Genomic DNA, 57,671 nt, shown 5'->3' with positions numbered 1-57,671 from the left:
TAAAATATTAACACGAAAACGGTTTCGTGCCCTTTAACAGTACTAAAAATAGGATATTAACAATTTTTTTACATACTTTGACCTCTTGAATTAAATTAACTAAACTTTAAAACTAACGATTTATGAAGATTACGCTACTCAGGAGCTTACTGCTTGTCGGGGCATTTTTGTGCTTCGGATGGGCGCAGGCGCAAGAAGTATCAGGTAATGTTTCTGATGCGAATGGCCCCCTTCCGGGCGCCAGCGTTGTGGTAAAGGGAACAACCACTGGTACACAAACAGATTTCGACGGGAATTATACCCTGGACGGAGTCGATGCGAATGCCGTGCTGGTTTTCAGCTATATCGGTTATTCCACCCAGGAAGTGCCGGTAAACGGGCGCTCAACCATTAATGTTACCCTTCAGGAAGATGCCCAGGCATTGGATGAGGTAGTGATCATCGGTTACGGCCAGACTACCGTCAAGGACGCGACCGGTTCCGTGGCCTCGGTGACTTCCGACGAGTTCAACGGAGGGGTGATCTCCTCTCCGGAACAATTGATCCAGGGTAAAACTGCCGGGGTTAACATCCAGCAAACGAGCGGGGAGCCCGGTGCAGGGATTAATGTTAACATCCGGGGTGCCAACTCTGTTCGCGCCAGTAACAACCCCCTCTTCGTGGTTGACGGCGTGCCCCTGTTCGGGCAGAATACCGATGCCTCAGGGGACACAGGGCAAGGTGGTTCTGAAGTCGGTAACCCGCTGAACTTCCTGAACCCGAACGACATTGAAAGCATCAGCATCCTTAAAGACGCCTCCGCTACCGCTATTTACGGTTCACGGGGTGCGAACGGGGTCGTGATCATCACCACCAAAAGTGGCCGGGGGGCTACCGGGGGGCAGATCGAATGGTCTTCCAACCTTAGCATTGCCACCCCGGTACGTCAGTACGACCTGCTGAACCGCGAACAATTCCTCGATGCAGTGGCCCTCTACGGAGGTACCCCCAGCGATGTGGACTTCGGCGCCAACACCAACTGGCAGGACGTGGTGACCCGCACAGCGGCTTCCACCAACCACAACCTGGCCTATTCCAGGAACTACGGGTCCGGAAACGTTCGGGCTACCTTCGGATACCAGAAACAATTCGGGGTGGTTGAAAAATCCGAATTCGAACGGATAACCGGAAGGCTTAACCTGACCCAGCGCTTCCTTGACGACAAACTGATTGTGGGGCTGCAAACCTCTATCGGCCGCGTGAACAGGGAGCAACCGCCCCTCGCTGCCGGTGCCGGTTTCCGCGGGGACATCCTCGGGGCCGCCTATTCCGCAAACCCAACCTGGCCTTCCAGCGCCGACTTTGATGACGGAGGCGGGCAAATCCAGCCGGCCAACTACCTGGCGGAATCCCAGAACATAACCAATACGGACCGTTTCCTGCTGAACGGATCAGTGGAGTACAAATTCACCCCTGAACTTTCAGCCAAGGTGAATATGGGTTACGATAAGTCTGAGAGTGAAAACACCTCGGTGCTTTCTTCCAATATCCAGAACTTCACCGGGATTGAAACCCTTGGTTTCGGAACCTACAACACGCTGGACCGGGAGAACAAAACCCTGGAAGCCACGCTGAACTACCGCAAGGAATTCGAGAATTCAAACCTCGACGCCCTCGTGGGGTATGCTTACCAGGATTTCCGCACCTCAGGCCGGAACTCAGCGGCCAGGGGCTTCGGGACCTCTGAACTGAACGGCATGGCAGATGCCATTCGGAACACTGTTAATGCCGCTGCGCGCACCATTGACGGTTCCTACCAACAGTTCTACTATGGGGTAAACACCTCTTCCCTGGTGGTTAACCGCCTTTTCCCTGACGTTGTAGCGGGAGAAGCGGTCCCCTTCCAGTTCAACAGGGCCGTTCGCTCTGTTACAGCAGACGTTTTCGACAATACCGACGAGCTGCAGTCCTTCTTCGGACGGGTCAACTACAGCCTGATGGGCAAGTACCTTTTTACCGCCACAATGCGGGCGGACGGGTCCTCAAGGTTCGGTCCTGAAAACCAGTACGGATACTTCCCTTCAGGGGCCTTTGCCTGGCAGATTGCCGAGGAAGACTTTATGCCTGAGAGCGTTTCTACCCTGAAACTCCGCCTCAGTGCCGGTCTTATCGGTAACCAGGAAGGTCTTGGATACGGTAACTTCGTAGCCCGCCAGCGTTTTGCAGGCCTTGGCATCAACAACGATATGTCCGTAAACCAGAACGGTCTTTCCATTGTCGCCACAGACGTGCCCGACCTTAAATGGGAAACCACCTTCGACATGACCGTCGGTCTCGACTTCGGATTCAACAATGACCGCCTGAGTGGTAGCATCGATGTCTATCGCAGGGAAACCAATGACCTGCTTCTGCAGACCCCTCCCGCCGCACCTTCTACCATACCTTTCCAGTTTGGTAACGTAGATGCCTCGGTACTCAACCAGGGGATTGAATTCGCCATCAACTACGATTTCGTGCAGACGGCAGACACCGACTTCGGCGTGGCATTCAATATCGCGTACAACAAGAACGAGATCCAGGACTTCCAGGGGTCAATCAACACCGGGGAAATCAACGGGCCCGGGCTTTCCGGAGCCTTCGCCCAGCGTTTTGAAGCCGGCCAGTCCCTGTTCTCCTACTACATGGCAGAATTCACTGGCTTCGACGGTGACGGCAACCCGACTTACCGCGACATCGACGGGAACGGGATTGGAGATCCTGATGCAGACAAAACCTTCGTAGGCGAAGACGGTCTGCCTGACATTACTTCAGGTCTCACCCTGAACTTCCGCCACAAGAACTGGGATGCCTCAGCCTTCTTCAACGGTCAGTTCGGATTCTCCGTGTACAACAACACCGCCAACTCCTTCTTCAACGCCGGGCAATTGGTTACCGCCCGTAACGTGACCCAGGACGTAGTGGCCAGCGGGGAAAACGGTGGTGCTTCCACTGCGGTTTCGACCCGTTTCCTGGAAAAAGGAGATTTTGTCCGGTTCCAGAACGCAACCGTTGGGTACAATGTGCCTCTAAGTGGTGAAGGAACCTTCAAATCCCTTCGTCTGTCCCTGACCGGGCAGAACCTGTTCCTGATTACGGATTACAGCGGTATCGACCCCGAGGTAACCGTAGGTACAGGAACCCTGGGTTCAGGTGTTCCGGTAAGGGGGATTGACTGGGCAGCGTTCCCGAACCCAATGACCATTACCTTTGGAATTAACGCCACCTTTTAATTAAAAAAAATTGTATACCATGAAAAGATTTCAATTTAAATCCTTTACACTCGCACTTCTGGCGGTTGCAGGCCTGTACTCCTGTACCGACCTGGAAATCGAGGAAACGGATTCCTTCATCAGTGAAGGTTTCCAGGGGTTGGAAAACCCGGCTTCGGCCCTGGACCAGCTCTATAACCAAATTGGAGGTGCCCTTGGGGACCAGGCCAATACCTTCGCCCTGAACGTGGTCACCACCGATGAGCAGCTGATCCCCACCCGGGGTGCTGACTGGGGTGACAACGGACGCTGGAGGAAACTCCACCAGCACGAATGGGGCCTGGAGGAAATCGATATCATTACCCCTTTTGACCAATGGAACTCCAACCAGCTGCTGGCCTCTCAGATCCTCGATGCCCGTAGTGCCGCCCCTTCAGACGTCGCTTCACAGGCGCATTTCCTGAGGGCATGGTCCATGTTCCTGATCCTCGACCTTTACGGCCAGGTTCCCTTCAGGGATACCGAGTTGTCTTCTTCAGAACTCCCCACGGTACTCACCGGGGCTGAGGCGGTCGACTTTATCCTGGGCGATTTGGATGCAGCTATTGCCGGACTCCCGGCTACCGCTGCCGGCACAGGCACCCAGAACCGGGCCAGCAAGGCTGCCGCCCGCTTCCTGAAAGCCAAGGTGCTGCTGAACCGCCACATTTATGACAACCACTACACCGGCACCACCGGCAGCCCGGCTGCAAGTGACATGCAGGAGGTGATCAGCCTGGTGGATGCCATTGCCGCAGACGGATATGGTCTTCAAGCAGGTTATTTTGACCTTTTCAAATCAGATGCTGACAGCGAAACCATTTGGTTCACTTCCAACGCCAACACCGGTAACCGTATCTTTAACGGGTTGCACTACAATTCCACTGGATTGGGTGGTGGTGGCTGGAACGGCTTCAGCACCCTGGCTGAATTCTACGACCTGTTTGAAGGAGATGCTAACTCCAACCGGTACACCACCGACCTGGAAAGTGCTCCTGCCGACGGGCAGGAAGAGCGCCGCGGAGGGGTACCCCAAATCGGAGTTCCCTTTTCAGGTGCTGCCGGAACCTCAGACAATGGAGGTTTTGAGGACGGTTCAAACGTAGGGAATGGCTTCCTGCTTGGGCAGCAATATTCCCTCAATGGAACCCCGCTTCAGGACCGTCAGGGGAATCCCCTGTTCTTCTCCCGTGAATTTGTTGACGGTAGCGGACAACCCAACCTGATCAATAACAGCGAGCGTACCGGGATCCGACTGATGAAGTACAACCCCCGTTATAACGGTGGCTTTACCGCTCACCTGGTACTGTTCCGCTATGCAGACGCCCACCTGATGAAGGCCGAAGCCCAGTTGCGCAGCGGCGGCGACCCCACAGCTTTAGTCAACGAACTCCGGGTACTTCGGGATGCGAATCCCCTGGGCTCAGTAAATGAGCAGGCCCTTCTTGATGAAAGAGGTCGTGAGCTTTACGTGGAGGGATGGAGAAGGAACGACATGATCCGTTTCGGACAGTACACCCGCCAATGGGAGTTCAAAAGCAGTTCTGAAACCAACAACGACACCCGCAAATTGTTCCCAATCCCGCTGCCACAATTGCTGGCAAACCCGGGATTGCAACAAAACCCCGGCTACTAATCTTACAGTACGCCCAATCATTAAGAGGCTGCCCAATGGCAGCCTCTTTTTTTTGTACCGTCCGGAAATGGCTAATAAAAACTTAACGAGGGTTAAGAAAGGATAAAACCCGGTGGATCAGCATTCGTTTGTTGCCCGTATCCGGGGCGAATCTGTAAATTTGGGCCTTTGGACCCAACCATGAAATTACAGCTCGCCCTGATATTCCTGCTCTTGCTGGCCAGTTGCCGGGAAGCCCCCAAAACGGGTTTCCGGGAGGTAAACCCTTCCCGGAGCGGCGTGCATTTCGGCAATTTCCTGGAAGAGCGCCCGGAGTTGAACATCCTCACCTATTTGTATTACTACAATGGGGCCGGGGTGGCTGTTGCCGATTTCAACAACGATTCCCTCCCCGACCTTTACTTTGTCGGGAACCAGCAGGCCGATGCCTTTTACCTGAACCGCGGGCAAATGCGCTTTGAGGAAGTCTCAGGACTTGCCGGGATCAGCAATTCCCAGGGGTGGACCACGGGAGTCACCCACGTGGATATCAACGGGGACGGCCTGCTTGACCTTTACCTTTGCAAGGCAGCGGGATATCGGGCCCTGGAGGGCCGGAACCTGCTCTATGTAAACCAGGGCCTGTCTCCCGATGGGGTGCCGACCTTCAGGGAAGCCGCAGAGGAATATGGCCTCGACTTTTCCGGCCTGTCCACCCAGGCGGCCTTTTTCGACTACGACCTCGACGGGGACCTGGACCTCTTTTTGCTGAACCACTCCGTGCACCCCAATCGCAACTACGGCAAGGGCTCCCAAAGGGAATCCTCTGACCCCCTCTCGGGTGATCGTATCTACCGAAATGACCAGGGTTACTTTACCGACGTCTCCAAAGAAACGGGGATTTTCCAGGGAAAGTCGGGCTATGGCCTTGGGATAGGCATCAGCGACCTGGACGGCAACGGGTATCCTGACATTTACGTGGGCAATGATTTTTTTGAAAACGACTACCTCTACCTGAACCAGGGCGACGGCACCTTCAGGGAAATCATCTCCACGGGAGATGGGAGGGTGGGCCACACCACCCACTTCAGTATGGGGAACGACCTGGCCGATATCAACAATGACGGCCTTACCGACATTATTTCCCTCGACATGCTCCCGGAAGACCTGCTTACCTACAAAACCTCCGGCCTGGAATACGCCTACCCCATCTACCGCCAATACCTCCGGAACGGGTTTGCGCCCCAGTTCATGCAGAACACCCTTCAGGTAAACCTCGGGGGCGCTTCCTTTGCAGAAGTGGCCCACCTGAGCGGCGTGGCGGCCACGGAGTGGTCCTGGGGCGCCCTGCTGGCCGATTTGGACAACGACGGGTATAAAGACCTGTTTGTGACCAATGGGATCAAAGGGGCGACCAACGACATGGACTACATGAATTTTATCGCCAATGAAGCCATACAGCGCCGCATCGACCAGGGCATGCAGGACGCCGACATGCCCCTTACCCGCGAAATCCCGCCAAAAAAAGTCGCAAATTACCTGTTCAAAAACAACGGGGACCTGACCTTTTCCGACCGGACCGCAGCGTGGATCGGCAAACGGCCCACCTTCAGCAACGGAGCGGTATATGCTGACCTTGACCGTGACGGGGACCTTGACCTGGTCGTCAGCCACGTGGATGAAAAGGCCTCCATCCTGGAAAACACCCTCAATACAGGAAACCACCTATCCATTGCTTTCGAGGGTCGGGCCCCGAATACCCGCGGCATCGGGGCCCGGGTGATGGCCTATTCCCATCAGGGCCTGCAGGTGGTGGAAAACTTTCCTTCCCGGGGGTACCTTTCAGCCGTTTCCCCGGAGGTGCATTTTGGACTGGGCACGGCTGAACGCCTCGATTCCCTGGTGGTCATTTGGCCCGGAGGCGCCTTTGAAATTCTAAGGGATGTCCCCACCCGCACCGGCATTACCCTGCGGCAGGCCGATGCCGGGGGCAACTTTTACGATACCCGGGGCCTGAAGGAACCCCTCTGGTCCGTTACCGATACCGTTTTACCCTTTGTCCACCGGGAAAACACCAGCCTGGACTTCGACCGGGAACCCCTGGTGCCCTTTGCCGCTTCAAATGAAGGCCCGGCCCTGTCGGTGGCCGATGTAAACCGGGATGGCCTTCACGACATTTTTATCAGCGGGGCCAAAAGGCAAGCTGCGGCCCTGTACCTACAGAAAGGGGACGGCACCTTCCGGGAAGGGGGCCTGTCCGTTTTCTCCCCTGACGCCCTTTCCGAAGACACCGGGCATATTTTCCTGGATGTGGACCGAGACGGGTGGGTAGACCTGCTGGTCGTTAGCGGGGGAAATGAATTTGCGACAGGTGAGCCCCTGCGGCCCAGGCTGTACCGGAACCGGCAGGGGACGTTCCAAAGGGATACCACGGCCTTTTCCGGGGTTTTCCTCCACGCCTCCCGCGTGGACACCCTCGACTGGGACGGCGACGGGGATACGGATGTGTTCATCAGCGCCAACAACACCCCCGGGGCTTTTGGCAAAACCCCGAAACACGGCCTGTTCGCCAATGACGGCAACGGGAACTTCACGGAAGTGACCCGGGAACTCCTGCCGGAACCCGGGCAGGCAGGGGGCATCCGCGATTTTAAATGGGCTGACCTGGACGGGGACGGACGGGAAGAATTCATTACTGCAGGCCATTGGGCCCCGGTAAGGGTCTACAGCAATACCGGAACCGGATGGGCCCCCCATCGCGAAAATGGCCTCGCAGACACCCACGGGTGGTGGAATTGCCTGGAACTCGCCGATGTGGACGGAGACGGCGACCTGGACCTCATCGCCGGGAACTGGGGGCTGAACAGCAAATTCCACGCTTCCCCCGAAAACCCGATAACCCTGTACCGAAGCGATTTCGACGGCAACGGGACGGAGGAACCCCTGGTCACCCACTACCACCAGGGGGTGGAAACGCCCTTTGCCTCCAAGGATGAGTTGGTCAAACAAATGCCCTTTTTAAACAAGCGTTACCGGACATACCGGGAGTTTGCCCAGGCGAGCCTCGACGACCTTTTCGGGCCGGGTACGCTCAAGGCGGCGGACCAGAAAAAGGCCTATGAACTGGCCAGCTGCATTTTCCTGAATGACGGGAATGGGAATTTCAACAAGGTCCCCCTTCCCCTGATGGCCCAGGCTTCCGTGGTTTACGACATCCTGGTGGAGGACCAGGACGGCGACGGATACCCGGACCTGCTGCTGGTGGGGAACCTCCACGAAATAAGCACCCAACTCGGCCGGATGGATGCGCTGCATGGCGTATTTTTGAAAAACCGGGGCAAAGGGCGCTTTGAATGGATCCCGGATTTGTCCCCGAAGATTCCCGGGGCTTCAAGGGCGATAGACACCCTCCGCATACAGGGGAAAAAAACCTATGTGATCGGGAGGAACAATGCCTCCCCTCTATTCTTAACCAAAGACGAACGATAACATGAAGGCAGCTTTTATCATTGCATTAGGCAGTTTGCTCCTGCTGGGGGCCTGTACCTCCCCCGAAAAGGACCCGGCAAGGGAAGAGAAAGGCCCGGAACCCCTGTTCTCCCTGCTGCCCCCGGACAGCACCGGCGTCTTTTTTGTAAATACGGTGGAAAACCAGAAGGATTTCAACATCTTCAAATACCGGAACTTTTACAACGGGGGCGGGGTGGCCCTGGGCGACATCAATAACGACGGGCTGGTGGATATTTTCCTGACCGGCAACATGGTCCCCAACCGGCTGTTCCTGAACAAAGGGGACTTCCGGTTCGAGGATATTTCCGAAAAGGCCGGCATTATGGGAAACAAACCCTGGTCTACCGGGGTGGTGATGGCCGACATCAACGCCGATGGCCTGCTCGATATCTATGTGAGCAATGCGGGGAATATGGAGGGGAACAACCACGACAATGACCTCTACATCAACAACGGCGACCTGACCTTTACCGAAAGCGCCCGCGAATACAACCTGGCGAGCACCGGGTTTACCACCCATGCCACCTTCTTCGATTACGACCTCGACGGGGACCTGGATGCCTACATCCTGAACAACAGCAACATCCCGGTAAGCAGCCTGGGGTATGCCGAACAGCGGGAGGTGCGGGCCCAGGATTGGGAAGGGGTCCCCCACATCTTCCGGGGCGTGGGCGATATGCTCCTGCGCAACGATGGGGGCAGGTTTGTGGACGTGAGCGAGCAGGCCGGCATCTATGGCAGCCTGATTGGGTTCGGCCTCGGGGTGATGGTCACCGATTTTAACCAGGACGGGTACCCTGACCTGTATGTCTCCAACGACTTCTATGAGAGGGATTACCTCTACATCAATCAGCAGGACGGGACGTTTTCCGAAGAAATCAAGGACTGGACCGGGCACCTGAGCCTTTCGGCCATGGGGATCGACATTGGCGACATCAACAACGACGGCCACCAGGATATTTTTATCACCGACATGCTGCCCGAAGCCGAAGAGCGGGTCAAGTCGGTCATGGAATTCGAAGGATACAAAGTCTACGACCTGAAACGCGACAAGGACTTTTACCAACAATACATCCAGAACACCATGCAGCTGAATAACGGGAACGGGACCTTTTCGGAAATTGCCTATTACAGCGGGGTCGATGCCACCGACTGGAGCTGGGCGGGCCTGATGTTCGACATGGACAATGACGGGCGCAAAGACCTGTTCGTGACCAACGGGATCAACCACGACCTGACTGACCTGGACTTCGTGGATTTCTTCGCTGATGAAATCATCCAGAAAATGGCCCTTACCGGCAAAAAGGAGTCCATCGACTCCATCATCCAGAAAATGCCGATCAAGCCACAACCGAATTACGCCTACCGAAACAAAGGGGACCTGACCTTTGAAAAGGCCAACCGGGAGTGGGGTTTTGAGATCCCCACCCGATCCAACGGCGCCGCCTACGCGGACCTCGACAATGACGGGGACCTCGACCTGGTGGTCAACAACGTGAACATGGATGCTTTCGTGTACCGCAACAACACCGAGAGCCAAAAGCAGCACAACTACCTGAGACTGAAATTCAAAGGCCCCGAAAAAAACCCCTTTGCCATAGGGACCACCGCAAAACTTTACCTGGGCGAGCAGGTGCTGGTCCAGGAACTGATCCCTTCCCGGGGCTTCCAGTCCTCTGTGGACTACACCATGACGCTCGGGCTGGGGAAGGCCCCCAAAGTCGACTCCGTGCGCATCCTCTGGCCCGACCGCAGGACCCAGTTGCTGACGGATGTTAAACCGAACCAGGAACTGGTTTTCGACCATGCCGGGGCGGACGACACGTACCGGCCGGCATCCGGGGGTAAGACGCGGCCCCTGTTCCGCGAAATCCCCCTCAGGACCGACTGGACCCACCAGGAAGACCGCTACAACGATTTTGACCATGAAGGGCTGATTTACGGAAAATTGTCCCAGGAGGGGCCGGCACTGGCCGTGGCCGACGTGGATGGGGACGGAAATGAAGACTTTTACCTCGGCGGGGGCTCGGGGCAGGCAGGCATCCTTTACCTGCACCTGGGCGAGGGGCGCCTCCGGGAGAAAAGCGTTCCGGCTTTTCGGCAGGATTCCTTTTACGAAGATACTGCCGCTGCCTTTTTCGATGCCGACGGGGACGGGGACCCCGACCTGCTGGTCGCCAGCGGGGGCAACCAGGCCGATAAAAACCGCACGTACCGGCCCAGGCTCTACCTGAACGATGGGAAGGGGAATTTCTCCCCGGGGGAAGAACTCCCCTCCACCTTCAAGAACATGGCCAGCGTGAGTCCTTCGGACTTTGACGGGGACGGGGACGTGGATGTCTTTATCGGGTCCCGCTCCGTAGCCGGGATCTACGGGGTGAACCCCGACCACCTTTTCCTGGAAAACATCGGGGGCGGGCAGTTTAAAAACGCCACCGACCGCATCGCAAACGACCTGAAAGAGGCCGGGATGGTGACGGCCTCCCAATGGGCCGACATGGACGGGGACGGCAGGGACGACCTTGTGGTGGCCACCGACTGGGGCAGCCCGAAGGTGTACCGGAACAACGGGCGGCGGCTGAGCCGGATGAACACCTCCCTCGACAGCCTTCATGGCTGGTGGAGCGCCCTGGCGGTACATGACCTCGACCAGGATGGCGACCCCGACCTGATCCTGGGCAACCAGGGGGCCAACCTGCACTACCGGCCCCGGCCCGGGAAGCCCATGAAACTGTGGGTGAATGACTTTGACAACAACGGCACCCTGGAACAGATCGTCACCTTAAGCGAAGCAGGGGGCGACTACCCCATCCACATGAAAAAAGAACTGACCGGGCAACTGGTTTCCCTGAAAAAGGAAAACCTCAGGGCCACCGTCTATGCCTCCCGGACCATACAGCAACTCATCCCCCAGGAGGTGGTTGGCAAGTCCATCGTGAAACAGGCTACCATTTCGGAATCGGTGGTGGCCATAAACGAGGGGAACGGGAAATTCAGCATCCGCGTGCTTCCCGAGCGGGTGCAGCTTTCGTGCATCTGCGACATCGCCTGCATGGATGTAAACGGCGACGGCCACCCCGACCTGGTCATGGCCGGGAACAACTATGAATTCAAACCGCAGTTTTCCCGCCTGGATGCCGGGTATGGCAATGTCCTGCTGGGCGATGGCAACACAGGTTTTGAGTGGCAGCCATTTGACCAAAGCGGGTTTTTTGTAAAAGGGGAGGTCAAAGGCCTGAAAACGCTGAAGGACCGGAGCGGGAAAACCTACGTCCTGGCCGCCATCAATGAAAATAAACCCCGTTTATTTGCACTCGATGAAAACTAAAACGCTGATACTGGTAACCCTCGGCTTCCTTTTGGCTGGCTGCCGGCAGGGCGGGGGCCTCTTCGAGCAACCCGGCCCGGGGCAGACCGGGATCCACTTTTCGAATACCCTGACGGAAACCGACGAACTGAACATCCTGGACTACCTCTATTTTTACAACGGAGGGGGGGTGGCCGTGGGGGACATCGACAACGACGGGCTCCCCGACATCTACTTTTCGGGGAACCAGGTCAAAAACAAGCTTTACCGCAACAAGGGAAACCTGGAATTCGAGGATATTTCGGCCCGGGCAGGGGTGGAAGGCAATAGCAGCTGGAATACCGGTGCCGTAATGGCGGATGTAAACGGCGACGGATGGCTGGATATCTATGTCTGTGCCGTGGTGGGCATCAACGGGTTCAGGGGCCATAATGAACTGTTCATCAATAACGGGGACGGGACCTTTACCGAGCAGGCCGGGCAATACGGCCTGGATTTTGACACCTTCAGCTCCAATGCGGCCTTTTTTGATTACGACCTCGACGGGGACCTGGACCTCTACCTGCTCAACCATGCCGTACATACCCAGGATTCCTACGGCAAAGCCTCCCTGCGGTTCGAACGCGATTACGATACAGGCGACAAACTGCTGAGGAATGACGAAGGCCGGTTTACTGACGTGAGCGAGGAGGCGGGTATTTACGGGGGCATCAACGGCTACGGCCTGGGGATCGCCGTATCGGATTTCAACCAGGACGGATACCCGGACCTCTATGTGGGCAACGATTTCCATGAAGACGATTACTACTACCTGAACAACGGGGACGGCACTTTTTCTGAGCAACTCAGGAGCGCCTTCGGGCACACCAGCCGCTTCTCCATGGGGAGCGACGCCGCCGATATCAACAATGACGGGAGGCCCGACCTGATCTCCCTCGATATGCTGCCCCAGGAAGAAGTGCCGCTGAAATCCTCGGAAGGGGACGACAACCTGCAAACCCAACGGATGCGCATCAAGGACTACGGGTACTACTACCAGTTCACCCGGAACATGCTCTACATCAACCAGCCCGACGGCAAGTTCCTGGAAACCGCCCTGATGAGCGGGGTGGCGGCCACCGACTGGAGCTGGAGCGCCCTGTTTGCCGATTTCGACCAGGACGGCTGGCAGGACCTTTTCGTTTCCAACGGCATCCCCAAAAGGCCCAATGACCTGGATTTCGTCAAATTTGTCTCCAACGAACAGATCAGCAGCAAAATAAGCAATACCAAGCTGGTGGACCAGAAAGCCCTCGACCTCATGCCTTCGGGGAATACCCACAACTACGTGTTCCAGGGCCGGGATTCCCTCAGGTTCCTGGATCGCAGCGGCAGCTGGATCCGCAAGGACACCCTGCTTTCGGGGGCTACGGCCTGGGGCGACCTGGACCGGGACGGGGACCTGGACCTGGTGATCAACAACCTCAACCAGCCCCCGACCCTGCTGATCAACAAGGGGGGTGACAACCGATCCCTGACCCTGCAGCTGCGCTTCAAAGGCAAAAACCCCTTTGGGATCGGGTCCAGGGTATACGCCTACCACCAGGGTGGGGTGCAAATGCGGGAACTGCAACCCGTTCGCGGGTTCCAGGCCTCCTCCGAACCCCTGATCCATTTCGGGTTCGGCGATAGCCCCATGGTAGACTCCCTAAAAGTGGTGTGGCCCGACGGGCAGTACCAGGTCCTGAGGGAGGTCGCTACAGGGCAACGGCTGGAAATTGTGCCGGGGGACACAAAGCCATACAGGCGTCATCGTCAGGAACCCGAAAACCCCACGGTATTCCGGAAAATAGAAGGGGCCCTCGGCCTCGATTTTACCCACCGGGAAGACAATTACACCGATTTCAACCGGGAGAAACTCATCCCCTACAGCCTCGCGGATCGCGGGCCTGCCTTTGCCACCGGGGACCTGGACGGGGATGGGAAGGAAGACCTCTATTTCGGGGGTTCCAAAAGGATTGCCCCCGAAGTGTACCTCCAGCGCGATTCCACCTACCTCCGCTACCGGCCTGAAAGCATCGCGAACGACAGCCTTCAGGAGGATGTCTGTGCGGTGATTGCCGATTTTAATCGCGACGGCAGGAACGATTTGCTCGTAGGATCGGGCGGGGCCGACTTTTTTGGCACCTCCCAGCCCCTGCTGGACCGGTATTACCGAAATACCCCGGCCGGGTTCGAACCGGGCCCCCTGCCCGAAAACTACGGCAATACTGCGGTGCTCCGGCCTTTTGATTTCGACGGGGACGGGGACCTGGACCTTTTTGTGGGCAACCAGTCCGATACCGGGCGCTTCGGGGTCGCCCCGGACAGCTACCTGCTCGAAAACCAGGGGGGGACCTTTACCCGATCCGATTCCTTTGACGGGGCCGGGCTCGGGATGGTCACCGACGCGCTCTGGAGCGATTTTGACGGGGACGGGCAAACCGACCTGATCGTCATCGGGGAATGGATGGCCCCTAAATTCTTCAAAAATCAGCAGGGCAGGCTGGAACCCGCCGGGGAGATGGGACCCGCCGGCCTCTGGCAGCGCATTGCCCCCTTCGATATGGACGGGGACGGGGACCCCGACTACGTGCTGGGGAACTGGGGGACCAATTCCAAGTTCACCGCCTCGGAAGCCTACCCCCTGAAGATGTATGTTTCCGATTTTGATGCAAACGGCAGCTCCGAGACCGTGGTCGCCACGGCAAAGGACGGCACCTATTACCCCCTGGTGGGCCTGGAGGATTTGGGCTCCCAAATGGTCATGCTGCGGAGGAAATACCCCGATTACAGCTCTTTTGCAGGGCAACCCCTGGAGGCCGTTCTGGGGGTGGAAGCCCTCAATGCGGCCCGTCTGCTCCAGGTCACGGAATTGCGCTCGGGATACCTTAGCAATGAAGGGGGAACCTTCCGGTTCCGGCCCTTCCCCTACCTGTTGCAACTGGCCCCGGTCATGGAACTCCTGGTCGGGGACTTTGACGGGGACGGCCGGGAGGAGGTACTGGCCGGCGGGAATTATTTTGGGGTAAAGCCCTACCAGGGCCGGTTGGATTCCTTTCCCGGGGCGCTGATCCGGGGCGAAAACGACATCCTCCCCGGGAACCGGGCGGGCCTTGATTTTATGAACAAATCGCTGCGGCACCTCGCCCTGGTCGAAATGGGGGGGCAACCTTTCCTCCTGGCCGTCTATAACGACGCCGCAGCCGAAGTCTACCAATTGACACACCAATGAGAACACCTATGAAAGCAACACTGGTTTCCCTGATGGGCCTGGGCCTGGTCCTGGGGTCCTGCAAATCCGAACCCATCGAAATCACGGCGGAAGAACTCCACGCCTCTATGGACCAACTCACGGAGGTGATGGTCCACGATATTTTCAGCCCCCCGGTGGCCAGCCGGGTCTACGCCTACCCCACCATTGCCGCCTACGAAATCATGGCGCTGAACAACCCGGGGTACCGGCCGCTGGCAGGCCAGCTGACCGACCTGGGCAGCATCCCCGTCCCGGAGGAAGGCAAAGCCATCAATTACCCGCTGGCGGCCCTGGTGGCCCACATGGACCTGGGCCGTAGGCTCATTTTCTCGGAAGACCGGTTCACCGTGTTCCGCGACAGCCTGTATGGGGTATGGGAATCAAAGAACCGGGGCGAATTCGAAGCGGCCCGGGATTATGGCCTTCAAGTAGCCGACTTTATCGCCGCCTGGATGAAGGAAGACCAGTACAACCAAACCCGGACCATGTCGAAATTCACCGTGGATACCGACGACCCTTCCCGCTGGCAACCGACCCCACCGGCGTACATGGAGGGGATCGAACCCCACTGGAACAAGATCAGGCCCTTTGTGATCGATTCTGCTGCCCAGTTCCGGCCCACCCCGCCGCCCCCGTTTTCCATGGAAGAGGGGTCCGATTTTTACAGGGAGCTGAAAGAAGTCTACGACATCAGCAATGAAATCACCGCGAAAGGGGATGCCTCTGAAGAGATTGCCATCGCCCAGTTCTGGGATTGCAACCCCTATGTTTCAGTTACCCGCGGGCACCTGATGTTCGCTACGAAAAAAATCAGCCCGGGCGCCCACTGGATGGGGATTACCAAGATTGCCTGCAGGAAGACCGGCAGTGGCTTTGACGATGCCCTTTATGCCTATGCCAAAACCTCCATCTCCATTGCAGACGCCTTCATCAGCTGCTGGGATGAAAAGTACCGCAGCAACCTGATCAGGCCGGAAACCCTCATCAACCAGTATATCGACGACAATTGGAAACCCGTTTTGCAGACCCCGCCCTTCCCGGAGTATACCAGCGGGCACAGTGTGGTCTCCGGGGCAGCGGCTGTGGCCCTCACCGACGTCTTCGGGGACGGCTTCGCCTTTGACGACGACACCGAACTGAAATACGGCCTCCCGGTACGCAGTTTCACCTCCTTTAACCAGGCTGCCGACGAGGCGGCCATCAGCCGGATGTACGGGGGAATCCACTACCGGGCCGCCGTGGAGGTGGGTGTAAAACAGGGACGGGAACTCGGCCGCTTCGTACTGGGGGAGTTGCAGATGAAAGAACCCGGGGCCCTGGTCCAAAAAGGTTCCTGAGACCTGATGTATATTTGCCATTGAGTCCCATGAGTAACCCCTGAAAAGGAAAACGCATGAAAAAAACACTGTTCGGCATCCTGATATCCCTTGCCGTACTCGTATCAGGCTACTTGTTTTTCTACCCCTATGACTATGTGGTGCGCTTTGAAGCCGACACCTTCCCGGGCACTATCAACCAGTCCATCAAGCTCTGGCACCGGGGCGCCGGGGTACAGGGCACTGAAGTCGTCCAGGACGACCTGTACCACCTGGAACATATGGTGCAGGCCGGGGATTCCGTACACCGTTACCGGTGGACCATAGAACCCCTGACCGACTCCACCTCCCGGGTAACGGTAAAGATCACCGACCCCGACCACAGCTTCAAAAACAAGCTCCTGGTCCCATTTGCCGACGCGGCGGTGGAAAAATCGGCAGTGCACCATGTGAAGGACTTCGCCAGTGACCTGAATGACCACCTCAGGCTATTCCGGGTGCAGATAGAGGGCGAAGCAGAGCTGCCGGGTACCTTCTATGCCTACGTAAACCTGAAAACCTCCCAACACGGCAAAGCCGGGGGCATGATGGACCATTATATGCTGCTGAGCGACCTCCTGGCCGGCAGCCAGGTGACCCTGAACGGCCCCCCCATGATTGTGGTCAATGAATGGGACCGGGAAAAGGACAGCCTGGATTTCAATTTTTGTTTTCCGATTATCCGGTCCGACCGGCTTCCCAACCATCCCGATATCAACTACAAGCGGATCTTCCCCAAGAAAGCCCTGAAAGCCACCTATAACGGGAACTACATCACTTCGGACCGCGCCTGGTACGCCCTGCTCGATTATGCCGAAAAACACGGCCTTGAAGTGGAGGACAAACCGGTGGAGGTATTCTACGACAACCCAAACCTCGGGGGGGACGCCCTGCGCTGGAAAGCCGAGGTATACCTGCCCCTGCGGGAAGCCCCGCCGGCAGACTAGGAAACACTACCTGTTGAGGCCCGCCCGATGTTTGGCGGGTTTTTTTTATCTTCCCGGTAAATCCGCGGGAGCCATCCCTGCCTATCCCAACCTATGTATTTCATTGGATACGACCTCGGGAGTTCCTCCCTGAAAACCGCCCTGGTATCGGCTGCCGATGGCCGCGTGGTGGACGTGGTGAAAACCCCTGAGGAAGAAATGGAGATCGCGGCGCCCCGGGCCGGTTGGGCGGAGCAGGATCCGGCCCACTGGTGGGATTGCCTCTGCCGGGGGACCCGGGAGGTGCTGGGGCGGAACGGGATTGCGGGCGGGCAGGTTTCGGGCATCGGGATCGCCTACCAGATGCACGGCCTGGTGCCCCTGGATGCACAGGGCCACCCGGTTCGTCCGTCCATCATCTGGTGCGACAGCCGGGCGGTTGGTGTGGGACAGGAAGCTTTGGCTGCCCTGGGCGGGGAAACCTGCCGCACCCGCCTCCTCAATGACCCCGGCAACTTTACGGGCTCGAAGCTCCGCTGGATGAAGGAACAGGAACCGGAGGCCTTTGCCCGGACAAAAACCTTCCTCCTGCCCGGGGACTACCTCGCGTTCCGGCTTTCGGGGGCCCTTCAGACCACGGCCAGCGGCCTTTCCGAAGGAATCCTGTGGGATTTCAGGGCCGGGGAGCCTGCCTGGTGGCTCCTCGACCATTGGGGCATCCCCAGGGGACTCGTCCCGGAAATCGTCCCGACGTTCGGGCAGCAGGCCCGGGTTTCCAAACAGGGGGCGGCTGCCACCGGGCTGGCCGAAGGCACCCCGATTTGCTACCGGGCCGGGGACCAACCGAACAATGCCCTTACCCTGAATGTATTCAATCCGGGGGAAATCGCTGCCACGGCGGGGACCTCAGGGGTCCTGTACGGGGTAAGCGACCGCACCGGGGTAGGGGAAATCAGCAAGTTCAACAATTTTGCCCATGTGAACCACAGCCCGGGCCACCCGCGGATCGGGCAATTGCTCTGCATCAACGGGGCAGGGAGCCTGTACCGCTGGCTGAAAAAGCAACTCGGCCCTATTAGCTACGGGGAGATGAACCGGATGGCTTCGGAAGTCCCCCCGGGAAGCGAAGGGGTATGGTGCCTGCCCTTTGGGAACGGGGCGGAACGGATGCTTGGGAACAGGACCCTGGAAGCCTCTTTTTCCGGGATCGACCTGAACCGGCACCACAGGGGCCACCTCTGCCGGGCCGCCCTGGAAGGGATTGCCTTTGCCTTCCGGTACGGGATGGAATGGATGGAAAAAGACGGCGTGGCCTTCCGGGAGGTCAGGGCCGGGTCGGACAACCTTTTCCAGGCCAGTGCCTTTACCGAAACCCTGGCCACCCTGGGGAATATCCCTATTGCCCTGTTCCGGGTAACGGGGGCGGTCGGGGCGGCCCGGGCGTGTATCGTACACGAAAAAGGCCCCGACCTGCTGCGGGAATGGTCTGCCTCCCAGGATTACGAACAGACCATCCGGCCCTCCGGCGACAGCCACGCCCTGCGGGCAGCGTATACCCTCTGGAAAAATGAACTTGAAAAACACCTTAAACCCTGACCCATGCCACTGATCGGAACCACTGAATTCTTCAAGGGGATAGGCCCCATCCCCTTCGAGGGGAACGCATCCGACAACCCCCTGGCCTACAAGTACTACGATGCACAACGCATCGTGGCCGGGAAACCCATGCGCGACCATTTCAAATTTGCCGTGGCCTACTGGCACAGCTTCTGCGGCACCGGGGCAGACCCCTTTGGGCCGGGCACCCTGCAACACCCGTGGGACATCCCTTCGGACCCGCTGGAAGCCGCACGCCTGAAGGCAGATGCCGCCTTCGAGTTCATCACCAAACTCGGTTTTGAATACTTCTGCTTCCACGACTTCGACCTGGTACGGGAGGGGGATACCCTGCTGGAATCGGAAAAACGCCTGGCGCACATCATCCCCTATATCCGCGAAAAAATGGAAGCCTCCGGGGTGAAGCTGCTCTGGGGGACCGCCAATTGCTTCAGCCACCCGCGCTACATGAACGGGGCGGCCACCAACCCCGATTTCAGGGTTGTCGCCCGGGCCGGGGCCCAGATAAAAACCGCCCTGGATGCCACCCTCGAGCTCGGGGGGGAAAACTACGTCTTTTGGGGGGGGCGGGAAGGCTACATGTCGCTGCTCAACACCCAGATGAAAAAGGAGCTGGACCACCTGGGCCGCTTCCTGGGCCTGGCGCGGGATTACGCCCGCGGGAAGGGTTTTACCGGGAATTTCTTTATCGAGCCCAAACCCATGGAGCCTATGAAACACCAGTACGACTACGATGCCGCCACGGTCATCGGGTTCCTGCACCAGTACGGCCTGCAGGACGACTTTAAACTAAACCTGGAGGTGAACCACGCCACCCTGGCAGGCCATACCATGCAACATGAAATGGAAGTGGCCGCTGCCCACGGCATGCTGGGCAGCATCGATGCGAACCGGGGCGATGCCCAGAACGGATGGGATACGGACCAGTTCCCCAACGACGTGGCCGAGGTGGCCCTGATGATGCTTACCCTGCTCGAGGCGGGGGGGTTGCAGGGCGGGGGGATCAATTTTGACGCCAAGCTGCGCCGGAATTCCACGGACCCCGAAGACCTTTTCCTCGCCCATATCGGCGGGGCGGACACCTTTGCCCGGGCCCTGCTCGTCGCCGACCGGATTTTACGGGAATCGCCCTATCCCGGGTGGCGGAGGCAGCGGTATGCCTCCTTTGAATCCGTGGCAGGCCGGGATTTTGAACAGGGCAGGCTTACCCTTGAGGACCTCTATGCCCTCGCGCACACCCAGGGGGAACCCCCGCTCACCAGCGGGAAGCAGGAGTTGCTGGAAAACCTGGTCAACCGGTATCTCTGAAACAGGCCGGCCTACTGTGCGAAATAGATGTAGATAAAGACCACCAGGGCCACAACGCCGATCCCCACCTGCCTGACGTATTTGTAAGGGGTGATTTCCACCTGGTTGGTGTACTGGAGTTCAAAGGGTTCGGGCCTGGGTCTGAGCTTTCCGATCAACAGCATAATGCCGATGTTCAGGAGGAACAGGATGGCCATGACATCCAGGAAATGGGGATAGGCCTCCGCCCGGATTTCTGCCAGGGCAGCCGCATCAGTAATCCCGCTGGCCGCTGCCTCATCCATCGCCCTTCCCACAAAATGGGGCTGGAGGACAAACTGGCTCAGGATGTATAGCAGGGACCCCGATACAATCCCAATCTTTGCCGCAATGGCCGGTACCCGCCGGGTGAGGTACCCCACGGCGATAATGGTCAGGATGGGGATGCTGTAGATCCCATTGACTTCCTGTAAATATTCGAAGAGGCTCCCGGCATTGGCGATAAGCGGGGCGATAAACATAGAAACGAAAGCCAGGAAAACCCCGAACCACTTGCCGTACTTTACCACGGTCCGTTCCGGGGCCTCAGGGTTGATATGTTGTTTGTAGATGTCAATCCCGAAAAGGGTCACGGAGCTGTTCAGCACACTGTTAAAGGAACTCAGGATCGCCCCAAAGAGGACGGCCGCAAAGAACCCGATCAGGTAGCTGGGCAGCACCTCATTGACCAGGGCCGGGTAGGCCTGGTCAGCCACCTCCAGTTTGCCCTGGAACATGTGGTAGGCAATGATCCCGGGCAGCACCACGATCAGCGGACCCAGAATTTTGATAAACGAAGCCAGCAAAAGCCCCTTTTGCCCTTCCTTCAGGTTTTTGGCCCCCAAAGCCCTTTGGATGATCTGCTGGTTGGTGCCCCAGTAGAACAACTGCACGAGCATCATTCCCGTGAAAATGGTATGGAAGGGGACAGAATTCGTGTTTTTTCCTATGGAATTGAATTTTTCAGGGTTATTCTCCGTAAGGACCCTGATCCCTTCGAAAACGTTTCCTTCGCCAATGGCAAACAGGCCAAAGATTGGGATCAATATGCCTCCGATCAGCAGGCCGATGGCATTGATACTGTCGGATACGGCCACCGCCTTCAACCCCCCGAATACGGCATAGATTGACCCGATGATTCCGATCCCCCAAACGCAAAGCACCAGGGCAGTGGTATCAGAAACCCCCAAAAGGCCCGGGACATCGAACATGGTGCTGATCGCGAGGGACCCGGAATACAGGATGATGGGTAATAGCACGACCACATAACCCGTTAGGAAGAGGGCCGAGGTAATTGTCTTTGTCGTTATATCGTACCGGTCCCTGAGGAATTGAGGCACTGTAGTCAGGCCACTTTTAAGATACCGGGGCAACAGGAATACCGCGGTGACGACCATGGCAATAGCTGCAAGGGTTTCCCAGGCCATCACCAAAATCCCTTCCGTGTAGGCCTGGCCATTCAGGCCCACGATCTGTTCCGTGGACAGGTTCGTCAGCAGCAGGGACCCCGCAATGACCCCGGCAGTAAGGCTGCGGCCCCCGAGGAAATAGCCGTCTGAAGTGGTTTCATTGGTGGTGCGGGTGGCGAAGTAAGAAATGACGCCTACCAGGAGGGTAAACCCAACAAAGGAAAGAATGCCGATCATTTTTGGTTAGAATTGGTTTGTTTAGCTTCTAAATATATTGGATTATTCCCAAACTGCGCGCGGGGGGCAGGGCAAATCTGGGCAACCCCTAACAGGGAAGGCCCCCCGGGGCTGCAGATTTTCCCATGGAGGAACTATGGCCTACCTTTGCAGCCCAAACCACGGAATATGGCATTTTTCTTCAGGCCGGGCCTTACTTGGGTGCTTCTCCTGCTCTTGGGGGCATGTGCACGCACAGGCGTCCTGAAGCCGGCGGCAGACCTGCCCCGACGGCTGAATGAGGTCTCCGGCATGACCTCCGTGGACGGGGAGGTCCTTTGGGTGATTGAGGACGGGGGAAACCCCGACCGGATCTTTGCCCTCGACACCCTGGGGAACCTGCTCCGCTCCCTGGAGGTGAAACCGGCGAAGAACAAAGACTGGGAAGCACTTTGCAGCGACCTGGAAGGACAGGTATATATCGGCGATTTCGGGAACAACCGGAGTGCCCGAACCGACCTGGCCATTTACAAGCTCCCCAACCCGACGGCGGTAAAGGGCGATACCATTGCCGCGCAGGAAATCCGCTTCCGATACCCGGACCAGGAAGCCTTTCCCCCGGGCTTTGCCAGGAGGCGTTTCGATGCCGAGGCCTTTTTCCATTTCGAGGGCCGCCTCTACGTAGTTACCAAAAACCAGTCGGATCCCTTTGACGGCACGGCTACGGTTTACAGCGTCCCCGACCAGCCCGGGGAATACGTGGCGGTAAAGGAGGCCGAAATTGCGACCTGCCCGCAACGCAGCAGTTGCCGGGTCACCGATGCAGCCCTCTCCCCCGATGGGGAGCGACTGGTACTGCTGGGATACGGCAAAATGTGGGTCTTTGAAAACTTCCGGACGAAAAGGTTCTCCGGCGGGCCGGACCGCACCCTCGACCTGGGGATCAACACCCAACTGGAGGCTGTTTGCTTCCTGAAGGATGACCTCCTGTACCTGGCCGATGAGCGTAAAATGCGGTTCGGCGGGCACCTTTACCCCTTCCGTTTGCCAAAAGAGTAACCCCCGGGGCCGACACCCGCATCTGGGACGCCACGGGAACCTGTCAAAACCCATAAGGTATTTAAGCGGCAGTACTTTTTCCATACCTTTGAGTGGGAAGGGCATCCTGTGAGCGCCCGAAAGCATCCAAAAAACAGAAGGTTACCCACCAGGGTAGCAATACCCCGGGCGACTGAATCCTATGGAATCTATTTTCACCTGCTGATCCATGAACTCCCAGAAAAGGCTTGAGAGGGCGTACCGAAATGCAAGGGTCATCCCCTTTGACGACGCCTCGAGGTTTGTGCTCTTCAGCGATTGCCACCGGGGCGACAACAGCTTTGCCGATGAATTCGCCAGCAACCGGAACCTCTATTTCCACGCCCTCAAACAGTATTACCGGGAGGGGTTTCAGTATGTGGAACTTGGGGACGGGGATGAACTCTGGGAAAACCTCCACTTCCAGACCCTGTTCGAAGCCCATAAGAATGTCTACCTCCTGCTGCGGGAATTCCACCTCGGGGGCCGCCTGCACCTGATCTGGGGTAACCACGACATGGTGTACAAAGACCCGGCTTACGTCAGCCGCCACCTGAGCACCTATTTTGACCCCATCGACGGGAAAGACCGGGAGCTTTTCCCGGGGATCCGGTACCACGAGGCCCTGGTGCTGAAGCACGAGGAAACCGGGCAGGAACTCTTCCTGTGCCACGGCCACCAGGCCGATTGGTGGAACTATACCTTCTGGCGGTGGAGCCGCTTCCTGGTGCGGGTCCTCTGGAAGCCCCTGCAGGTATGGGGCATTGCAGACCCGACTTCCCCGGCCAAAAACTACAAGGAGCTGATCCGGATCGAAAAACGCATCAAAAAGTGGATCCTGGGCCGCGACCTGATGATCACCATTGCAGGCCACACGCACCGGCCGCGCTTTCCGGAACCCGGCCAGATCCCGTTTTTCAACGACGGCAGTTGCGTTCACCCGCGCAGCATCACGGGCCTGGAAATACAAAACGGGCAGATCTGCCTGATCAAATGGCACATTGCGACTACCGAAGAAGGCCTGCTGCGGGTAGAGCGGGTACTTTTGGAAGGCCCGCAAAAACTCTCGGATTATCATAAGGCATAAGGCCACATGACCGCGCTGGATAACCTCATCGACCAGATTCCCTTAAGGCATGACCTGATCTCCTATCTGGTCTTCTCGGGTGTCCTGACGGGCTTCCTTCTGGCCCTGGTGATCTGGGTAAGGGCACCCATCAGCAACCAGGCCCTGAAATACTATGCCCTGCTGTTATGTTGCCTTTCCATCGTTACCCTTGATACTTTGCTCTGCTATACCGGGTGGATGAAATATGTACTCGCATGGAACGATTCCACAGAGCCGCTTACCCTTTTGCTGGCCCCCTTGCTCTACCTAAGCATCCGGTTCCTGATCGTGCGCCGTCCCCTTCCCCTTTGGATCGTAGCCCTCCACTTCCTGCCGGCCATCCTGTATGCCCTGTCGCAAACCGGGTATTATTTTGAACCCCTTTCGGTGAAATATAATGCTTACAAAGGGGCCTACTTTGCAGACCTCCCTTATGCCGATGTGCCGGAAGGGACCCGGTATGGGTACCAGGGGATAAAAGACCTGCAGCGTTGGTTTTTGTTGCTGGGGTTTGCGTTTTACGGCACCCTGTCGATCCGGCTCTGGTATAGCCGACGGAAATCGTTCGGGGATCCGGCCGGCAACGTGCACATCTCCAGGTACCGTTTTGTCCGCCTGGTCCTGGTCGCTTTTGTGGTAATCCTCAGCATCCTGTTGCTGGTATACCTGAACTATGACGACGACAGGGGCGATCACTACATCACCCTGTTTACCTCGGTATTCATGCAGGCCGGGGCCGTTGCCTTCCTGATGGAGTCCCGTTTCTTTCAGCACTCCTGGCTGATTGATAAATATGAAACCGCTTCCGGGCCGGACAAGTCCCCTGACCTGGAAGCCGTCAGGGCATTCGTGTCGCAGGAGTCATTTTTCTGCTCCGAAACCCCAAGCCTGAAAAAGGTGGCGGAAGCCTTCGGAACCCATCCGAACGCTATCTCGAGGCTGATAAACCAACAGACCGGTGGAAATTTCAACGACTTTGTGAACGGGTTCCGAATTCGCCTCGCCATTGAACGTCTGGGGTCTGCTGACTATAAAAACTGGACTATTGAAGGGGTTGGCCAAAGTGTCGGATTCCGCTCAAAATCTTCTTTTTACCAGGCTTTTAGAAAACAAACCGGGATGTCTCCAGCGGCCTACCTCAAATCGGTGCAGGAACCTTACTGAAAGGTTCGGAATTACAAATCCGAACCCCTGCGGCCTTTAACCCCTGCCCCGGGTCCAAAAAACTCCTGAGATTTGTCCCAAACGCTTTCCTGATGAAAAAAGTGAGAAGGTATGACCTGGACTGGCTGCGCGTCGGGGTATTTGCCCTTTTGATATGCTACCATGTTGGGATGTTCTTCGTCCCCTGGGGCTGGCATTTGAAGAACAACATCATCTATCCGGAATTGCGGTGGCCCATGCTTTTTCTCAACCAGTGGCGGCTTCCGATCCTGTTTGTCATTTCCGGCATGGGGACCTATTACGCCTATTCCTTCAGATCCGCCGGGAACTATTCCCTGGAGCGCCTGAAAAGGCTGGGGATCCCCCTGGTTTTCGGGATGTTGTTTATCGTACCCCCGCAAGTCTACCTGGAGCGGGTTGCCGCAGGTGATTTTCAGGGATCATACTGGGATTTTTTTCCTTCCCAATCCTTTCTCGGGGTTTATCCCGAAGGCAACCTCAGCTGGCATCACCTCTGGTTCCTGCCTTACCTGCTCGTGTTTTCCCTGGCCATGGCGTGGCCCTTCAGGAGGATAAAAGACACCCCCGGCAAACTGGTTTCCTGGGTAGGCAACCGGCTCCGCACCCCCTGTGGGTGGTTGGTTTTCCTTATCCCGCTTTATTTGTGTGAGGCCTTCCTGGAACCTTTTTTCCCGGTGACCCACGCCCTTGTGGGGGACTGGTATGCCCTTATGAATTTTGGAACCCTGTTGGTCCTCGGGTTCCTGCTTACTGCAAGCGGCCAGCGCTTTTGGGACCATGCAATACGGTATCGCAGGCGCAACCTGCTGCTTGGGGTCCTGAGTTTTAGTGGGCTGCTGGCCCTGTGGCAACTGGAAGACTCTATTTTTATTCATTTCACCGGGGCGGGGATCAAGGTGCTAAATTTCTGGACCTGGATCTTCGTGCTTTTCGGGTATGCCGCAACCTACCTCAACCGGCCCGGGAAATTACTCAGTTATTTTAACCGTGCGGTCTACCCATTCTACATCCTTCATCAAACCCTTACCCTTATAATCGCATATTATATAATGGACCTGCCGTGGGGCTTCCCGGTGAAGGCAACCATTCTCGGTTTGGGCACGTTCGGGGGGTGCCTTATCCTTTACCAGGGCTTAATCTTACCCCTTAAATGGCTGCATCCGTTTTTTGGGCTAAAAGCCACTGCCCCTCCAGATTGAAATTACTGCCGGGTGACATGGCCACAACCCGGGGGGCTGATGGGTTGCTGGGAGGAAAACCGTATATTTAAAACCGAAACCAACCTGCCGCCAACTCATGCCGTTGCTGATCGTTATCCTTGGGATCCTGCTACTTTTCCTGCTGATCGCGCGCTTCAAACTCAATGCTTTTATCGCCTTCATCATCGTCTCCCTTGGGGTGGGTTTAGCCGAAGGCATGGAACTGGAAGCCCTGGTAAGCGCCATACAAGATGGGATCGGCAGTACCCTGGGTTTTCTTGTCATCATCCTGGGCCTGGGGGCCATGCTAGGCAAGCTGGTGGCCGACAGCGGGGCGGCCCAGCGTATCACCTCCCGCCTCGTGGCGCGTTTTGGAATCAAAAACGTACAATGGGCGGTGGTGCTCACCGGCTTTATCGTGGGCATCCCCATGTTTTATACCGTGGGCTTTGTGATCCTGGTCCCCCTGGTGTTTACAGTGGCTGCCGCAACGGGGCTTCCCCTGCTCTACGTGGGGATGCCGATGTTGGCTTCCCTGTCCGTTACCCATGGATACCTGCCGCCCCACCCGGCCCCCACGGCCATCGTGGAGATTTTCCAGGCCGATTTCGGAAAAACCCTCCTTTACGGCATCGTGGTGGCCATCCCGGCCATAGTGGTGGCCGGGCCGCTGCTTTCCCGGGCCTTCAAAAACATCCCGGCCAGGCCCCTCGAAGCCTTCGTGAACCCCCGGATACTTTCCGAAGCCGAGATGCCGGGGATGGGCATCAGTGTCTTTACAGCCCTCCTCCCGGTATTGCTCATCAGCCTTGCGACCCTGGCCGGGTTCGTGCTCCCTTCGGATTCCCTGGTCCTCAAAGGCCTCCAGTTTGCGGGGAACCCGGTAATCGCCATGTTGCTGGCCGTGCTGGTGGCCATCTATACCCTGGGGCTTTCCCGCGGTAAAACGATGAAAGACCTCATGGATTCGGTGGGAAAATCAGTATCGGGTATCACCATGGTGCTGCTGATTATCGCCGGTGCAGGGGCCCTCAAGGAGGTGTTGATCGCCAGCGGGGTGAGCGAATATATCGGGGGCCTCTTGCGCGAATCGAGCATATCCCCCCTCATCCTGGCCTGGGGGATCGCCACCGTAATCAGGGTAAGTGTGGGGTCGGCCACGGTAGCAGGCCTCACGGCAGCAGGCATCGTGCTGCCCCTGGTGCAGAGCTCTGGCGTAGCCCCGGAGCTCATGGTGCTCGCCATCGGGTCGGGCAGCCTGATGCTTTCCCATGTAAACGACAGCGGCTTCTGGCTGTTCAAAGAATATTTTAACCTGACCGTGAAGGACACCCTCAAAACCTGGACGCTTATGGAAACCACCGTGGGCGTTATGGGGCTGGTTGGGGTCCTGGTCCTAAATACACTACTGTAGCCATGATGGAAAACCCCTCCCCCGAAGCCCGCCTGATGGCCCTGGGCCTAACCCTTCCCCCCGCCCCGCCCCCGGCTGGCCTCTATAAACCCGTAAGGGTATCCGATGGATACCTGTACATTTCCGGCCAGGCCCCGATGCGGGAAGACGGCACCTATATCACCGGCCGGGCCGGGGCCGACCTCGACCGCGATCAGGCCAAGGCTGCGGCCCGGCAGGTGGGCCTGACCATGCTTGCCACTATCCGGACCCATTTCGGGCCCCTCGATCAAATCGACTTCCTGGTGAAAACCCTGGGGATGGTCAACGGCAGCCCCGACTTCCACGACTACCCCTATGTAATCAACGGCTATAGCGAGCTGATGGCAGAGGTTTTCGGCCCCGACAAAGGGGTGGGCGCACGTTCGGCCGTGGGCATGTTCCTGCCGGGGAATGTTGCGGTGGAAATCGAAGCTATTTTCAAATTGCGCTAGCATGGAACCCGAAAACGCCCATCCCTGGTTCCGGGTCGATGGGGAGGACCGTATCGACTCCCCCGCCCTGCTGGTGTACCCGCAGCGCATTGCCCACAATATCGGGCAGATGGTGGCCATAGCGGGTTCCCCTGACCGGCTCCGGCCCCACGTAAAAACGCACAAGATGGCTGAAATCATCCGGATGCAGCAAGAAGCCGGGATCCGGAAGTTCAAATGCGCCACCCTGGCCGAGGCGGAGCTCCTGGCGCGCTGCGGGGCAGAAGACGTTTTGGTGGCCTATCCGCTCACCGGGCCTGCCCCCGAAAGGCTGGCAGGGTTGCAGAAAAAGTATCCCGACACCCGGTTTTCCGCCCTGGTCGACCATCCGGACACCCTTGACCGGCTGGCACGTGCGGCAGCTGCCGCAGGGGTACGCCCAGGGGTGTTTTTAGACCTGAATGTTGGGATGAACCGGACCGGGATCCGGCCGGGGCCGGAAGCCCTGGCCCTATACCGCGAGATGAGCACCCGCCCTGCACTGGAATGCCGCGGGCTGCACGCTTACGACGGGCATATCCGGAACCCGGACCCCGTGGCCCGGGCAGGGGAGTGCAACGAAGCCTTTTCCGGGGTAACCGCCCTGGCCCGACAACTCAGGGAGGCCGGGCTGGAGGTGCCCGCCATCATCGCCGGGGGATCGCCTACCTTCCCCATACACGCCAGGCGGGAAGGCGTGGAACTGAGTCCCGGGACTACCCTGTTGTGGGATGCCCGCTATGGGTCCCAGTTCCCTGAAATGCCCTTTTTGCCGGCCGCAACCCTCCTGTGCCGGGTTATCAGCCATCCGGCCCCCGGGACGTTGTGCCTCGACCTGGGGCACAAGGCTGTGGCAGCAGAGATGGAATTCCCAAGGGTGTCCCTCCCCCAACTCCCCGACCACCTGCAGGCCGGGCAAAGTGAAGAGCACCTGGTCCTGTGCTTCGGGGCAGCCGAAAGTTACCCCATTGGCACCGTCCTTTACGCCATCCCCATGCACATTTGCCCCACAGTGATCAAATACCCCGAAGCCCTGGTGGTCCGGGACGGAAAAGTGACCGGATCATGGAAGGTGGCTGCCCGTGATTACCACCTCCCGGGGTAAGCCGGGCGGCATTTTAACGAATTTTCACTTTTGGTTGGCAGGGTATTTGCTACTTTTATCGGGTAAAGGAATCCGCATGCGCCTGATTGTCACCTTTTTTATCCTGGTTTTCCTGGCCAGCCCCCTGGCGGCCCAGACAGACCTCCCGGATACCCGCAGCCTGCGTATCGAGGCACAGCCCGAGAAAGGGCTCAGCCCAAACCAGTCCCAGGGCCTTGGGATTTCCATGCCTTCCACCTTTGGGAAATCCCCCAACCTGAACCTAAAGGACTCCCTCTACAAACGGCCGGTACAGATGATGCCCGAGAGCAAACTGAAACAGGCAGGCCACGACCTGGTGCTGAGTACCCGCATGTCGGAAAGCCAACAGGGGAATTCGGGCCAGCATTATGGCGACATGTATCTGGGTGACCTGAAAACCGGGGCGAAGTTTGTCGGGATCGTGGTGCGCGACCATGAATACGTGGATGGCGACCGGGTCCGGATCTTTGCCAACGGACAGGTGGTGGAACACAACATCATGCTGACGGCAGCCTTCAAAGGGATCAACGTGGAACTCGACAAGGGTTTCAACCGCCTCGAATTTGAAGCGCTCAACCAGGGGTCTTCCGGGCCCAATACCGCCCAGGTAGACGTCTATGACGATAAAGGCAAATTGCTTTATTCCAATAAATGGCTCCTCTCCACCGGTTCCAAGGCCTCCATGATCATCGTTAAGGAAGGAGAATAACTACCTGCTTCGTTCCCCGGGGTGATACGTTTCCCGCGCCCTGGATTCCACATCTTCCCGGTAATAAGGCACTTCCTTAAACGTGGCCGTGCGGTACATTTCAGCCTGGTCGTCAAAATGGGGTGACGCGGGGTCCCCGCTCTGCCCGCCGGCCAGGAGCGATTTGGCGCGCACCCTGTCCCCAAACTCCACCACGGCCACAAAGCTATTCCCGCGGGTACCGTAAATCCGTTTGGTATTGTTGTGGTACCTTGCCCCATAGGCCGCCAGGGCTCCCCAGCGCCCGGAAGCCAACCCGATGGGGAGGCTCGGCAGGCTGTCGTTGAAGGGCTGTCGGATGGCCCCGCTGAGCCGCTGGTACCGGTTGACCTCACCCCAGGGGACCTCCCAGGTGCCGAAATCGGCCTTAAGCTGGCCCAATACCTGACGGAAGACCGAGAGCCGCTCCTCCGGGGGCGACTGGTTCCCCAGGTACTGCATCAATTCCATGTCGGTAAGGCCATCGGGCCGCTCCCCGGACCTTCCGTACAGGGTCCCGTAAAAATGCCCCAGGGTCATTGCCACTGAAGTTTCAGAGGTCCGGAAATCCCAGGTGCGCAGGGTTTCAATGGCACTTCCGAGTTCGGCGTCCCGGCCGGGAAGGGCATCATAGGCCTCCACAAGTCCGGGGATCAGGGCCCCGAAAGCGGGCAGGTAGGGGTCATAGGCCAGGGCGATGAGGCTGTCGAGGGTATACCCCGACCGCCCGCTGAGCAGGCCAATTGCATGTACCCCCCTGAAATTTTCCTCGTCTGCGGACATATAGGCCGGGTAGTCGCCCCGCTTTGGACTGTATTCCAGGGCACTGGTATAGGGTGTGGAATTGCAGTTTTGTATCCAGCCATTGGGCGGGTTCAGGACCAGGATATTTTCCTCAACCGGGTGCAGGCCCTGCCAGTCGGTAGCGGGGTTACTGCCGTCAACGGGCTCCTCATAGTTGAAGCGCGTATCGCGCCTGGGGATGAAGTTCCCGTGGAAGTAGGCGATATTCCCATCGGCATCGGCATATACGGTATTGTTGGAAGAATTGGTGCGCAGGTCCATCATCGCGCGGAACCCCCCATAGGAATCCTTCTTGGTCCGGATAAAGGATTGCTGCAGGGCAGTGGAAGGGTCCCACATCATGGCGGTGGCCACAGGCTTCCCTTCCCACTGGTGGGTAATGGGTCCGTGGTGCGTATGGTAGAGGGGGAAGGTCCGCTGCCCCAGGCTGTCGCCGCTTTTGTAAGAAAGGGTGACCTCCGAGCGGCGCACGGGTCGGAGTTCTTCCCCGTAGCGGTACACGGGTGACCCGTCGACCTCGGCGATTTCCTCTGCGAATTCGTCCATGACGTCCGTGTAGGTGGACGTGTGCATCCACCCGGTTTTCTCATTGAACCCCTGGTAAATAAAGAATTGCCCCCAGGTTACGGCCCCGTAGGCATTCAGGCCCTCTTCGCTGACCACATGTACCTCCCCCCTGAAGTAAAAGGACGTATGGGGGTTGATCAGCAACATGGCATTGCCCGATTGGGTAAGGGCGCCCGAAATGGCGATCCCGTTCGACCCCCCCGGCTCCAGTTCTGCCTCCTTTTGTGCCTCCTCCGGGGCCGGTGCGGCCGGGAATTCGACCCCCCCCTCATAAAAGGCCTTCAGCTTAGCGGTGCTGACCCGCTCGATATCGCCCCCTATGGAACCCTCGCTGAAGTACATGGGCATCCAGGGCTCAAACCGGGTGAGCAGTTTCGGCCTTACCTCCGGGTGCGTATGCAGGTAATAGTTCACCCCATCGGCAAAGGCATCACATAGCTTTTTCAGCCAGGGCGGACTGTTCTCGTAGGCCGCCACGGCTTCTTCCCGGCTCATGAACAGGCGTGCCCGGAGGTCGCTGTAGAGGGCCTCCTCCCCTTCCACCTCGGCCAGGCGCCCGATCGCCCAGATGTAGTTTTGTTCCACCCTGTTGAAGTCGTCTTCGCACTGGGCATAGAGCATGCCGAAAACGGCATCCGCATCGCTTTTCCCATACACGTGGGGCACCCCGAAATCATCGCGCAGGATGGTTACCCGGGAGGCCTGTTCCTCCCAACGGAGCACTTCAGCATCCTTCCGGGACGTATCACATCCCCAAACGAAAACCAACAGGGCCGTAAGCAAGAGATTTTTCATGGAAAAAGTGGTGTTGATTTACCCGGGAAGATACGGAAATTCCGTCATCGGCCTGTACGGCCCCGGCAGGGGGAAAAGCCGCCCGGGGGTGATTTCAGTCATAAAATGGGGCCATTATCTGATATATATCATGATTTGACCGTGGTAAATGCCTTAGTTTCACCTTGCGAACAGAATGGATAACCAACAAGGGTCATGGATTCAAGACAGGCGGAAGAAGGGGTTTACGTCCACTCCGGGGTGATTACAAAAATCAGCCGGGGTTCCGTCATCGTTTCCCTGGATAAGAACCTCCACTGCGAGTCCTGTAAGGCCAAGGGGGCCTGCGGGGTTTCCGATTCGACTTCCAAAGAAGTTGAGGTGGCCGATCCGGGGGGGCGCTTTACCCTGTACGAACCCGTGGAAGTTATCCTTCGGAAGCATTCAGGGCACAAGGCCGTATTCTGGGCCTATATTTTTCCATTTATCCTGATGCTGAGTACTTTGCTGGCCTCCTCCCTCCTGTTATCGGAATGGGCTGCGGGCCTGCTCTCCCTCCTGGTCCTTATCCCCTATTACCTGTTGCTCCACGGGCTGAAGGACTATTTCAGGAAAACCCTTGAGATGACCCTAAAGCGCATTTGAAAAGCCATGACAGATTCCATCCTGAATAGCGTGATTTTAATGGCCCTGCTGGGAACCGTGGCGGCCCTGGTGCTCTACGTGGTCTCCAGGCGGTTCCATGTGTATGAAGACCCCCTGATCGCCACCGTGGAAGACCTGTTGCCTGGGGCCAATTGCGCGGGTTGCGGCTCCCCGGGCTGCCGGTCCTTTGCGGAAAAACTGGTGGGCACCGAAGATATTTCAGCATTGTTTTGCCCTGTGGGGGGGAATGCGGTGATGCATTTGGTGGCCGAAGCCCTGGGGAAAGAAGTGGCCGAAAAAGACCCTACCGTAGCGGTAATCCGCTGCCAGGGGAGTTGTGAGGTGCGGCCGAAAACCAGCGAGTACCAGGGCCCGCGGTCCTGCGCTATCTCTGCCCTGATCTATAGCGGTGAAACCGATTGCCAGTACGGGTGCCTGGGGGACGGCGATTGTGTGGTGGCCTGCAAATTTGACGCCATGTACATGGATGAAACCACCGGACTCCCGGTGGTGATCACCGATAAGTGTACCTCCTGCGGAATGTGTGTGACCGCCTGTCCGCGGAACATCATCGAGATGCGCCCAAAACACAAAAGGGATTTGAAAATCTTTGTCGGCTGCCTGAATGAGGAGAAGGGCGGGATCGCCAAAAAAGCCTGCGCGGTGGCCTGCATCGGGTGTTCCAAATGCCTTGACGTCTGTCCGAAAGACGCCATCAACATGGAGAACAACCTGGCCTATATCGATCCGGCACTCTGCACCCTGTGCAGGAAATGCGTGGATGTATGCCCGACCCATTCCATAATTGAAACCAATTTCCCGCCGCGTAAAATCAAAGAGGTGACGCCTGTGGCCACCCTTAACATAGAACCGGCAAATCCGCAAAACGATGCTTAGGACCTTTCCAAAAGGAGGCATCCACCCTCCGGAGAACAAACTGACCTCCTCGAAACCGATCCAGAAACTTCCGGTCCCCAAGGTGGTATACGTCCCCATATCGCAGCATATCGGCATCCCCGCCGAGATCGTGGTGGAGGTGAAGGAGAAGGTCGCCACGGGGCAGGTTATCGCCAAATCGGGAGGGTATGTCTCTTCCAACATCCATGCCCCGGTGGCCGGCACCGTCACCAAACTGGACAAAATTGTCGACACCCGAGGCTATAAGACACAATGCATTGTCATCCGGACTGACCTTAAGGATGAATCCAACCTGGAAGCAGCAGATTTGCCGCTGAAGAAAGAGATTACCATGGAACCCGGTGAAATCCTGCAGCGCATCTCTGATTTCGGGATTGTAGGCCTGGGCGGGGCTACGTTTCCTTCCCACGTTAAACTGAACATCAAGGCTGACAAAACGCTGGACTGCCTGATCATCAACGGGGTGGAATGCGAGCCCTACCTGACGGCGGACCACCGGCTGATGCTGGAAAAAGCGGAAGAAATTCTGGTCGGCATCCGCATTTTGATGCATGCCCTGGATGTCCGCAGGGCCATCATCGGGATTGAAAACAACAAAAGGGATGCCATTGACCTGTTCCGGAAACTTACCCGGGAAGCTCCGGGTATCCAGATCGCAGCCCTGAAGGTAAAGTATCCCCAGGGAGGGGAAAAACAACTCGTGCGCGCCCTGCTGAAACGCGAAGTCCCAAAGAACGGCCTTCCGCTGGATGTCGGGGTGGTGGTCCACAACGTAGGGACCGTTTTTGCCATCTACCAGGCGGTGCAGCACCACCGGCCGCTGATGGACCGGGTGGTTACCGTTACCGGGAAAAAACTTGAAAACCCCTCGAATTTCTGGGTAAAAATAGGAACCCCCATCAGCGACCTGCTGGAAGCGGTGGGCGGGGTGCCGGAAGGCACCCGTAAAATTGTCAGCGGCGGCCCGATGATGGGCAAAGCCCTGAAAAGCACCGATGTCCCCGTGACCAAGGGTACTTCGGGCATCCTGGTCATCCCGGGGGATGAGGCCAGCCGTGGGAAGCCCAGCAGCTGTATCCGTTGCGGGGAATGCGTGGAGGTCTGCCCCATGGGCCTCGAACCCCACCTGCTGATGAACCTGACTGAGAAGGGGATGTACCAGGCAGCTGCCCGGGAAGACATCATGACCTGCATCGAATGCGGCTCCTGCAGCTATGTATGCCCCTCCCACCGACCCCTTCTGGACTACATCCGCTTTGGAAAAACCATTGCAAAGCAACTCGAATCGAATAAAGGGTAGCTATGAGCGACCAACCCATCATTGTTTCCGCCTCCCCGCACGTACATTCAGAGCGAACCTCCAAAAAACTGATGTATGACGTGGTTATCGCCCTGGTGCCGGCATTCCTGGTTTCCCTGTATGTCTTCGGGTTCAGCGCCCTGATCGTTACTGCGGCGGCTGTGGTATCGTGCCTGTTTTTCGAATACCTCATCCAGCGGTACCTGCTGAAAACCGAGGTCACCATAGCGGATGGCTCCGCCCTGATCACGGGCATCCTGCTGGCCTTTAACCTGCCCGCAGGCCTTCCGGTGTGGATGGTGGTCATCGGGAGCCTGGTTGCCATTGGGGTGGCCAAATTGTCGTTTGGGGGCCTGGGCTACAACATTTTCAACCCGGCCCTGGTGGGGCGCGTCTTTTTGCTGGTCTCCTTCCCCGTCCAGATGACCCTGTGGCCCACGGCCGTGGAAAACAACGCGTCCCTGGTGGATGCCATGACCGGGGCCACCACCCTGGGGCTCATCAAGGAAGGGGTGCAATTCGGTGAAACGATGACCGCCATCAGCCCCAACCTGCCCCCCGTGCAGGACATGCTCCTGGGGATCACCTCCGGCTCCCTCGGGGAAATGTCTGCCCTTGCCCTGATTTTGGGCGGGGTGTTCCTCATCGCCCGGAAGGTGATTTCCTGGCATATCCCCGTTACCGTGCTCGCTACCATTGCCGTGATGACGGGTATCTTCTGGTGGGCGGATCCGGAGCATTATGCGAACCCACTGATCCATGTACTCTCCGGGGGGGCTATTCTGGGGGCCTTCTATATGGCCACCGACCTGGTGACCAGCCCGGTAACCAAAAAGGGAATGGTGGTCTTTGCCCTGGGCATCGGGGCCATTACCGTGGTGATCCGGTTGTTCGGCGCCTACCCGGAGGGTATCTCCTTCGCCATCCTGATCATGAACGCCTTTGTGCCCCTGATCAACCGCTATTTTAAACCCCGCAGATTCGGGTCGAGGATTAAAGCCAAAATCATGTGAGGATGAAAAAGAAAGAGTCGACCCTTGTGAATATGGTGGTGGTCCTTTTCGCCATCACCCTGGCGGCAGGTTTGACGCTGGGGTTCGTCAATGACCTGACCCTTGCACCCAAAGCCAGGGCAAGGCTTGCCAAAAAACTGAGCGCCCTGCAGCATGTACTCCCCCCCTTCGACAACGATCCGGTGTCGGGGATCATCCGGATCGGGACACCAACGGCAAAAGACAGTATTGAACTTTACCCGGCTTTTCAGGAGGGTTCCTTTGCCGGCGCTGCAGTCACCGGGGTATCGGAAAAAGGGTATAGCGGCCTGATAAAGATCATGGTTGGCTTTCAGCCCGATGGCCGGATAAACAATATCGAAGTCCTGGAACAAAAAGAAACACCCGGGCTGGGCACCAAGATGAAAGGGGAGGCCTTTTTGCGCCAGTTCCGGGGCAAAAACCCCGAAACGTTTGACATGAGGGCCAAAAAAGACGGGGGGGCGGTGGATGCCCTGGCCGGGGCCACCATTACCACCCGGGCCTTTGCAGAAGCGGCCCAACAGGCCTATGACGCATTTACAGAACATAAGGATACCCTTGCTAAACCCCACAACTAAGGAGCATGGCAGAAACACTGAATCAAAAACAGAATTTCCTCAAAGGCATCCTGAAGGAAAACCCGGTCTTTGTGATGCTCCTGGGGATGTGTCCAACCCTGGGGGTAACCTCCTCGGCCTTTAACGGCCTTGGGATGGGGATGGCCACCCTGTTTGTGCTGCTGATGTCGAACATTGTCGTTTCCCTGATCAAAGCCCAGGTACCGGCCAAAGTCCGGATCCCGGCTTTCATCGTGATCATCGCTTCCTTTGTGACGGTGGTGGAAATGGTGCTGGAGGCCTATATCCCCTTCCTGTATGAACAACTGGGGATCTTTATCCCGCTGATCGTGGTAAACTGCCTGATCCTGGGGCGGGCGGAAGCCTTTGCCTCCAAAAACAACCTGGTGTCCTCGATTGTGGACGCCCTGGGTATGGGCGCAGGCTTTGTCCTCGCACTGACGGCCCTGGGGGCAACCCGGGAAATCCTGGGGAACGGCAGCATTTTTGAATTCAAATTCGTCCCTGAGGATGCCAGTACACTCATCCTTTTTATCCTGCCCCCCGGGGCCTTTATCGCCCTGGCATACCTGGCGATCTTCTTCAATCGGCTAACCCGTAACATGGCATAACATGGAATTCCTCATCATCCTGATAAGCGCCGTATTTGTCAACAACATAGTTCTGTCTCAGTTTTTGGGGATCTGTCCGTTCCTGGGGGTTTCCAGCAAAGTTTCCACCTCGGTGGGGATGTCTGGGGCCGTGCTGTTTGTGATGACCATTGCCACCACGGTAACCTACCTGCTGCACCAGTACCTGCTGGTACCCATGGGACTGGACTACCTCCGGACCATTACCTTCATCCTGGTCATTGCAGCCCTGGTACAGATGGTCGAGATCGTCATGAAGAAAGTAAGCCCCCCCTTATACCAGGCCCTGGGGGTGTTCCTGCCCCTGATCACGACCAATTGTGCGGTCCTGGGGGTCGCCATCCTGGCGCTGGGCCTTGAAGACGGCAGCCTGATCAAGGCGGTGTTCTTCGCCATTTCCAGCTCGGCCGGCTTTGCCCTGGCCCTTATTGTTTTTGCAAGCATCAGGGAATACCTGGAACTGGCTGACCTCCCGGAAGGCATGAAAGGAGTGCCCATCAACCTGCTGGTTGCCGGGCTGCTTTCTTTGGCCTTTTTGGGATTTGCCGGGTTGGTTTGACCATCGGAAGCACCAGCAGGATGCTATTCCACCGTATAGGTTTCCCCTGAAAAAAAGAGGTCGTCGGTTTTTACAAAATCGGAGTTGGCCTTAACCTTTGCAGTAAGCGCATCTTCCCGTTCCTCCAGGGTTATATCTGCATAACTCCTGATGATCCCGGTTACCAGGGGGAACGAAAGCCGCACCAGCATTTGGTGGAGGGTGGGGTCCTGTTCGCAGGCGTCGTGGACGAGGATGTCCGCTTCGGTAATGCCCTGCTCCCCTATAGTGACCACCTCGAGCTTAAGGCCGTTAAGGACCAGGCCCTTGTCGCGGTTTTTCCCGAAAATCATCGGCTCACCATGCACCACATGCAGTTGCCGGTCTTCCCGCACGGTTTTGTCGGTGAACTCGGTAAAGCACCCATCGTTGAAAATAACGCAGTTCTGCAAAACCTCAATCAGGGAAGTCCCGTTGAATTTTTCGGCGGCGATCAGGGTGTCCGTCATTTCCCCGGGCATGTTTCCGGCAATCCTGGCAAAGAAACGCGCCTGGGACCCGATGGCCAGTTCGCCGGCCAGGAATGGGGGCTGGGTATTGCCGTAGGGTGACGATTTTGTTTTTTGACCGACCGAAGAGGTGGGTGAGAACTGCCCCTTGGTCAGCCCGTAAATCTTATTGTTGAACAGGATGATGTTCAGGTCGATATTGCGGCGCAACACATGGATGAAATGGTTGCCCCCAATCGCCATGCTGTCTCCGTCGCCGGTGATCACCCATACGCTGAGGCCGGGGTTGGCCAGTTTAACGCCCGTGGCGATAGCCGGGGCCCTGCCGTGGATGCCATGCATCCCGTATGTATCCATATAATAGGGGAACCGGGACGAACAACCGATGCCGGAAATAAACACCACATCTTCCTTGTTCACCCCCATTTCCGGGAGCGCCTTTTGCATCGACCGCAGAATCACATAGTCGTCGCAACCCGGGCACCAACGCACTTCCTGGTCACTTGCAAAATCCCTGAATGTATACTTCTTTACTGTCGTTTCCATGTCTAAACCAAATAGTGTTTGAATTTCTGAACCAGTTCCTCATTCCCGAAGGGAAGGCCCTGTACCTTATTGTATTGCAAAAACGTAAGTCCGCTGAAATTGATTTTCAGGATTTTGGAAAACTGTCCGCTATTCAATTCACATACGATGAGGGTCTTGAACCGCTTCAGGACCTCCCCGGTATTTGGGGGCAAGGGGTTGATGTAATTGAAATGTGCAAACCCGATATTGGAAAACCCTTCTTGGTTCAATTGTTTAACTGCAGTGTGCAGGGCGCCATAGGTACCTCCCCAACCGATAACCAGCAGGTCTCCCTCGTCTGCAAATTCAGGAGTAACCTCAGGGATGAAATCCTGTACCCTCTTAATTTTCTCGGCCCGGATATGGGTCATGTACTCATGGTTCTCCGGGACGTAAGAAACATTCCCGGTATCGGCATCCTTTTCAAGGCCGCCTACCCGGTGTTCCAGGCCCGGGGTTCCCGGGACGGCCCATGAACGGGCCAGGGTGGCCTCATCGCGGTGGTAGGGAGACCAGTTTTCCCCGCCCTCCTTCACCTGTCGGTGCCTGATTTCAGGCAATTCGGCCACCGACTGGATTTTCCAGGGGGCCGATCCGTTGGCGATGTAGCCGTCGGTCAGCAAAATAACCGGGGTCATGTGCTCCAGGGTCAGTTTGGCTGCCTGAAAAGCGTAATCAAAACAGTTGGCAGGGGTGCTGGCCGCAATGACGATAACCGGGCTTTCCCCATTTCTGCCGTACATGGCCTGCAGGAGGTCGGATTGCTCTGTTTTGGTAGGCAATCCGGTGGAGGGCCCTCCCCGTTGGACATCCACGATGACCAGGGGCAGTTCCACCATCATAGCCAGGCCCAGGGCCTCGCCTTTCAGGGCCAGGCCGGGGCCCGAGGTGGTGGTAATGGCCAGGTTCCCCGCAAAGGAGGCGCCAATGGCCGAGGTGATCCCTGCAATTTCATCTTCGGCCTGCAGGGTCTTGACCCCAAAGTGTTTGTGCTTCACCAGTTCGTGAAGGATGTCGGAGGCAGGGGTTATGGGATACGAGCCGAGGAACAGTTCGAGTCCCGATTTCTCTGCCGCGGCCAGAAAGCCCCAGGCCGTCGCCGTATTCCCCATAATGACCCGGTAAGTCCCGGGGGGCATCCTGGCAGGCGCAATGGTGTAGGAATTCGGGATCAGCTCAAGGGTTTCGGAATAATAGTACCCTGCATTCAGCACCCGGGTATTGGCTTCGATCAGCAGGGGGTTATTCTTGAATTTTTTGTTGACAAAATCAATAGTGTGTTCCGGGGAACGGTGGTACATCCAGTAAACCATCCCCAGGGCAAACATATTCTTGCTGCGGGTGATGATTTTGTTGTCAAGGCCGCTAAGGTCCTTTAAAGCCTCTTTGGTAAGGGAAGACATGGCCACTTCAATGACCCTGTAATTCTCAAGGCTCCCGTCTTCCAGCGGGTTGGTGTCGTACTCCGCCTTTTCCAGGTTCTTTTTGGTAAAGGAGTCCGAATCCACAATAATGGTATGCCCGGGCTTTACCGCGTACAAATTCGTTTTCAGCCCAGCGGGGTTCATTGCCACCAGGAGGTCCACATTGTCCCCCGGCGTGCTTACCTCTATGCTTCCAATGTGGACCTGGAAACCGGAAACGCCGTACAGGCTGCCCTGGGGGGCCCTGATTTCGGAAGGGTAGTTGGGGAAGGTGGCTACATCATTCCCGAACATGGCCGAGGTGTCTGAAAACTGGGTCCCGGTCAGTTGCATCCCGTCCCCGGAATCGCCCACGAACCTTACGACAACAGCTTCCAGGGCATTGATGTCCTGTTCGCTATTTTTCAAATTGATCATTGCCTGAATGTTTTTGTTCTCCTGAATTTATCTGATTGCCATAAATATACTTCCCCTTCCCCCAACGAATCCTGACTTATATCATTAAATCCGCGGAATGGGAGTCTTACTTTTAGACGACAACATTTAAATCCAAATACCATGGCTATCATTATTACCGATGAGTGTATCAATTGTGACGCCTGTATCTCAGAATGTCCCAACAATGCCATCTATGAACCAGGGGAAGAGTGGTCCTATTCCGATGAAACCGCTTTAAGCGGAACGGTAACTGTGCCCGGATCGGGCGATGTAGTCGACGCCGATACGGAAAACGAACCGCTATCAGATGAATTCTACTATATCGTCCCCGGAAAGTGTACCGAATGCAAGGGGTTCCACGATGAACCGCAGTGTGCCTCCGTTTGCCCGGTGGATTGCTGTGTCCCGGATGATGCCCACCAGGAATCAGAAGAGGAATTGTTGGCCAAGAAAGCCTGGTTGTACGGGGAATGATCTGGCCGGTACGGGCCAACCTAGCCGGCCTGCGGACCTTCGGGAACGGGCACCCTGGGTTTTCCCCCTTCCCCCCGAAATCTCCCATACTCTGATAATTATCATGTTATGAGTGTTTTACGGGACGTAATTTTATAAAACAGAATCCCATTTTAAATGCGGGTTACCGGCATTTCCCGGGCATAAATCCTGCTAAATTCAATGCAAACAAGCTTCCTGTCATGAAAAAAGACTTCCCTAAACTCATTTGCGACGCAAATGAAGCCGTCGCCAGAATCGCCCATAAAACCAACGAGGTTTGCGCCATTTATCCGATCACCCCTGCCTCGCCCATGGGGGAGCACGTGGATGTGTTCAGTTCGGCTGGCCAGACGAATATTTGGGGGAATGTCCCTAAAATCGTCGAGATGCAAAGCGAGGGAGGGGCTGCAGGGGCTGTACACGGATCCCTGCAGGGGGGTGCCCTTACCACCACATTTACGGCATCGCAGGGCTTGTTGCTGATGATCCCCAACCTGTATAAAATAGCCGGGGAGTTATTGCCCTGTGTCATTCATATCGCCGCCCGGACCGTGGCCACCCACGCCCTGTCCATTTTCGGGGACCACTCCGACGTCATGGCGGCGAGGCAAACAGGGTTCTCCATGTTGTTTGGCGGGTCCGTACAGGAAGCCATGGACTTTGCGCTGATCTCCCAGGTCGCCACCCTGAAATCAAGGGTGCCCTTCCTGAATATTTTTGACGGATTCCGAACCTCCCATGAGATTTCCAAGATCGATGCCATCCCCGACGAGATCATCAAAGCCATGATGCCGGAGGAGGAAATCATGGCACACAAAAAACGGTCATTGGACCCTGACCATCCGGTGGTGCGGGGCACATCCCAAAACCCAGACGTGTTTTTCCAGGCCAGGGAAGCGGCAAATACTTTTTACGACAAGGTCCCCGCCATTGTGCAGGATACCATGGATGAATTCTATGCGCATACGGGGCGGCGGTATAGCCTGTTCTACTATATAGGACACCCCGAGGCAGAGAAGGTAGTGGTTATCATGGGGTCCGGCCAGGGGCCGGTCATCGAAACGGTGAACACCATGGCAAAAAACGGCGAAAAAGTTGGAGCGGTCATTGTACGGCTGTTCCGGCCATTTTCCATCAGCCATTTTATCGATTCACTCCCAAAAACCGTCAAAAAAGTGGCGGTCCTTGACCGGACCAAGGAACCCGGAAGCACCGGGGAACCCCTTTACCTGGATGTCATTACGGCCTTTATGGAAAGTGAAAGGGAAATGCCAATGATCCTGGGTGGCCGTTACGGGTTGTCGAGCAAGGAATTTGATCCGGCCATGGTGAAGGCGGTTTTTGATGAGTTGGACAAACCCAACCCGATCAACCACTTCACAGTGGGCATCAACGATGATGTTTCGCATAAAAGCCTTGAAATCGGGGAACCCCTGCAAACCATCAAGACCACCTTTAACTGCATGTTCTTCGGCCTCGGGTCAGACGGCACAGTGGGTGCCAACAAAAACTCCATCAAAATCATCGGGGAAACCACCGACAATTACGTGCAGGGGTATTTTGTCTACGACTCCAAAAAGGCCGGGGTGCAAACCGTTTCGCACCTCCGCTTCGGGCCGGAGCCCATCTATTCCTCCTACCTGATCCACAAGGCCGATTTCATCGCCTGCCACCAGTTCAATTTCATTGAAAAATACGACATCCTCAGCCATATCAAGAAAGGCGGCACCTTCCTGTTGAACTCCCCTTACTCCACAGCCGAAATCTGGGATAAACTGCCCCGGAAAATGCAGGAGGATATCGTGAAAAACCAGGTGGATTTCTACATCATCGACGCTACCCGTGTGGCCCAGGAAGCCAACCTGGGCAAAAGGACCAATACGATCCTCCAAACCTGTTTCTTTGCCATTTCGGGCATCCTGCCCAAGGATGAGGCCATACAACGGATCAAGAATGCCATTGTTAAGACCTATTCCCACAAAGGCGATAAAATCGTAAAGAAGAACTTCGATGCGGTGGATGCTTCCCTGGAAAACCTCCTGAAAGTGGCCTATCCCGATACCATAACCAGCGACAGGGAACTGAAACCCATGATGACCGGCACCCGCGACCCGTTCGTAATGGAAGTACTGGGGAAAATCCTGGCGGGCAAGGGAGATGACCTCCCGGTAAGCGCCTTCCCGGTAGACGGCACGTTCCCCACAGGAACCACCCAGTACGAGAAACGCGGCATCGCCGATTTCATCCCGGTCTGGGACGATGAAAACCTTTGCACCCAGTGCAACAAATGCGTCGCGATCTGCCCGCATGCCGCCATCCGTGCCAAGGTGGTGCCCAATACGCTCCTCGCGGACGCCCCGGCATCCCTGAAGGCCGTTCCTGCCAAGGGAAGGCCTTTCGACAGCAGTTCGGAGTCCTACATCCTCCAGGTTTCGCCCGAGGACTGCACCGGCTGTGACCTTTGTGTGGCCGTTTGCCCTGCAGTAAGCAAGGAAATCGAAAATTTCAGGGCCATCAACATGCACAAAAAGCTCGAGGTCGATACCGTTCAGGACAAAAACTGGGATTACTTCATCGAGTTGCCGGACTATGACCGTACAGCCCTGCAGATCACCAACGTCAAGGGGTCGCAGTTCCTGGAACCGCTTTTTGAATTCTCAGGGGCCTGTTCAGGCTGCGGGGAAACCCCCTATATAAAAATGCTGACCCAACTCTACGGCGACAGCATCATGATCGCCAACGCCACGGGTTGTTCTTCCATCTACGGCGGGAACCTGCCCACCACGCCCTATAAAACCAACAAGGAAGGCCGGGGGCCTGCCTGGGCCAATTCGCTCTTCGAGGATAACGCCGAATTTGGTTTCGGCATGAAACTCGCGCTGAGCAAGAAGCAGGAGATCGCCACTTCCCTGCTAACCTCGCTTAGGTCGGTGGTTGGCGAAGAACTGGCCGATGCCATATTGAACAACCCTGAAAGTACGGAACTGGAACGGAGCCGGAAATTCGAAGACCTCGACGCCCTCAGGAAAATCCTGGATACCCTCGAAGACCCGGAGGCCAAAAAATTAAACCGCCTCTCCGACTACCTCCGCAAGAAAGCAGTCTGGATCGTCGGTGGGGATGGCTGGGCATACGATATCGGATACGGTGGCCTCGACCATGTACTGGCATCCGGCGAGGACATCAACGTCATGGTGCTGGATACCGAGGTATATTCCAATACGGGGGGCCAGACTTCCAAAGCCACCCCCCTGGGCGCCAGCGCGAAATTCTCTGTTTCGGGGAAACGGACCGGGAAAAAGAGCCTGGCCTTACAGGCGATATCCTATGAAAATGTCTATGTAGCCCAGGTAGCCATGGGGGCCCGGGATCTCCAGACCCTGAAGGCCATTGAAGAGGCAGCCGCTTATCCGGGGCCTTCCCTTATCGTTGCATACTCCCATTGCGGCGAGCACGGGTACGACCTGAAGGACGGGGCCCTGCAGCAGGAGAAAGCTGTCGAAACCGGATACTGGCCCCTCTTCAGGTTTGATCCTTCCAAGCCCAAAGGGAAGAAATTCAAGCTCGATTCCAAAGAACCCAGTGCCCCTATCGAAGACTTTATGTACAATGAAATGCGGTTCCGGAGGGTTGCCAAGGAAGATGCCAAATTGGGCGAAGCCTTGCTGAAACAGGCCCAGGAAGAACTGGATACCCGGTGGGAGCGGTTAGAACTGTTCAGGAATATGTAAATAACACTAAAGGAGCCCTGACGGGGCAGTGGTGATGATCCGACGCGATTGAACCCTAATATTTGTCACTCATGAAAGATAAAGCAGTTAAGTTGTTTGCTGATGCTTTCCAAAAACTAAGGGAAGCCAACGACGAGTTATGCAGGCCCGAAGAGGACGTGGTTGCGGCCCTGGTTTGCAGTCACTCCCATGCCGCCATCGAAAACTACCTGAAGGGATACCTGATGCTGAATTCCATTGTGCCCGGGGAGGAGGAAACCATCGCCGGCCTTTATGAGCAATGCAAGGCCATCAACAATCACTTCGGGGAGGTGCACCTCTCGGGCTTTGCGTGTAATGCCCACAAAGAGGAGTCGAGGTTTCAAAATGTCCCAACCGTGTTCAGCCGGTGCTTCGATATTGCCGACAGCCTGGATACTTTTTTGAGAAGGGAGAAAATCATTGCCTGACCCACCGACCCCGGGATGCAGAAACAGGCACGCCCTCCGCGGGGAGGGCGTGCCTGCGGCTGCCATCGCAACAGGGTTATGCCCCTTCAGGGGCCAATTCAACCTCAAGCCCGTGTAAATCTTCCGTGATGCGGATCTGGCACCCCAGCCGGCTTTTGTCGTTGACGTAGAAAGCCTCGGAGAGCATGGCTTCCTCATCCTCTGTTTTTTCCGGGAGCGGGTGGTCGGAGCAGATGTAGCACTGGCATGAGGCGCACATGGCGATTCCCCCGCAGATGCCGATCGTTCCTTCCGGGGCAAGCTCATAGGACCGCACCACTTCCATTAAGTTCATGTTCATGTCCGTGGACGCATCAACTTCGTGGAGCTTTCCTTCCCGATCCCGTATCCTGATAAGTATGTCGCTCATTTTGAACCTAAATAAGCGGTTTTGGCTGTTTGAGGTGCAAAATTACATATAATCGCAGACGTGGGGAACTGCTTTTAACACCCCGTTATAAAAAAAGGATCCCGGGAGTACCGGCTATTCAATGGTTTTCACCACAGCCTTGGGGGCTTCCTTTTTACTGCCGTCGAAGCCGTGAATGCCGCCAACGGTAGTGTATTTCATCACATATTTTTTTCCGGGGTGGATCCGCTGGTAGGCGCTCTGGCACATCAGGGTGGCTTCGTGGAAGCCGCACAGGATGAGTTTCAGCTTCCCCGGGTAGGTATTTACATCGCCGATGGCATAGATACCGGGGATATTGGTCTGGTAATCGAGGGTGTTGTCTACCCTGATGGCATTTTTTTCGATTTCCAGTCCCCAACTCGAAATCGGGCCCAGTTTCGGGGAAAGCCCGAACAAGGGGATGAAGGCATCCAGTTCCACGCGGATATCCTCTGCAGGCTCCGTCATTTTACGGACCACTACGCGTTCCAGCGCGCCCTCCCCCTCGAGGGCCACCACTTCGGCAGGGGTGAGCAGCCTGATTTTACCCCGGTCCTTTAAATCCTGAACTTTTTCCACCGAATCCAGGGCACCCCGAAACTCGTTCCTCCGGTGTACCAGGATCAGTTCGCTGGCTATTTCCGCCAGGTAAATACTCCAGTCGAGGGCGGAATCGCCCCCCCCGGCAATCAGCACCCGCTTGCCGCGGTAGCTTTCCGGGTCCCGGATCATATAGGCCACCCCTTTGTCTTCATAATCCTCAAGGTTGTCCAGCAGCGGCTTGCGCGGCTCAAAACTTCCAAGCCCCCCGGCAATGGCCACTATCGGGGCCTGGTGCCGGGTGCCTTCGCTGGTGGTAACCACGAAGGTCCCGTCGTCCATTTTTTCAAGGGTCTCCGCACGCTCCCCCAGGGTAAACCCCGGTTGGAAAGGCCTGATCTGCTCCATCAGGTTATCGACCAGTTCCCCGGCCAGGACTTCGGGGAAGCCCGGAATATCGTAAATCGGCTTTTTGGGATAGATTTCGGCCAGTTGCCCCCCGGGTTGCGGCAGGGCATCGATAAGGTGGCACTTCAATTGGAGCAACCCGGCTTCAAAAACCGCGAAAAGCCCGGTCGGGCCAGCTCCGATGATCAGGATATCCGTTTTAATCATTCAAACAAGTGTTGGGTGCGCACAGGGCCACGGGAGGCAGGCCCTTTTCAGCTTTACATAATGTTGATCACCTGTTCTATCTGGGGGGCGTACTTTTTGATGGTCATTTCCACCCCGCTTTTAAGGGTCATCTGGTTGACAGAGCACCCCACGCAATTTCCCTCGAGGCGGACCCTGACCAATTTGTCGTCCTCGATGGAAATCAGGGAGATGTCTCCGCCGTCACTTTTGAGGAAGGGACGAATCTCCTCCAGGGCCTGCTCCACTTTTTGCTTTAAATCTTCCGAAGTCATACTCTTTTGTTTTTTACGGCCGAACACCCTGCCATGGTGGTTATTTTAATGGCCTCTGTGGGCGGAAGGTACTCGTTTCGCTGCACCAGTTCGCTGACCATGTTTCGGGTCGCCTCGAGGAAGGCCGCTTCTGACGGGGTCCCTTCCTGAAGGGCTGCAGGGCGGCCCACATCCGCTGCCTCCCGTATTCCCTGCACCAGGGGGATTTCCCCCAAAAAGGGGATATCCTGGTCGGCCGCAAGGTTCCTGGCCCCATGCTGCCCAAAGATATAATACTTGTGGTCGGGCAACTCTTCCGGCGTGAAATACGCCATGTTTTCAAGGATCCCCAATACGGGAACGCTGATGGCTTCCTGCCGGAACATGGCTACCCCTTTACGGGCATCGGCCAGGGCAATCTGCTGGGGGGTACTCACCACCACGGCACCGGTCACGGGCAGGGCCTGCATGATGCTAAGGTGGATGTCCCCCGTACCCGGGGGAAGGTCGACCATGAGGAAGTCCAGTTCACCCCAATCCGCATCAAAAATCATTTGGTTCAGGGCCTTGGAAGCCATAGGCCCCCTCCAGATCACCGCCTGGTCGGGCTGTGTAAAAAACCCGATGGAGAGCAGCTTCACGCCGTGGTTTTCCACGGGCTTCATCTTCGATTTTCCGTCGACTTCCACCGCCCTGGGTTTCTCGTCCACCACATCGAACATGATCGGCATGGAGGGGCCGTAAATGTCGGCATCCAACAGGCCCACCCTGAAGCCCATTTTCGCAAGGGTTACGGCCAGGTTGGCGGTAACGGTGGATTTGCCGACTCCGCCTTTCCCGCTGGCCACCGCGATGATATTCTGTATTCCGGGGATGGGTTTGCCTTTGATTTCCGGTACTTTTTTCTGAGGTTGGGCAGGGGCGTCCACCTTTACATTCACGGTAATCTTGGCCTTGGGATACACCAGGTCGTGGATCGCCTTCAGGATACTCACCTCCGTTTTTTTGCGCGCCTGCAGGGTAGGGTTGCCTATTTGCACATCCACTACCACCTCGTCGCCGAATACCTGGATATTCCTCACCGCACCGGTTTCCACCATATTTCCACCCTCTCCCGGAACGGTAATGGTTTCCAGGGCCTTGAGAATATCCTTTTTGTCCAGTTTTACAGCCATAGTGCTCTGCTTTGCAGTGTATCGTGCAAAGATACGGCTTGCAATCGAATTGAGGAAAGGCCTTCAGGTTTGGTTAACATCTCCCGGGACCCCTGAAAAACACCCGCTACCCCGGGGGCGGGAGTTCCACTGACGGATCCCAGAAATGCCGTTTGAATTCCACCACCTGGTCGTCGCGGATGCGGATGCCTTCGCTCTCCAGGAGTTGTTCCATAAGGCGGCTCCCGGGAAAATGGTGTTTGCCGGTAAGGACCCCGTTGCGGTTGAGCACCCTGTGGGCAGGCACGTCCTCAAGGGCATGGGCGTTGTTCATGGCCCAGCCCACCATTCGGGCACTGCGGCCCGTCCCGAGGTAACGAGCAATGGCCCCGTAAGAGGTTACCCGGCCGTAAGGCACTTTGCGCACCACTTCATATACGCGTTCAAAAAAGCCCTGGGAGTCTTTCATGGGAATCAGGTATAGAATATCCGGATCAGGGTAATCACCAGCAGGACCAGCATGAGCGCACTAAGCACATAATTGGAATTCCGGCTGAAGGCACTTGTCCGGGCTTCGAGTTTCTTGAAATACACTGTGTAGAGGTAGAGGGCGGCAAAGGTCCCGCAGCCCGCAGCCATAACGAAGGTGGCGATGTCCAGGAACTGGAACTTAATCCAGCCGGAGCTGTTCCACATGGCGTTCAGGGCGCTGTAATAGGGAATGGTAAGCATGTTTAGGGATGCGAGCAGGATGCCTTTGAAAAAGTTGTTCTTCCGGCGGACCCCGGAAATCGGTCGCGGTTTCTCCTTCTCTTTGCGGGCCATGAAAAAGAAATACAGCGCAAAAAAAGCAAACACGGCAATGGCAGCCTGCTGGAGGCCCCGGATGACCTCCGGGTTGCGGTACAGGTACTTGGAAATCATTACCGCAATATAGGCCTGCACCACTACCGTCAGGGCCACCCCCAGGCTGAAGAGGACGCCTGCTGCTTTCCCCTTTTGCACACTCGCCTTGGCTGCATTCATATTGAGCAAGCCCGGGGGCACCGTGGCCATGAAGGCCGCCGAAAACGTGGCAAAGAAAAGCACGAGCAAATGGGTCATCGGTCGTCGGGGCTGAAACAAAGGTAGGTAATGGCCTTACCCTGCTGAAGGAACTGCTTCTCGTAGAACGTCTGGATCTCCAGGGCCTCGGCCGGGGCACCCGTATTGTGGTAGATGTCGTGGTTGGCATACGCCACCCTGATCCCGGAACCATGCAAAATGCCCAGGGTATACCCGTGCATGAACTCGCTGTCTGTCTTCAGGTGTACCCGCCCCCCCGGCTCCAGGACCTCGCGATACCGGTCCAGGAACTCCAGGTTGGTCATGCGGTGTTTGGTGCGCTTGTACTTGATCTGGGGATCCGGAAAGGTAATCCAGATTTCGGAAACTTCCCCCGGGCCAAAAGCCATGGGGAGCAATTCAATATGTGTTCGCAGGAAAGCCACGTTCGGCAGCCCTTCCTCCAGGGCCGTTTTGGCCCCCCTCCAGAGGCGGGCCCCTTTGATGTCGACCCCGATATAATTCGATTCGGGGTTCCTCCTGGCCAGCCCAAGGGTGTATTCCCCCTTGCCGCAGCCCAGTTCGAGGACCAGGGGGCGGTCATTGCCGAAGTGGCGGGCCCACTGGCCCCGGCAGGGAAATGCCCCTTCCAGGAGTTGTTCCCTGGTCGGTTGGAGGACATTGGGAAAAACGGCATTTTCCCTGAAGCGCTTTAGTTTGTTTTTGCTGCCCATACCCCTTTGGCGGTTATTCTCGCAAAGCTACAAAATTTGGAACGCCACGGGCGCTCAGGCACCTTTGGGGGCACGGGCCCTTTCCAGGGTAAACGAAAATTCCGAGCCCACATCGACCACGCTCTCTACATAAATCTTCTCATTGTGCGCCTCAATGATGTGCTTCACAATGGCCAGCCCGAGGCCGGAACCGCCTTCCCTGCGGCTTCCGCTCTTGTCTACCCGGTAAAACCGCTCGAAGAGTCGGGTCAGGTGCTGCTCCTCGATCCCTTCCCCGTTGTCGGTGACCCTTATGATCACCTTGTTTTTAATGAGGTTTTCCACGCTTACTTCAGTAGTGCCATCCATTTGCCCGTACTTGATGGAATTGACCAGCAGGTTGGTGAGGACCTGTTGAATTTTCTCCTTGTCGGCGTGCACGTAAATGGGCTCGGCGTACTCGGTGTCGAACACCAGGGAAATCCGTTTTTTGGAGGCCTTCATCTCCAGCAGGTCGAAGACGCTTTCGATAAGCTCCACAATATCGAAATCCTCCATCTCGAGGTGCAGCTCCCCTATCTCCAGCTTGGTGATCAGGTCCAGGTCCTTGATGATATAGATCAGCCGTTCCACCCCTTTGGCGGCACGCTGCAGGTACTTCTTGCGCACCTTGCTGTCTTCCATGGCCCCGTCGAGAAGGGTCAGGATATACCCCTGGACAGTAAACAACGGGGTTTTGAGTTCGTGGGATACATTCCCCAGGAATTCCTTGCGGTACTCTTCCCGGATTTTAAGGGTGTCGATCTCGATCTTTTTGTCTTTGGCAAATTTTTCGATTTCCTCGGTGAGGGTCTTCATGTCCGTGGTGATGGGGCCGGAGGTAAAGGAGGTGGATTCCAGCAGGGAAACATCATCGTAGATCTGCTTGATGCGCTTGTAGATGAATTTTTCCACCCTGATCTGCAGGATAAGGAAACAAACCGCAAAGGTAAATACCACAAAGACCGGGAACCAGGCCCAGTAATGCCCCGGGGGATCCAGGAAGAGGAGGAAACCAAGGAAGCCGAGGGAAAGGAAAAAGGTGAGGTAAAGGGATGACCGAAAGGCAAACCGGTACGATTTACGAAGCTTTATGGCCATTACTGCACAAACTTATACCCTACCCCTTTTACGGTTTTGAAGTGTTTGTCCCCGATTTTTTCCCTCAGTTTGCGGATGTGTACGTCGATGGTACGCCCGCCCACGACCACTTCCTGCCCCCAGACCTTGTCGAGGATCACTTCCCTTTTGAAGACCTTATCGGGCTTGGAGGCCAGCAGGGCGAGTAGTTCAAATTCCTTTCGGGGCAGGACCATCTCCTCGCCGTTGTTGATCACTTTGTATTCCTCCCGGTTGATGACGAGTTTGCCCACATTGAAGACCTCATTGCCGGCTTCCTCTTCGTCCTTGAGGCGCCGGAGCAAGGCCTTTACCTTGCTGAGGAGGACTTTGGGCTTGATCGGCTTGGTGATGTAGTCGTCTGCCCCGGCATCAAAACCGGCCACCTGGGAGTAATCTTCACTCCGCGCCGTCAGGAAGGCGATAATTGTCTCCTCCAGGCCTTTGGTGTTGCGGATGATCTCACAGGCTTCAATCCCGTCCATTTCGGGCATCATCACGTCGAGGATGATCAGGTGGGGGGTCTTCTTTTTCGCTTTTTCCACCGCTTCCACTCCATTTTTGGCTGTGAAGACCTGGTATCCTTCAGAGGAAAGGTTATAACTCAGGATTTCCAGAATATCCGGTTCATCATCTACCAGTAAAATCTTGATATCCTGCTTTTTCATATCGCATCGGGTTGATTCTTTCAAAAATAACCAATAATGGGAGATGCCCCTTCGGAGTTAACCGCAATTTAATACAACTAACCTTTTGGTAACATGCGGGCGCCTTTCTCCTGAAGGCAGGCCCCCGGAAATTGCATTTCATCGAATTTTGGGTAAATTTCTCACAAATGCCCGGAGGGCCGGGTCCCCAAAATACTATATTTGTGACATCCCCAGGGAACCGTTCGACTATGAAGCACCTCTACACCTTGTTTTTCTTCTTCCTGGTTACGGCGAGCTTCGGCCAACAGGCTGCGGGCAAAGGGGATATTGAGGGCTTCAAAATCTATCCCAACCCGGTGACCGAAGGGAGGGTTTATATCCTCACCGCTTCCAACCAACCCAAGAAAATAAGGGTCTTCGATGTACTGGGCACCCCGGTGCTGGAAACCACCATCCTGGGAAGGGAACTGAACCTGGCAGGCCTCGCGGCAGGGGTATACCTGATACAGGTGTTTGAAAAAGACAAGGTGGCCACCCGGAAACTGATCGTAAAATAACCGGGCGGAGCAGATTTCCGGATTCGATCAAATGCAAAAATCTTCGACGAACGGATTAGCGGTTTGCCTACACCTACAAAACGGCCCCGTTTACAACATTTCCAGGAACCCGGCGACTCCCTGATATATCTTTAAAGTATTGATCCCAAATCGATACCATGTAGATGAAGCAATTATTCCTACTGCTTTGCTTTATGGGTTTGCTATCCGTTTCGGCCCAGGAAGTCCCCTCAGACTCCCTGAAGACCCGGATAGATTTTAAAGTACATCCCAACCCGGTCACTGACGGGGTGGTTTATATTGAATCCCCCCAGCCCGGCCCAAAAACCATCCACATTTACGACCTGTTCGGCAAAACCGTCGTGCAGCGGCAGGCGGCCACTGCTTCCCTTTCCATTCGCCTTGGTGCCCTGGCCCCCGGGGTGTATATGGTACAGGTGAGTGCAGGAGGCAGGATGGCTACCAAAAAGCTGATCGTGCGCTGACCTTTTTAGCCGATATTCCCAACGGGTAAGCCCTTATTTTTGGCTATTTTTGCGTGCATCTTGCAGCCATGGAACCCGAGCGGATTTTCGACATACAAACCCCCGCCGAATTTGAAGGGCTTGCCCTGGAAACCTTCCGGGAGCAATACCGCGAAGTTGCCGTGTACCGCGAATTCTGCGACCACCTGGGCAGGCATCCCTCCGGGGTGGACTCCCTGGAAAAAATCCCCTTCCTCCCCATTGAATTCTTCAAAACCCGCAACGTGCTGCGACAGGGTTCCCGGGAAGAAACCGTCTTTACCAGCAGCGGTACCACCTCCGATACCCTGAGCAGGCACTATGTGGCCAGCCTGGCCCTTTACCGCGAAAGCTTTACGCGGGCGTTTGAAGCCGCATACGGCCCGGCCACGGAATATTGCCTCCTGGCCCTGCTGCCTTCCTACCAGGAGCGGCCGGGGTCTTCCCTGGTCTACATGGCCGCCGAACTCATTTCCAGGAGCGGGCACCCCCTGAGCGGTTTTGTGCCTGCCGGGGACGGGACCCTTTACCCCTTACTCGACCAGCTGGAAGCTGCCGGCACGAAAGTCCTTCTGTTGGGGGTCTCCTTTGCCCTGCTCGACCTGGCTACCGGAAACCCGAGGCCCCTGCTGAACACCACGGTAATGGAAACAGGGGGTATGAAAGGAAGACGAAGGGAAATGGTACGGGAAGAGCTCCACCGGGAATTATGCAAGGGCTTTGGCCTTGAGCAAATCCATTCAGAATACGGCATGACCGAGCTGCTGTCGCAGGCCTATTCCCCCGGGGATGGCCGGTTTCGCTGCCCTCCCTGGATGCAGGTACGCATCCGGGACACCGAAGACCCGCTGGCTTTCCTGGGGGCGCAACGAACCGGGGGGATTAACGTGATCGACCTGGCCAACCAGTACTCCTGTGCCTTCCTGGCCACCCAGGATCTGGGGCGCACGCATCCGGACGGCAGCTTTGAGGTACTTGGCCGGTTTGACCACTCCGACATCCGGGGATGCAACCTGATGGCCCTCTGAAGCCGCTCCCCGTTCCCTGGGCGCAAGGCCCCGGGCCATGCATCATTCCGCCACCAGCACGAAATAGTTCTTTTTCCCCCGCTGCAACAGCACGTATTTCTCGCGGATCAAATCGTCGCCGGTAAGCACGTATTCTTCCCCAACCCGCTTTTTGTTGACTGAAATGGATTGCTGCTTCAGTTCACGACGGGCCTCCCCATTGGATTTCAGGAAACCTGTTTTTGCGGAGAGGGCGGCAACCATATCGAGCCCTGACGCGATTTCTTCCCGGGGAACGGTTGCCATGGGCACCCCTTCAAAAATTTCCAGGAACAGGTCTTCACTCAGGGCTTTGAGCGATTCTGCCGTGGAATTCCCAAAGAGGATTTCGCTCGCCTTCTCTGCGTTTTCCAGGTCCTGGGCAGAATGGACCATGGTGGTGAGTTCCTCTGCCAGTTTGCGCTGCAGCTGTCGGAGGTGGGGGGCCTGGCGGTGGGCTGACACCAGCGCTTCGATGGCCTCCCGGGAGAGGAAAGTGAAGATTTTGATATATTTCTCGGCGTCCTCGTCAGAGGTGTTTACCCAGTACTGGTAGAATTTGTACGGGGAAGTCCTGTGGGCGTCCAGCCAGACGTTCCCACTTTCGGTCTTTCCGAATTTGGTGCCATCGGCCTTGGTGATCAGCGGGCAGGTAAGGGCGAATCCCTTGCCGCCCTCTATCCGGCGGATCAGCTCGGTCCCCGTGGTGATATTCCCCCACTGGTCGCTGCCCCCCATCTGCAGGGTGCAGTGGTATTTCCTGTAGAGATGGAGGAAGTCGTACCCCTGCACCAACTGGTAGCTGAATTCCGTGAAGGACATGCCTTCCTTGGATTCCTCGGAGAGGCGTTTGCGCACCGAGTCCTTCGCCATCATGTAATTTACGGTGATGTGTTTGCCGACATCCCTGATGAAATCGAGGAAGGTGAATTCCCGCATCCAGTCATAATTGTTCACCAGCAGGGCCGCATTGGGGCCATTGCCGTCAAAATCGAGGAACCGCGAAAGTTGTTCCTTGATCGCTTCCTGGTTCAGGCGCAGGGTGGTTTCATCGAGCAGGTTGCGTTCGGACGACTTTCCCGACGGGTCACCAATCATGCCGGTGGCGCCGCCAATAAGGGCTATCGGCCGGTGCCCTGCAAGCTGGAAGTGCCTGAGCATCATTACACTGACCAGGTGGCCAATATGGAGGGAATCCGCGGTGGGGTCGATACCCACGTAAGCCGACCGCATGCCTTCCATCAGATGTTCCTCCGTTCCGGGCATACTATCATGCAACATGCCCCTCCACCGGAGTTCTTTGACGAAGTTCGAAACCATGTAGTACCGATGTTTGGGGCAAATATAAGTAAAACGGCCTGCCTGCCCCTGCAGCGGGCCGGGATTAACCGATTATGACTTATTTTTGGGCATGATCCTAATCACAGGGGGTAGTGGCCTGGTCGGAAGCCATATCCTGCTGGACCTGCTCAAACAGGGACAGGAGGTGAGAGCCCTTTTCCGGCCCCAAAGCAACCTGGAGCGGGTGCAGAAACTCTTTTCCTGGTACGGCCCCGAAGCCGGGGCGCTCTTTGGGAACATCCAATGGGTACAGGCAGACCTGACAGACCTACCTTCGCTGGAAGACGCTTTCCGGGGCGTCTCTGAAGTATACCATTGCGGGGCGCTGATTTCCTTTGACCCCAGGGACGCCGACCGCTTGCTCAAAACAAACCTGGAAGGTACCCGAAACGTGGTCAACCTGTGCATCGAGCTGGGGATTTCCCATTTGCACTACACCAGTTCAATAGCCGCTGTTGGGGGCCTCCGCGAACTGAACACCGAAGAGGACCACTGGGACCCCTCCCATACCAATGTGTACGCCACAAGCAAATACCTGGCAGAAATGGAGGTGTGGAGGGGCGCCCAGGAAGGGTTGCAGACCACCATCGTAAACCCGGGGATCATCCTCGGACCGGGGTTCTGGCACACCGGAAGCGGGAGGTTCTTCCTTCGGGCGGCTAAAGGGGCGCGGGTGGCGCCACCCGGGGGGACCGGGTTTGTCGGGGTTTGGGACGTGGTAAGGGCCCTTGGGGAGCTCAAGGCCGCCGGCCGGTACAACGAACGCTTCATCCTGGTCGCAGAACACCTGGAGTACCGCGATTTACTGACCCGGATTGCCCTGAAGCTGGGGGCTCCGGTGCCCAAAGCCGTCCTTGGCAAACTGCAGTTGGAGGCCCTTTGGCGCATGGATTGGGTACGCGTTCGCCTGGGAGGGGGAAAGCGACGGCTGAGCCGCGCCATGGCGCGGTCCCTTAACCACCCCGTGCGCTATAGCAGCGAAAAAATAAAACTTGCCCTGGGGTTTGAATACCAATCCATTGAAACGGTGCTGGACCGGTGCATCGAAAACTTCTCCCCCTGCAGGGAAGATTCTCAGTCTTCCTGATCCTGCGAAGTCTTAAGGGAATCGACCGCGGGGGATTGCCCCTGCCGGATGGCCTCGCTCACGCTGTCTCGTTTGCGGGTCAACCGTTCCTCCACCGCCTTGTAAATTTTCTCGTACTCTTCGGGGACAGAGGCATAGTAGAGGTCGCTCTGTACGAATTGAAGGCTATCGACCCCATATTTATCGAACAGGTAGGGCATGACCCTGATGTTGTTCTCCACCAGTACCTGCGGATGGCTGTTGTCAATGGCATCCAACAGGGCCATATGGTAGAGGATCTCGGCCATCTTTTCCCTGGGGATAAGGTTTTCCGGGGGTTCCAGCAACTTCTGGCCACAGGAAACCCAGAGCAATCCGAACAGCAAAATTGTCAGGGTCCTGTTCATCGGTCAAAAGTTAAGCGGCGGCCGTGCGGGTCTCCGGAAACAACCCCCTTTTCATAAGCCAGGTGGCCGTTGACAAAGGTATAGGCCACACGGGCATGGAACTGCTGCCCCTCAAAGGGGGACCACCCGCACTTATAGAGGATGTTCGCCCGGCTGACGGTCCAGGGGCGGTCAGGGTCCACCACTACCAGGTCGGCAAAATAGCCCTCCCTTAAATACCCCCTGTGGTGGAGGTCAAAAAGGATGGCGGGGTTATGGCACATCTTCTCCACGATCTTTTCCACGGGCAACACCCCTTCCCGGTGTTTCTCCATCAGGGCGGGCAGGGCGTGCTGTACCAGCGGCCCCCCCGAAGGACATTGGAGGTAGGGTTGCTGCTTTTCCTCAAGGGTATGCGGGGCGTGGTCGGTGGCCAGGATGTCGAGGTGGTCGTCGAGCAGGGCCTCCCAAAGCTGGTCCCGGTCTGCAGCCTCCTTTACTGCCGGGTTCCATTTAATGAAGGACCCTTTGGTCTGGTAATCTTCCCTTGCAAACCAGAGGTGGTGGAGGCATACCTCTGCCGTTATTTTCTTCTGGGCCAGGGGGATGTCGTTGCGGAACAGGGCCACTTCCCTGCCGGTGGAAAGG

47 protein-coding genes (1 of these 47 only partly in view) are annotated in these 57,671 nt (G+C 56.7%); 31 read left to right on the top strand and 16 right to left on the bottom strand.

Annotation, left to right across the window (positions count from 1 at the left end):
* Positions 1–122 precede the first annotated feature (122 nt).
* The 9 genes from NG653_RS07050 to xylA all read left to right on the top strand — a co-directional run bounded on the left by NG653_RS07050 (position 123) and on the right by xylA (position 20,178).
* Positions 123–3,248, top strand: coding sequence for a SusC/RagA family TonB-linked outer membrane protein (locus tag NG653_RS07050; protein ID WP_252740982.1), 3,126 nt, complete (start codon positions 123–125; stop codon positions 3,246–3,248).
* Positions 3,249–3,267: 19 nt separating this feature from the next.
* Positions 3,268–4,902 (top strand): RagB/SusD family nutrient uptake outer membrane protein, encoded by a 1,635-nt coding sequence (locus NG653_RS07045; RefSeq protein WP_252740981.1) that lies wholly within the window; start codon positions 3,268–3,270, stop codon positions 4,900–4,902.
* A gap of 168 nt (positions 4,903–5,070) precedes the next feature.
* A complete protein-coding gene (locus NG653_RS07040) occupies positions 5,071–8,370 on the top strand; it encodes a VCBS repeat-containing protein (protein WP_252740980.1) in 3,300 nt (1,099 codons plus the stop codon).
* Between the two features lies 1 nt (position 8,371).
* Positions 8,372–11,719 carry a VCBS repeat-containing protein gene (locus tag NG653_RS07035; RefSeq protein ID WP_252740979.1) on the top strand — a complete coding sequence of 1,116 codons (3,348 nt, stop codon included), beginning with the start codon at positions 8,372–8,374 and terminating at the stop codon, positions 11,717–11,719.
* Positions 11,709–14,951: a VCBS repeat-containing protein gene (locus tag NG653_RS07030; RefSeq protein ID WP_252740978.1), complete on the top strand. Its 3,243-nt coding sequence runs from the start codon at positions 11,709–11,711 to the stop codon at positions 14,949–14,951. The genes NG653_RS07035 and NG653_RS07030 overlap by 11 nt, the downstream gene beginning before the upstream one ends.
* An 8-nt stretch (positions 14,952–14,959) precedes the next feature.
* Positions 14,960–16,309, top strand: a complete 1,350-nt coding sequence (locus NG653_RS07025; RefSeq protein WP_252740977.1) for a vanadium-dependent haloperoxidase — start codon at positions 14,960–14,962, stop codon at positions 16,307–16,309.
* A 56-nt stretch (positions 16,310–16,365) separates the two neighbouring features.
* Positions 16,366–17,274, top strand: a complete 909-nt coding sequence (locus NG653_RS07020; RefSeq protein ID WP_252740976.1) for a GyrI-like domain-containing protein — start codon at positions 16,366–16,368, stop codon at positions 17,272–17,274.
* Between the two features lie 93 nt (positions 17,275–17,367).
* On the top strand, positions 17,368–18,849 hold the full coding sequence (locus tag NG653_RS07015; protein WP_252740975.1) for a xylulokinase: 1,482 nt from the start codon (positions 17,368–17,370) through the stop codon (positions 18,847–18,849).
* A 3-nt stretch (positions 18,850–18,852) separates the two neighbouring features.
* The gene (gene xylA, locus NG653_RS07010) at positions 18,853–20,178 is read left to right on the top strand and encodes a xylose isomerase (RefSeq protein WP_252740974.1); all 1,326 of its coding nucleotides are present in this window, start codon (positions 18,853–18,855) and stop codon (positions 20,176–20,178) included.
* Between the two features lie 11 nt (positions 20,179–20,189).
* Here the strand turns inward: xylA and NG653_RS07005 are convergent, their stop codons facing one another.
* Positions 20,190–21,842, bottom strand: a complete 1,653-nt coding sequence (locus tag NG653_RS07005) for a solute:sodium symporter family transporter (protein WP_252740973.1) — start codon at positions 21,840–21,842, stop codon at positions 20,190–20,192.
* 168 nt (positions 21,843–22,010) lie between these two features.
* Here NG653_RS07005 and NG653_RS07000 point away from each other — a divergent pair, with 168 nt between their 5' ends.
* The 8 genes from NG653_RS07000 (at position 22,011) to NG653_RS06965 (ending at position 30,130) form a co-directional block, all read left to right on the top strand.
* A complete protein-coding gene (locus tag NG653_RS07000; protein ID WP_252740972.1) occupies positions 22,011–22,880 on the top strand; it encodes a hypothetical protein in 870 nt (289 codons plus the stop codon).
* A 208-nt stretch (positions 22,881–23,088) separates the two neighbouring features.
* Positions 23,089–23,985, top strand: coding sequence for a metallophosphoesterase family protein (locus NG653_RS06995; RefSeq protein WP_252740971.1), 897 nt, complete (start codon positions 23,089–23,091; stop codon positions 23,983–23,985).
* Positions 23,986–23,991: 6 nt separating this feature from the next.
* The gene (locus NG653_RS06990) at positions 23,992–25,170 is read left to right on the top strand and encodes a helix-turn-helix domain-containing protein (protein ID WP_252740970.1); all 1,179 of its coding nucleotides are present in this window, start codon (positions 23,992–23,994) and stop codon (positions 25,168–25,170) included.
* A 92-nt stretch (positions 25,171–25,262) separates the two neighbouring features.
* Positions 25,263–26,390 (top strand): acyltransferase family protein, encoded by a 1,128-nt coding sequence (locus NG653_RS06985; RefSeq protein WP_252740969.1) that lies wholly within the window; start codon positions 25,263–25,265, stop codon positions 26,388–26,390.
* A gap of 97 nt (positions 26,391–26,487) precedes the next feature.
* Entirely contained in the window at positions 26,488–27,804 is a 1,317-nt protein-coding gene (locus NG653_RS06980) for a gluconate:H+ symporter (RefSeq protein WP_252740968.1), read from the top strand.
* Between the two features lie 5 nt (positions 27,805–27,809).
* Entirely contained in the window at positions 27,810–28,277 is a 468-nt protein-coding gene (locus NG653_RS06975; protein WP_252741029.1) for a RidA family protein, read from the top strand.
* A 1-nt stretch (position 28,278) separates the two neighbouring features.
* Entirely contained in the window at positions 28,279–29,400 is a 1,122-nt protein-coding gene (locus NG653_RS06970; protein WP_252740967.1) for a D-TA family PLP-dependent enzyme, read from the top strand.
* 76 nt (positions 29,401–29,476) lie between these two features.
* A complete protein-coding gene (locus tag NG653_RS06965) occupies positions 29,477–30,130 on the top strand; it encodes a hypothetical protein (RefSeq protein WP_252740966.1) in 654 nt (217 codons plus the stop codon).
* Here NG653_RS06965 and NG653_RS06960 read toward each other — a convergent pair whose 3' ends face one another.
* The gene (locus NG653_RS06960; protein ID WP_252740965.1) at positions 30,131–32,314 is read right to left on the bottom strand and encodes an acylase; all 2,184 of its coding nucleotides are present in this window, start codon (positions 32,312–32,314) and stop codon (positions 30,131–30,133) included.
* 195 nt (positions 32,315–32,509) lie between these two features.
* On the opposite strand from NG653_RS06960, the gene NG653_RS06955 reads away from it, so the two are divergent.
* Genes NG653_RS06955 through NG653_RS06925 form a run of 7 tightly spaced genes read left to right on the top strand, consistent with a single transcriptional unit; the run spans position 32,510 to position 37,956 of the window.
* Positions 32,510–32,938: a SoxR reducing system RseC family protein gene (locus NG653_RS06955; RefSeq protein ID WP_252740964.1), complete on the top strand. Its 429-nt coding sequence runs from the start codon at positions 32,510–32,512 to the stop codon at positions 32,936–32,938.
* Positions 32,939–32,944: 6 nt separating this feature from the next.
* The gene (locus NG653_RS06950) at positions 32,945–33,835 is read left to right on the top strand and encodes a Fe-S cluster domain-containing protein (protein ID WP_252740963.1); all 891 of its coding nucleotides are present in this window, start codon (positions 32,945–32,947) and stop codon (positions 33,833–33,835) included.
* Positions 33,828–35,156 (top strand): electron transport complex subunit RsxC, encoded by a 1,329-nt coding sequence (gene rsxC / locus NG653_RS06945; protein ID WP_252740962.1) that lies wholly within the window; start codon positions 33,828–33,830, stop codon positions 35,154–35,156. Before NG653_RS06950 ends, rsxC begins: the two co-directional genes overlap by 8 nt.
* Before the next feature lie 2 nt (positions 35,157–35,158).
* Positions 35,159–36,169 carry an RnfABCDGE type electron transport complex subunit D gene (locus tag NG653_RS06940; protein ID WP_252740961.1) on the top strand — a complete coding sequence of 337 codons (1,011 nt, stop codon included), beginning with the start codon at positions 35,159–35,161 and terminating at the stop codon, positions 36,167–36,169.
* 2 nt (positions 36,170–36,171) lie between these two features.
* Positions 36,172–36,768: an RnfABCDGE type electron transport complex subunit G gene (locus NG653_RS06935; RefSeq protein WP_252740960.1), complete on the top strand. Its 597-nt coding sequence runs from the start codon at positions 36,172–36,174 to the stop codon at positions 36,766–36,768.
* A 5-nt stretch (positions 36,769–36,773) separates the two neighbouring features.
* Entirely contained in the window at positions 36,774–37,379 is a 606-nt protein-coding gene (locus NG653_RS06930) for an RnfABCDGE type electron transport complex subunit E (protein WP_252740959.1), read from the top strand.
* A 1-nt stretch (position 37,380) separates the two neighbouring features.
* Positions 37,381–37,956, top strand: coding sequence for an electron transport complex protein RnfA (locus NG653_RS06925; RefSeq protein ID WP_252740958.1), 576 nt, complete (start codon positions 37,381–37,383; stop codon positions 37,954–37,956).
* 23 nt (positions 37,957–37,979) lie between these two features.
* On the opposite strand, the gene NG653_RS06920 is transcribed toward NG653_RS06925, so the two are convergent.
* Positions 37,980–38,990, bottom strand: coding sequence for a 2-oxoacid:ferredoxin oxidoreductase subunit beta (locus tag NG653_RS06920; RefSeq protein ID WP_252740957.1), 1,011 nt, complete (start codon positions 38,988–38,990; stop codon positions 37,980–37,982).
* Between the two features lie 2 nt (positions 38,991–38,992).
* Entirely contained in the window at positions 38,993–40,852 is a 1,860-nt protein-coding gene (locus tag NG653_RS06915) for a 2-oxoacid:acceptor oxidoreductase subunit alpha (RefSeq protein ID WP_252740956.1), read from the bottom strand.
* Positions 40,853–40,993: 141 nt separating this feature from the next.
* Here NG653_RS06915 and NG653_RS06910 point away from each other — a divergent pair, with 141 nt between their 5' ends.
* The 3 genes from NG653_RS06910 (at position 40,994) to NG653_RS06900 (ending at position 45,548) form a co-directional block, all read left to right on the top strand.
* Positions 40,994–41,347 carry a 4Fe-4S dicluster domain-containing protein gene (locus tag NG653_RS06910; RefSeq protein ID WP_252740955.1) on the top strand — a complete coding sequence of 118 codons (354 nt, stop codon included), beginning with the start codon at positions 40,994–40,996 and terminating at the stop codon, positions 41,345–41,347.
* Positions 41,348–41,568: 221 nt separating this feature from the next.
* The gene (nifJ, locus tag NG653_RS06905; RefSeq protein WP_252740954.1) at positions 41,569–45,099 is read left to right on the top strand and encodes a pyruvate:ferredoxin (flavodoxin) oxidoreductase; all 3,531 of its coding nucleotides are present in this window, start codon (positions 41,569–41,571) and stop codon (positions 45,097–45,099) included.
* 71 nt (positions 45,100–45,170) lie between these two features.
* Positions 45,171–45,548 (top strand): hypothetical protein, encoded by a 378-nt coding sequence (locus tag NG653_RS06900; protein ID WP_252740953.1) that lies wholly within the window; start codon positions 45,171–45,173, stop codon positions 45,546–45,548.
* 76 nt (positions 45,549–45,624) lie between these two features.
* Here the strand turns inward: NG653_RS06900 and NG653_RS06895 are convergent, their stop codons facing one another.
* The 9 genes from NG653_RS06895 to NG653_RS06855 all read right to left on the bottom strand — a co-directional run bounded on the left by NG653_RS06895 (position 45,625) and on the right by NG653_RS06855 (position 52,142).
* Positions 45,625–45,957, bottom strand: coding sequence for a 2Fe-2S iron-sulfur cluster-binding protein (locus NG653_RS06895; protein WP_252740952.1), 333 nt, complete (start codon positions 45,955–45,957; stop codon positions 45,625–45,627).
* A 114-nt stretch (positions 45,958–46,071) separates the two neighbouring features.
* Positions 46,072–47,133, bottom strand: a complete 1,062-nt coding sequence (locus NG653_RS06890; protein WP_252740951.1) for an NAD(P)/FAD-dependent oxidoreductase — start codon at positions 47,131–47,133, stop codon at positions 46,072–46,074.
* A 53-nt stretch (positions 47,134–47,186) separates the two neighbouring features.
* Positions 47,187–47,426, bottom strand: coding sequence for a NifU family protein (locus tag NG653_RS06885; RefSeq protein ID WP_252740950.1), 240 nt, complete (start codon positions 47,424–47,426; stop codon positions 47,187–47,189).
* Positions 47,423–48,580, bottom strand: a complete 1,158-nt coding sequence (locus NG653_RS06880; protein WP_252740949.1) for an Mrp/NBP35 family ATP-binding protein — start codon at positions 48,578–48,580, stop codon at positions 47,423–47,425. Before NG653_RS06880 ends, NG653_RS06885 begins: the two co-directional genes overlap by 4 nt.
* Positions 48,581–48,686: 106 nt before the next feature.
* Entirely contained in the window at positions 48,687–49,028 is a 342-nt protein-coding gene (locus tag NG653_RS06875) for an MGMT family protein (protein WP_252740948.1), read from the bottom strand.
* A 5-nt stretch (positions 49,029–49,033) separates the two neighbouring features.
* Complete coding sequence (locus NG653_RS06870) at positions 49,034–49,663, bottom strand: LysE family transporter (RefSeq protein ID WP_252740947.1); 630 nt, start codon at positions 49,661–49,663, stop codon at positions 49,034–49,036.
* Positions 49,660–50,337, bottom strand: coding sequence for a tRNA (guanosine(46)-N7)-methyltransferase TrmB (gene trmB / locus NG653_RS06865; RefSeq protein WP_252740946.1), 678 nt, complete (start codon positions 50,335–50,337; stop codon positions 49,660–49,662). Before trmB ends, NG653_RS06870 begins: the two co-directional genes overlap by 4 nt.
* A gap of 54 nt (positions 50,338–50,391) precedes the next feature.
* The gene (locus NG653_RS06860; protein WP_252740945.1) at positions 50,392–51,456 is read right to left on the bottom strand and encodes a sensor histidine kinase; all 1,065 of its coding nucleotides are present in this window, start codon (positions 51,454–51,456) and stop codon (positions 50,392–50,394) included.
* Positions 51,456–52,142, bottom strand: coding sequence for a response regulator transcription factor (locus NG653_RS06855; RefSeq protein ID WP_252740944.1), 687 nt, complete (start codon positions 52,140–52,142; stop codon positions 51,456–51,458). The genes NG653_RS06860 and NG653_RS06855 overlap by 1 nt, the downstream gene beginning before the upstream one ends.
* 230 nt (positions 52,143–52,372) lie before the next feature.
* Between NG653_RS06855 and NG653_RS06850 the strand changes: the two genes are divergently transcribed.
* From NG653_RS06850 to NG653_RS06840, 3 genes are all read left to right on the top strand, one after another.
* The gene (locus NG653_RS06850; protein WP_252740943.1) at positions 52,373–52,681 is read left to right on the top strand and encodes a T9SS type A sorting domain-containing protein; all 309 of its coding nucleotides are present in this window, start codon (positions 52,373–52,375) and stop codon (positions 52,679–52,681) included.
* A 164-nt stretch (positions 52,682–52,845) separates the two neighbouring features.
* On the top strand, positions 52,846–53,166 hold the full coding sequence (locus NG653_RS06845; RefSeq protein WP_252740942.1) for a T9SS type A sorting domain-containing protein: 321 nt from the start codon (positions 52,846–52,848) through the stop codon (positions 53,164–53,166).
* 68 nt (positions 53,167–53,234) lie between these two features.
* Entirely contained in the window at positions 53,235–54,212 is a 978-nt protein-coding gene (locus NG653_RS06840; RefSeq protein ID WP_252740941.1) for a long-chain-fatty-acid--protein ligase, read from the top strand.
* A 42-nt stretch (positions 54,213–54,254) separates the two neighbouring features.
* On the opposite strand, the gene tyrS is transcribed toward NG653_RS06840, so the two are convergent.
* Positions 54,255–55,550: a tyrosine--tRNA ligase gene (gene tyrS, locus NG653_RS06835; protein ID WP_252740940.1), complete on the bottom strand. Its 1,296-nt coding sequence runs from the start codon at positions 55,548–55,550 to the stop codon at positions 54,255–54,257.
* 91 nt (positions 55,551–55,641) lie between these two features.
* Between tyrS and NG653_RS06830 the strand changes: the two genes are divergently transcribed.
* On the top strand, positions 55,642–56,658 hold the full coding sequence (locus NG653_RS06830) for an NAD-dependent epimerase/dehydratase family protein (protein WP_252740939.1): 1,017 nt from the start codon (positions 55,642–55,644) through the stop codon (positions 56,656–56,658).
* Here the strand turns inward: NG653_RS06830 and NG653_RS06825 are convergent.
* Both NG653_RS06825 and NG653_RS06820 read right to left on the bottom strand, forming a co-directional pair.
* Entirely contained in the window at positions 56,646–57,044 is a 399-nt protein-coding gene (locus tag NG653_RS06825; RefSeq protein ID WP_252740938.1) for a DUF4296 domain-containing protein, read from the bottom strand. The genes NG653_RS06830 and NG653_RS06825 overlap by 13 nt on opposite strands.
* Positions 57,041–57,671, bottom strand: the final stretch of a protein-coding gene (locus tag NG653_RS06820; protein ID WP_252740937.1) for a dihydroorotase. Its footprint extends 704 nt past the window's final position; 631 of the gene's 1,335 nt are visible here — the last part of the coding sequence; the start codon falls outside the window, past its right edge — the gene reads right to left on this strand; the stop codon is at positions 57,041–57,043. Before NG653_RS06820 ends, NG653_RS06825 begins: the two co-directional genes overlap by 4 nt.

It is taken from the genome of Robiginitalea marina, assembly GCF_024006985.1.
In the GTDB taxonomy this organism is placed as follows: domain Bacteria; phylum Bacteroidota; class Bacteroidia; order Flavobacteriales; family Flavobacteriaceae; genus Robiginitalea; species Robiginitalea marina.
This window is presented reverse-complemented; position numbering and strand designations above follow the sequence as displayed.

What these genes read in the sequence shown, in the direction of transcription:
- NG653_RS07050 (WP_252740982.1), top strand. Translation starts at nt 123, where the DNA reads ATGAAGATTACGCTACTCAGGAGCTTACTGCTTGTCGGGGCATTTTTG.
- NG653_RS07045 (WP_252740981.1), top strand. Translation starts at nt 3,268, where the DNA reads ATGAAAAGATTTCAATTTAAATCCTTTACACTCGCACTTCTGGCGGTT.
- NG653_RS07035 (WP_252740979.1), top strand. Translation starts at nt 8,372, where the DNA reads ATGAAGGCAGCTTTTATCATTGCATTAGGCAGTTTGCTCCTGCTGGGG.
- NG653_RS07030 (WP_252740978.1), top strand. Translation starts at nt 11,709, where the DNA reads ATGAAAACTAAAACGCTGATACTGGTAACCCTCGGCTTCCTTTTGGCT.
- NG653_RS07025 (WP_252740977.1), top strand. Translation starts at nt 14,960, where the DNA reads ATGAAAGCAACACTGGTTTCCCTGATGGGCCTGGGCCTGGTCCTGGGG.
- NG653_RS07020 (WP_252740976.1), top strand. Translation starts at nt 16,366, where the DNA reads ATGAAAAAAACACTGTTCGGCATCCTGATATCCCTTGCCGTACTCGTA.
- NG653_RS07015 (WP_252740975.1), top strand. Translation starts at nt 17,368, where the DNA reads ATGTATTTCATTGGATACGACCTCGGGAGTTCCTCCCTGAAAACCGCC.
- xylA (WP_252740974.1), top strand. Translation starts at nt 18,853, where the DNA reads ATGCCACTGATCGGAACCACTGAATTCTTCAAGGGGATAGGCCCCATC.
- NG653_RS07005 (WP_252740973.1), bottom strand. Translation starts at nt 21,842, where the DNA reads ATGATCGGCATTCTTTCCTTTGTTGGGTTTACCCTCCTGGTAGGCGTC.
- NG653_RS07000 (WP_252740972.1), top strand. Translation starts at nt 22,011, where the DNA reads ATGGCATTTTTCTTCAGGCCGGGCCTTACTTGGGTGCTTCTCCTGCTC.
- NG653_RS06995 (WP_252740971.1), top strand. Translation starts at nt 23,089, where the DNA reads ATGAACTCCCAGAAAAGGCTTGAGAGGGCGTACCGAAATGCAAGGGTC.
- NG653_RS06990 (WP_252740970.1), top strand. Translation starts at nt 23,992, where the DNA reads ATGACCGCGCTGGATAACCTCATCGACCAGATTCCCTTAAGGCATGAC.
- NG653_RS06985 (WP_252740969.1), top strand. Translation starts at nt 25,263, where the DNA reads ATGAAAAAAGTGAGAAGGTATGACCTGGACTGGCTGCGCGTCGGGGTA.
- NG653_RS06980 (WP_252740968.1), top strand. Translation starts at nt 26,488, where the DNA reads ATGCCGTTGCTGATCGTTATCCTTGGGATCCTGCTACTTTTCCTGCTG.
- NG653_RS06975 (WP_252741029.1), top strand. Translation starts at nt 27,810, where the DNA reads ATGGAAAACCCCTCCCCCGAAGCCCGCCTGATGGCCCTGGGCCTAACC.
- NG653_RS06970 (WP_252740967.1), top strand. Translation starts at nt 28,279, where the DNA reads ATGGAACCCGAAAACGCCCATCCCTGGTTCCGGGTCGATGGGGAGGAC.
- NG653_RS06965 (WP_252740966.1), top strand. Translation starts at nt 29,477, where the DNA reads ATGCGCCTGATTGTCACCTTTTTTATCCTGGTTTTCCTGGCCAGCCCC.
- NG653_RS06960 (WP_252740965.1), bottom strand. Translation starts at nt 32,314, where the DNA reads ATGAAAAATCTCTTGCTTACGGCCCTGTTGGTTTTCGTTTGGGGATGT.
- NG653_RS06955 (WP_252740964.1), top strand. Translation starts at nt 32,510, where the DNA reads ATGGATTCAAGACAGGCGGAAGAAGGGGTTTACGTCCACTCCGGGGTG.
- NG653_RS06950 (WP_252740963.1), top strand. Translation starts at nt 32,945, where the DNA reads ATGACAGATTCCATCCTGAATAGCGTGATTTTAATGGCCCTGCTGGGA.
- rsxC (WP_252740962.1), top strand. Translation starts at nt 33,828, where the DNA reads ATGCTTAGGACCTTTCCAAAAGGAGGCATCCACCCTCCGGAGAACAAA.
- NG653_RS06940 (WP_252740961.1), top strand. Translation starts at nt 35,159, where the DNA reads ATGAGCGACCAACCCATCATTGTTTCCGCCTCCCCGCACGTACATTCA.
- NG653_RS06935 (WP_252740960.1), top strand. Translation starts at nt 36,172, where the DNA reads ATGAAAAAGAAAGAGTCGACCCTTGTGAATATGGTGGTGGTCCTTTTC.
- NG653_RS06930 (WP_252740959.1), top strand. Translation starts at nt 36,774, where the DNA reads ATGGCAGAAACACTGAATCAAAAACAGAATTTCCTCAAAGGCATCCTG.
- NG653_RS06925 (WP_252740958.1), top strand. Translation starts at nt 37,381, where the DNA reads ATGGAATTCCTCATCATCCTGATAAGCGCCGTATTTGTCAACAACATA.
- NG653_RS06920 (WP_252740957.1), bottom strand. Translation starts at nt 38,990, where the DNA reads ATGGAAACGACAGTAAAGAAGTATACATTCAGGGATTTTGCAAGTGAC.
- NG653_RS06915 (WP_252740956.1), bottom strand. Translation starts at nt 40,852, where the DNA reads ATGATCAATTTGAAAAATAGCGAACAGGACATCAATGCCCTGGAAGCT.
- NG653_RS06910 (WP_252740955.1), top strand. Translation starts at nt 40,994, where the DNA reads ATGGCTATCATTATTACCGATGAGTGTATCAATTGTGACGCCTGTATC.
- nifJ (WP_252740954.1), top strand. Translation starts at nt 41,569, where the DNA reads ATGAAAAAAGACTTCCCTAAACTCATTTGCGACGCAAATGAAGCCGTC.
- NG653_RS06900 (WP_252740953.1), top strand. Translation starts at nt 45,171, where the DNA reads ATGAAAGATAAAGCAGTTAAGTTGTTTGCTGATGCTTTCCAAAAACTA.
- NG653_RS06895 (WP_252740952.1), bottom strand. Translation starts at nt 45,957, where the DNA reads ATGAGCGACATACTTATCAGGATACGGGATCGGGAAGGAAAGCTCCAC.
- NG653_RS06890 (WP_252740951.1), bottom strand. Translation starts at nt 47,133, where the DNA reads ATGATTAAAACGGATATCCTGATCATCGGAGCTGGCCCGACCGGGCTT.
- NG653_RS06885 (WP_252740950.1), bottom strand. Translation starts at nt 47,426, where the DNA reads ATGACTTCGGAAGATTTAAAGCAAAAAGTGGAGCAGGCCCTGGAGGAG.
- NG653_RS06880 (WP_252740949.1), bottom strand. Translation starts at nt 48,580, where the DNA reads ATGGCTGTAAAACTGGACAAAAAGGATATTCTCAAGGCCCTGGAAACC.
- NG653_RS06875 (WP_252740948.1), bottom strand. Translation starts at nt 49,028, where the DNA reads ATGAAAGACTCCCAGGGCTTTTTTGAACGCGTATATGAAGTGGTGCGC.
- NG653_RS06870 (WP_252740947.1), bottom strand. Translation starts at nt 49,663, where the DNA reads ATGACCCATTTGCTCGTGCTTTTCTTTGCCACGTTTTCGGCGGCCTTC.
- trmB (WP_252740946.1), bottom strand. Translation starts at nt 50,337, where the DNA reads ATGGGCAGCAAAAACAAACTAAAGCGCTTCAGGGAAAATGCCGTTTTT.
- NG653_RS06860 (WP_252740945.1), bottom strand. Translation starts at nt 51,456, where the DNA reads ATGGCCATAAAGCTTCGTAAATCGTACCGGTTTGCCTTTCGGTCATCC.
- NG653_RS06855 (WP_252740944.1), bottom strand. Translation starts at nt 52,142, where the DNA reads ATGAAAAAGCAGGATATCAAGATTTTACTGGTAGATGATGAACCGGAT.
- NG653_RS06850 (WP_252740943.1), top strand. Translation starts at nt 52,373, where the DNA reads ATGAAGCACCTCTACACCTTGTTTTTCTTCTTCCTGGTTACGGCGAGC.
- NG653_RS06845 (WP_252740942.1), top strand. Translation starts at nt 52,846, where the DNA reads ATGAAGCAATTATTCCTACTGCTTTGCTTTATGGGTTTGCTATCCGTT.
- NG653_RS06840 (WP_252740941.1), top strand. Translation starts at nt 53,235, where the DNA reads ATGGAACCCGAGCGGATTTTCGACATACAAACCCCCGCCGAATTTGAA.
- tyrS (WP_252740940.1), bottom strand. Translation starts at nt 55,550, where the DNA reads ATGGTTTCGAACTTCGTCAAAGAACTCCGGTGGAGGGGCATGTTGCAT.
- NG653_RS06830 (WP_252740939.1), top strand. Translation starts at nt 55,642, where the DNA reads ATGATCCTAATCACAGGGGGTAGTGGCCTGGTCGGAAGCCATATCCTG.
- NG653_RS06825 (WP_252740938.1), bottom strand. Translation starts at nt 57,044, where the DNA reads ATGAACAGGACCCTGACAATTTTGCTGTTCGGATTGCTCTGGGTTTCC.